Raw genomic sequence first — 57,061 nt, 5'->3', positions numbered from 1 at the left:
ATGCCCGCCATTATGCTCTGTCTGTCCACAAGGCTATACTCCCATCCAGACAACTCACCCCGTGAAGCAGACAGCATGTCCGCCAAATACCTCGACCATCCCAGTTTCCCCGAACTCCCGGCGCCGGTGTACTTTCGCTACGACGAGTTCGGTGCCGACACGGTCAGCGCCCCGCACTTTCATCCGTGGGGCCAGCTCAACTATGCCGCCCATGGCGTCATGCATCTGGATGTCGACGGCCAGCGTTTCATCTCGCCGCCAAACCACGCGGTCTGGGTTCCTCCTGATCATGAGCACGGTTGCTACAACCCGCAGGCCGTCGTCTTCCGCTCGGTCTACCTCGACCGCAGCCTATGCGTCGATCTGCCGGCCCAGCCTTGCAGCCTGGCGATAAGCGACATCCTCAAGGCGATCCTCGGCGACTTTGCCCGTCGCGACCTCAAGATCGCCCAGGACGAACGGGACCAGCGCCTGGTCCAGGTGCTGCTCGACCAACTGCGGCTGGCACCCACGCAAACCTGCTACCTGCCTTTCGCCCGCAGCGACGGCCTGCGTCAGGTGCTCGAGGCCCTGCACGCCGAGCCCGGCGATAACCGACCGCTCGGTGACTGGGCCGCGCAGGTGCATGTCAGCGAGCGTACCCTGGCCCGCCAGTTCATCCGCGAGCTGGGCATGAGCTTTGGCGAGTGGCGCTTGCGCCTGCGCTTTCTGCGCGCCATCGAAGCGCTGGAAAGCGGCACGCCGATCCAGAGCATCGCCTTCGACCTGGGCTACAGCAGCGCCTCCGCGTTCATCGCCATGTTCCAGCGCCAGGCTCGGTGCACGCCTGAGCAATACCGGCGCCGCGTGCGATCAGGGATGTAGGAATTGTTGTCTACACTCAGCTCGACGACCGTGCATCCTGCGCGGGACAAGGAGACCACTCCATGAAGATGCTGCATGTGTCATTGCTGGTACTGGGGATGTCGATCGCCGGGCAAGGATTCGCCGCTACGCCGCAACAGGAAAAGATGAAGACCTGTAACGCCGACGCTACCACTCAGGCCCTCAAGGGCGACGAGCGCAAGGCGTTCATGAGCAACTGCCTCAAAAAAGCCGAGCCTGCCAAGCCGACCACGCCGCAGGAGCGCATGAAGGCCTGTAACGCCGACCCGAAGGCCACGGCGCTCAAGGGCGACGAGCGCAAGGCCTTCATGAGCGAATGCCTGAAGAAGAAGTGACCTGCGCCTATGCCTTGCGCCTGAAGGCTGGCAGACTGCGGGTCTTTCCGCTGTCTGCCGCCGAGGCTGTATGACTTTCACTCCCCGCCAGATCACCCTGGCCAGCTGCATCATCGTCGTTGCCGGCCTGCTCCTTGCGTTGCCCCTCAAGCTGCTGCCGAGCCTGCTCGCGGGCCTGCTGGTGTTCGAGCTGGTGAACATGCTCACCCCACGCTTGCAGCCACTGATCGCCGGACAACGGGCGCGATGGCTTGCGGTGGCGCTGCTCGGCACCCTGGTGGTGAGCACGCTGACGCTGTTGATCGCCGGCGCTTTCAGCTTCCTGCTGCACGAAGCCGAAAACCCCGGCGCTTCGCTGGACAAGTTCATGGGCCTGGTGGAGCGCGCCCGGGGGCAGCTGCCGCCGTTCATCGAGGGTTACCTGCCGGCCAGCGCGGCAGAGTTCAAGGTGGCCATCGGCGACTGGATCCGCAGCCACCTGAGCGACCTGCAACTGGTGGGCAAGGGCATGGCACACATGTTCGTGACCCTGCTGATCGGCATGATCCTCGGCGCCATCATCGCCTTGCAACGGCTGCCCGACCTGTCCCGACGCAAGCCGCTGGCCGCCGCGCTGTTCGAGCGTCTGAGCCTGCTGGTGCAGGCGTTTCGCAATATCGTCTTTGCGCAGATCAAGATCTCGCTGCTCAACACCGCGTTCACCGGCATCTTCCTCGCCGTGGTGCTGCCGCTGTTCGACGTGCACCTGCCGCTGACCAAGACCCTGATCGTACTGACCTTCCTGCTCGGGCTGCTGCCAGTGATCGGCAACCTGATGTCCAACACCCTGATCACCATCGTCGGACTGTCGTTGTCGATCTGGGTTGCGGCGGCGGCGCTGGGCTACCTGATCGTCATCCACAAGGTCGAGTATTTCCTCAACGCGCGGATCGTCGGTGGGCAGATCCGTGCCAAGTCGTGGGAGCTGTTGCTGGCGATGCTGGTGTTCGAAGCGGCGTTCGGCTTGCCGGGGGTGGTGGCGGGGCCGATCTACTATGCCTACCTGAAGAGTGAGCTCAGGCGGATGGAGCTGGTCTGAGGGGTTGCTTGAACGTGTACCGGCCTCTTCGCGGGTAAACCCGCTCCCACAGGTCCACCGCTGCCTTCAAGGCATAGGTAATCCTGTGGGAGCGGGTTTACCCGCGAAGAGGCCAGTACAGGCAAAGGATCAGATTGTCCCGTACCGCTTGCGCGCCTCAATGGCCAGACCGCTGCCAATGCTGCCAAAGATATTGCCTTCCACATGCCGCGCATTGGGCAGCATCGCCGCAACGCTGTTGCGCAGCGCCGGAATGCCGCTCGAGCCCCCGGTGAAGAACACCGTATCCACCTGCGCTTCACTGACCCCGGCCTTGGCCAGCAGCTCGCTGACACTGCCACGGACCCGCTGCAACAGGCCGTCGATGGCGTCCTCGAACAGGCCGCGGGTCAGGTCCGCCGCCAGGCCCGGCTCCACCCGGCCCAGGTCGATGCGCCGGCTGACCTGGTCGGTCAGCTCGATCTTGCTGGCCTCCACTTCCATCGCCAGCCAGTGTCCGGCGCGCTGTTCGATCAGGTTGAACAGGCGGTCGATGCCCAGCGCATCCTCGATGTCGTAGCGCATGCTGCCCAGGGCCAGTTGCGACTTCTGCGAGTACAGGGCGTTGATGGTGTGCCAGGTCGCCAGGTTCAGGTGGTAGCTGGTCGGCATCAGCGCGCCGCTCTTCATGCGGCTGCCATAGCCGAACAGCGGCATCACGCCTTGCAGGCTCAGTTGCTTGTCGAAGTCGGTACCGCCGATGTGCACGCCGCCGGTGGCGAGGATGTCATCCTGGCGCTCATCGACCAGGTGCCGTTCGGGCGACAGGCGGATCAGGGTAAAGTCCGAAGTACCACCGCCGATATCGACGATGAGCACCAGCTCTTCGCGGCTGATGCCCGACTCGTAGTCGAAGGCTGCGGCGATCGGTTCGTACTGGAACGACACGTCCTTGAAGCCGATCTTGCGTGCCACCTCGGCGAGGGTATCCTCGGCCTCCTGGTCGGCCGCCGGGTCCTCGTCGACGAAGAACACCGGGCGGCCCAGCACGACCTGGTCGAAGCTGCGCCCGGCATTGGCCTCGGCGCGCTTCTTCAGTTCGCCGATGAACATGCCCAGCAGGTCCTTGAAAGGCAGCGCGCTGCCGAGCACGCTGGTGTCATGCTTGATCAGCTTGGAGCCCAGCAGGCTCTTGAGCGAGCGCATCAGGCGGCCTTCGTAGCCTTCCAGGTACTCGTGCAGGGCCAGACGGCCATATACCGGGCGCCGCTCCTCGATGTTGAAGAACACCACCGACGGCAGGGTGATCTTGCCCTCTTCCAGGGCGATCAGCGATTCGACGCCAGGGCGGTGCCAACCCACCGTGGAGTTGGAGGTGCCGAAGTCGATGCCAAGGGCGCGAGCCGGGGATAGGTCAGACATGGGGAGGGGCTTCCGGAGGCCAAACGGCCGCGCAGTTTATGCCAGTGGCCGACAGAATCAAGACCGATCGTCTGCCATATGACAAACCCAAGCGAACCTTGAAAGGCTATGCTTGACCCCAATCTTCAGATGCAACACGAAAATTCCTACTGGTGATCCTTAGATGGACTTCAAAGACTATTACAAGATACTCGGCGTCGAGCCCAGCGCGGACGAGAAGGCGATCAAGGCCGCGTACCGCAAGCTGGCGCGCAAGTATCACCCCGACGTCAGCAAGGAGCGTGACGCCGAGGAGAAATTCAAAGAGGCCAACGAGGCCTACGAAGTGCTGGGCGATGCGCAGAAACGCGCTGAATTCGACGAGATCCGCAAGTACGGCGGCCAGCATGGTCGGCCGTTCCAGGCGCCGCCAGGCTGGGAAAGTCGCGGCGGTGGCGGCGGCTTCGAGAGCGGTGACTTCTCCGACTTCTTCAGCTCGATCTTCGGTGCCCGTGGCGGCAATCCCTTTGGCGGCGCACGCGGCCAGCAGCGCAGTGCCGGCAGGCGAGGGCAGGACGTGGAACTGGAACTGGCGGTGTTTCTCGAAGAGACCCTGAGCAAGGAGTCCAAACAGATCAGCTTCCAGGTGCCGCAGACCAACGCTGCCGGGCAGCGCACCGGTTTCACCACCAAGACGCTGAACGTGAAGATCCCGGCCGGAGTGACCGACGGCGAGCGTATTCGCCTCAAGGGCCAGGGCGCTCCGGGTGTCGGCGGTGGTGCCAACGGCGACCTGTTCCTGACCATCCGCATGGCGCCGCACCCGCTGTTCGATGTCGAAGGCCACGACCTGATCATCACCGTGCCGCTGGCTCCCTGGGAGGCAGCGCTGGGCACCAAGGTGGCGGTACCGACCCTGACCGGCAAGATCAACCTGACCATCCGCCCCGACAGCCAGAGCGGCCAGCGCCTGCGGGTCAAGGGCATGGGCCTTGCGAACAAGCAGGGCGAGCGTGGCGATCTCTACGCCCAGCTCAAGGTGGTCATGCCGAGCACCTCCGATGCGACCACTCGCGAACTCTGGACCAAACTCTCCGAGAAGGCCGCGTTCAACCCGAGGACACAATGGAGTAAGTGACCATGAGCAGCACCCTGATCGTTCAACTGGACATGCGAACCTTGTGTCAGGAGGCCGATGTCACGGCCGACTGCGTGATCGAAATCGTCGAGCACGGCATTGTCGAACCCACCGGGCGCACCCCGGAGGACTGGTTATTCGACGATCAGGCGCCGCTGCTGGCCAAGCGTGCGGCAAAGCTGCACCAGGAGTTGGAACTGGAGTGGGAAGGGGTGGCGCTGGCGCTGGAGTTGCTGCAGGAAGTGCAGCAGTTGCGCAGTGAGAACAGCATGTTGAGGCAGCGTTTGGGGCGATTCACCCAGATGTAGAACTGCGGTGTTCTCAAGCGCCAGCCAGCACCTTGTAGTACAGCGCGGTCGCCCGATACACACCATCCGGGCCGCAGGCATAGTCCGGGATCTCACCGGCCTTGTCATACCCCAGTGCCTGGTAGAATCCCTCGGCACCCGACCCTGCCTCGGTGTCCAGGTACAGCATCCCGCGTTTCAGACGTCGGGCATCGGCCTCCAGCGCCGCTATCAACTGTTGCCCCAGCCCACGCCGCCGGGCACGGCTGTGCACCAGCAGCTTTTGCACCTCGGCGCGGTTCAGGCCGTTGGGTTTCAGGCACAGCCCCAACTGCACGCTGGCCAGCACCTCCTGCCCCTGGGCGATCACCCAGAGCAACTGCTCACCGCTGACAAGCCGGCTGCGAACTTCAGCGAAATACGCAAGCGCCTGGGCCTCGTCGATGTCCGCCAGAAACCCCACCGAAGCCCCATTGCGTACCGCATCGAGCAACAGCGCCACGAGGCTGTCGCGGTAGTAGGTCAGGCTCTCGTGGGTGACGCGCTGTAGCTGTGCGGCGTTCATGAATCAGTCCTTTCGAGGTGGTTCGCGGTTGTCGTCCAACGCCAGTTGCATGAACGTCAGGTCGAGCCAGCGACCGAACTTCACCCCGACCTGGGCCATTTGCCCGGTCGTAATGAAACCCAGTCGCTCGTGCAGACGGATCGAGGCCGCGTTGCCGCTCTCGATGGCCGCGACCATCATGTGCTTGCCGCACTGTCGGGCGCGTTCGACCAGCGCCTGCATCAGCAGCGGACCCAGGCCCTTGCCGCGCTGGTCGCTGCGGATGTACACCGAGTGTTCGACCGTGAGGCGAAAACCCTCGAACGACCGCCAGTCGCCGAACGAGGCGTAGCCCAGTACGCCGGTTGCGTCGGCCGCGACCAGGATCGGGTAACCCTGCTCGGCGCGGGCGGCGAACCAGGCCTGGCGGTTGGCCAGGTCGACCGGGGTTTCGTTCCAGATCGCCGTGGTGTTGCGCACGGCGTCGTTGTAGATGTCGAGGATGCCCGCCACGTCGTCGGGTAGGGCATCACGGATCAGGTAGCTCATGGCAGTGTCTTCGCGAAGTCGATGCTGCAGATTAAATGGTTACCAGCCCACGTACACCTTCTGCCTGCATGTTTTCGCCGCGGCCGCGCTGGACGATTTCACCGCGGGCCATGACCAGGTACTGGTCGGCCAGCTCTTCGGCAAAATCGTAGAACTGCTCGACCAGCAGGATGGCCATGTCGCCGCGCTGGGCCAGGCTGCGGATGACTGCGCCGATTTCCTTGATCACCGACGGCTGGATGCCTTCGGTGGGTTCGTCGAGGATCAGCAGGCGCGGGCGGCTGGCCAGGGCGCGACCGATCGCCAGCTGTTGCTGCTGGCCGCCGGAGAGGTCGCCGCCACGGCGTTGCTTCATCTGTTCGAGCACCGGGAACAGCTCGTAGATGAATGCCGGCACCTCCCGCGCCTCGCGGGCGCTGAAGCGCGACAGGCCCATCAGCAGGTTTTCCTCCACGGTCAGGCGCGGGAATATCTCGCGGCCCTGGGGCACGTAGGCGATGCCGGCATGCACCCGCTGCTGGGGCTTGAGCGCAGTGATCGGCTTGCCCTCCCACTCGATGCTGCCTTCGCGGGCTGGCACCAGGCCCATCAGGCAGCGCAGCAGGGTGGTCTTGCCCACGCCGTTGCGGCCCAGCAGGCAGGTGACTTCGCCGATCCTGGCTTCGAACGACAGGCCTCGGAGGATGTGGCTGCCGCCATAGTACTGGTGCAGGGTGTCGATCTTGAGCATGTTGGGTTCCTAGTAAAACTGTTTTGTCTGTGCCGGCCTTTTCGCGGGCAAGCCCGCTCCTACGGGTTCACGCTGTCTTGTGGGAGCAGGGTGGTCTTGCCCACGCCGTTGCGGCCCAGCAGGCAGGTGACTTCGCCGATCCTGGCTTCGAACGACAGGCCTCGGAGGATGTGGCTGCCGCCATAGTACTGGTGCAGGGTGTCGATCTTGAGCATGTTGGGTTCCTAGTAAAACTGTTTTGTCTGTGCCGGCCTTTTCGCGGGCAAGCCCGCTCCTACGGGTTCACGCTGTCTTGTGGGAGCGGTGGTTCGGCGCTCCGACTTGCCCGCGAAAAGGCCGACACAATTCCCACTGTTCAACGACCGAGATAAACCTCGACCACCCGCTCGTCCGCCTGCACCTGTGCCAGCGACCCCTCGGCCAGCACCGAGCCCTGGTGCAGCACCGTCACATGGTCGGCAATGCTGCCCACGAAGCCCATGTCGTGCTCCACCACCATCAGCGAATGCGTGCCCGCCAGGCCCTTGAACAGCTCGGCGGTGAACTCGGTCTCGGCGTCGGTCATGCCCGCCACCGGCTCGTCGAGCAGCAGCAACTGCGGCTCCTGCACCAGCAGCATGGCGATCTCCAGGAACTGCTTCTGGCCGTGTGACAACAGCCCGGCCTGGCGCGAGGCCAGGCTGTTCAGGCGCACGGTCGTCAGTACGTGCTCTATTCGTTCACGCTGCTCGCCGCTCAAGCGCGCCGCCAGGCTGGCCCAGACCGACTTGTCGGTCTTGAGCGCCAACTCGAGGTTTTCATGCACGCTCAGCGCCTCGAACACCGTGGGCTTCTGGAATTTGCGGCCGATGCCCGCCTGGGCGATCTGGTACTCGCTCATGCGGGTCAGGTCCAGGGTATCGCCAAAGAACGCACTGCCGGTGTCGGGGCGGGTCTTGCCGGTGATCACGTCCATCATCGTGGTCTTGCCGGCGCCGTTGGGGCCGATGATGCAGCGCAGCTCGCCGACGCCGATGTACAGGTTGAGCGCGTTGAGCGCCTTGAACCCGTCGAAGCTGACGCTGATGTCTTCAAGGCTCAGTACCGTGCCGTGGCGGGTGTCGAGCCCAGCCTTGCGCGGTTGACCCAGGCCGATGGCGTCGCGGCCGGTGCCCACCTGATCGAAGACCGGCTCCAGCATGAATTCCGGATGAACCGCAGGGATGCCTCTCATGGCTGGCTCCTTTTCTTCAGCAGCCCGACCACGCCCTTGGGCAGGTACAGGGTGACCAGGATGAACAGTGCGCCGAGGAAGAACAGCCAGAACTCCGGGAAGGCCACGGTGAACCAGCTCTTCATGCCATTGACCAGGCCTGCGCCAAGCAGCGGGCCGATCAGCGTGCCGCGTCCGCCCAGGGCAACCCAGACAGCGGCTTCGATGGAATTGGTCGGCGACATTTCGCTGGGGTTGATGATGCCCACCTGCGGCACGTAAAGCGCCCCGGCCAGGCCGCACAGCACGGCGCTGAGCACCCACACCAGCAGCTTGAAGCCGCGTGGATCGTATCCGCAGAACATCAGGCGGTTCTCGGCGTCGCGCAGCGCGGTGAGCAAGCGCCCGAACTTGCTGCGCGTCAGCCACCAGCACAGGTACAGGCTGCCCAGCAGCAGTGCGACAGTGAGCAGGAACAGCACCGCGCGGGTGCCCGGTGCGGTGATCTCGAAGCCCAGGATGGTGCGGAAGCTGGTGAAGCCGTTGTTGCCGCCGAACCCGGTTTCGTTGCGAAAGAACAGCAGCATCCCGGCAAAGGTCAGGGCCTGGGTCATGATCGAGAAGTACACGCCCTTGATCCGCGAACGGAAGGCGAACCAGCCGAACACCAGTGCCAGCATCCCCGGCGCCAGTACCGCCAGGCACAGCGCCCAGGCGAAGTGCTGGGTGCCGGCCCAGTACCAGGGCAGCTCGCTCCACGACAGGAAGGTCATGAAGCCTGGCAGGCCGTCGCCGGCCGCCTGGCGCATCAGGTACATGCCCATGGCATAGCCGCCGAGGGCGAAGAACAGGCCGTGGCCCAGCGACAGCAGCCCGGCGTAGCCCCAGACCAGGTCCAGGGCCAGGGCGACGATGGCGTAGCAAAGGATCTTGCCGACCAGGGTCAGGGTGTAGGCCGAGACCTGCAGCGCATGGCCGTCAGGTAGCAGCGACAGCAGCGGCAGGGCCAGCAGCACCAGGATGACAATGGCGCCGATGGCCAGTGACAGGCGTGGCCCGACCTTTTGCGTGGCAGTGACAAGCAGTGGCTGGTTCATCAGTCGATTACCCGTCCCTTGAGGGCGAACAGGCCTTGCGGGCGTTTCTGGATGAACAGAATGATCAGCGCAAGGATGAGGATCTTGCCGAGTACCGCACCGATCTGCGGTTCCAGCAGCTTGTTGGCGATGCCCAGCCCGAAGGCCGCCCAGAGGCTGCCGGCCAGTTGCCCGACGCCGCCGAGCACCACCACCAGGAAGGAGTCGATGATGTAGCTCTGGCCCAGGTCAGGGCCGACGTTGCCGACCTGGCTCAGGGCGACCCCGCCCAGCCCGGCGATACCCGAGCCCAGGCCGAAGGCGAGCATGTCGACGCGCCCGGTGGACACGCCGCAGCAGGCCGCCATGCTGCGGTTCTGCGTGACCGCGCGCACGTTCAGCCCCAACCGTGTGCGGTTGAGCAGCAGCCAGGTGAGCAGCACCACTGCCAGGGCGAAGCCGATGATCACCAGGCGGTTGTAAGGCAGCACCAGGTTGGGCAGCACCTGGATGCCGCCAGACAACCACGCCGGGTTGCTCACCTCGACGTTCTGCGCGCCGAACAGCAGGCGCACCGCCTGGATCAGGATCAGGCTGATGCCCCAGGTCGCCAGCAGGGTTTCCAGCGGGCGGCCGTAGAGATGGCGGATGACGGTGCGTTCCAGCGCCATGCCGACTCCGGCACTGACGGCGAAGGCCACCGGCAGGGCGATCAGTGGGTAGAACTCAATGGCGCCGGGGGCGTAGCGCTGCAGCAGCACCTGCACCAGGTAGGTGCTGTAGGCACCGAGCATCAGCATTTCGCCGTGGGCCATGTTGATCACCCCGAGCAGGCCGAAGGTGATCGCCAGGCCCAAGGCCGCCAGCAGCAGGATCGAACCCAGGGACAGGCCGCTGAACGCCTGGCCGAGGATCTCACCGAACAGCAGCTTGCGTTGGACCTGGGCCAGGCTGGTCTCGGCGGCGGTGCGCACCCCGGCGTCGGGTTCTGCGCCAGGCTGCAACAGAGCTTCCAGACGGGTACGCGCCAGCGGGTCGCCGGTTTCCCCGAGCAGGCGCACTGCGGCCAGGCGTACCCGAGGTTCGCTGGCGCCCAGCTGCAGGTTGGCCAGGGCGAGGCCCAGGGCGGCGTGCACGGCGGCGTCCGGTTCGCTGGCGAAGGCACGGTCGAGCAGCGCCATCTGCGCCGGTTGCGCGCTTTTTTGCAGTTGCCGTGCTGCGGCCAGACGCAGGTTGCTGTCGGCGCTGAGCAGTTGATGGCTGGCCAGGGCGTTGTCGATCAGGCCGCGCAGGCGATTGTTCAGGCGCACCTTGCGCGTGTCGTCTTCGGCTATGCGCCCTTCGCGCAGGTTTTCCAGCAGCGCCAGGCGGGCCGGTTCGGGTTGTGCGGCCCAGCCTTCGAGCAGGCTGGCCTGTTCGGCGGGCTTGGCGCCGAGGAAGAATTCGCCCTCGCTGGCCTGAGTGGCTAGGGGTAGCAGGAGGAGGAGGGTGAGCAGGAGTCTGAGCATGCGAGCAATCCTGGAAATCGGAGGTGGATTCTTCGCGGGCAAGCCCGCTCCCACAGGTTCAGCGGTGTTCCCGGGATCTGTGGGAGCGGCGGTTCGGCGCCCCGACTTGCCCGCGAATGGGCCGCAAAGCGGCCCCATGCACTCAGTTACCTTTCACTGCATAGTCAGGCCGCTTGTCATTGCCTGGTATGAACGGGCTCCACGGCTGCGCACGCAGCGGCTGCTCGGTCTGCCAGACCACACTGAACTGCCCGTCTTCCTGGATCTCGCCGATCATCACCGGCTTGTGCAGGTGGTGGTTGGTCTTGTCCATGGTCAGGGTGAAGCCGGACGGCGCCTGGAAGCTCTGCCCGGCCAAGGCCTCACGCACTTTGTCGACATCGGTGGACTTGGCTTTCTCGGCCGCCTGCGCCCACATGTGGATGCCCACGTAGGTGGCCTCCATCGGGTCGTTGGTCACCGCCTTGTCGGCACCCGGCAGGCCCTTGGCCTTGGCGTAGGCTTTCCAGTCGGCGACGAACTTCTGGTTGACCGGGTTTTCCACCGACTCGAAGTAGTTCCACGCCGCCAAGTGGCCGACCAGCGGCTTGGTGTCGATGCCACGCAGTTCCTCTTCTCCCACCGAGAAGGCCACCACCGGCACGTCGGTGGCTTTCAGGCCCTGGTTGGCCAGCTCTTTGTAGAAGGGCACATTGGAGTCGCCATTGACGGTGGAGATCACCGCCGTCTTGCCGCCTGCGGAGAACTTCTTGATGTTGGCGACGATGGTCTGGTAGTCGCTGTGGCCGAACGGCGTGTAGACCTCTTCGATGTCCTTGTCGGCCACGCCCTTGCTGTGCAGGAAAGCGCGCAGGATCTTGTTGGTGGTGCGCGGGTAGACGTAGTCGGTGCCCAGCAGGAAGAAGCGCTTGGCACCACCGCCGTCTTCGCTCATCAGGTATTCCACCGCCGGGATCGCCTGCTGGTTGGGCGCAGCGCCGGTGTAGAACACGTTCGGCGACATCTCCTCGCCTTCATATTGCACCGGGTAGAACAACAGCCCGTTGAGCTCCTCGAACACCGGCAGCACCGACTTGCGCGACACCGAGGTCCAGCAACCGAACACCACCGCGACCTTGTCCTGAGTCAGCAGTTGGCGGCTCTTCTCGGCGAACAGCGGCCAGTTCGAGGCCGGGTCGACCACCACCGGTTCGAGCAGCTTGCCATTGACCCCGCCCTTGGCGTTGATCTCGTCGATGGTCATCAGCGCCATGTCCTTGAGTGACGTTTCGGAAATGGCCATGGTCCCGGACAGCGAATGCAGGATGCCGACCTTGATGGTCTCGGCCGCCTGGATGCTCCAGCTCAGGCCCATCGCCGCGATCGATGCGCTGAGGGTGAAGGCCTTGATCAGACTGCGTCGCTTCATGTGCTCTCTCCGCTGAGTTGTTGTGGTGTTGGCAGAGGGGAGATTGCAAAGGCTGTGCCGTGGTGCGCGAGGCTGCAGATTAGAAGGGTTGTGCTTCGATGCGGGGCCTTGAGGAGGGCCAGGTTGGTGCTTGCTCGGCGAGCCTGCACAGGATTGGGGCCAGAGGGTGAGCAGTTTCTGCGCAGCGCGCTGGGGGCGACGTGAAACTACACACCATGATTGCGAGAGCGGGGTTTGCCCGCGAAAGGGCTGCAGAGCAGCCCTGTGCAGATCAGTTGTCGCGCACCACCGCCCGTGGCTGGCGCTTGCTGCGTACGAACTGGTAGGTAACGGCCAGCAGCAGGAACCAGATTGGCGTGACCACCAGCGCCGAACGGGTGTCGGCTTCCAGGCTCAACAGCACCAGAATGCCGGCGAAGAACACCAGGCACACGTAGCACATGAAACGCCCGCCAGGCATCTTGTAGATCGACTTCTCGTGCAGCGCCGCGCGCTGCTTGCTGTAGCTCAGGTACGACAGCAGGATCAGCGTCCAGACGAACATGAACAGCACCGCCGACACCGTGGTCACCAGGGTGAAGGCTTCGATCACGTTCGGCACCAGGTAGATCAGCACCGCGCCGAGCAGCAGGCACAGGCAGGAGAAGTACAGGCCGTTGGCCGGTACGGCGCGCCGCGAGAGCTTTTCGAAGGCCTTCGGTGCATCGCCTTCCTGGGCCAGGCCGTAGAGCATGCGGCTGGTGGAGAACACGCCGCTGTTGGCCGACGAAGCGGCCGAGGTCAGCACCACGAAGTTGATGATGCTTGCCGCTGCCGGCAGGCCAGCCAGCACGAACAGTTCGACGAACGGGCTCTTGCCCGGGACCACGTCGCGCCATGGTGTAACCGCCATGATCGCGATCAACGCCAGCACATAGAACACGATGATGCGGATCGGGATCGAGTTGATCGCCCGTGGCAGGGTGCGCTCGGGGTTCTTCGCTTCGGCGGCGGTGGTGCCTACCAGCTCGATGCCGACGAAGGCGAATACCGCGATCTGGAAACCGGCGAAGAAGCCGAACAGGCCATTGGGGAACATGCCGCCGTCATTCCACAGGTTGGCCAGGCTGGCCGTGTGGCCGCTCGGCGACTGGAAGCCGGTGATGACCATGTACAGGCCGGTGGCGACCAGGCCGAGGATGGCGACGATCTTGATCAGGGCGAACCAGAATTCCATCTCGCCGAACAGTTTCACCGTGACCAGGTTCAGCGACAGCAGGACCGCCACGCAGGTCAGCGCCGGTATCCACTGCGGCAGGTCGGGGAACCAGAACTGTGTATAGGCGGCGATCGCCACCACGTCGGCGATGCCGGTGACGACCCAGCAGAACCAGTAGGTCCAGCCAGTGAAGTAGCCGGCCCAGGGGCCGAGCAGGTCGGCGGAGAAATCGATGAACGACTTGTAGTTGAGGTTCGACAGCAACAGCTCGCCCATGGCACGCATGACGAAGAACAGCATGAAGCCGATGATCATGTAGACGAAGATGATCGACGGGCCCGCGAGGCTGATGGTCTTGCCCGAGCCCATGAACAGGCCGGTGCCGATGGCGCCACCGATGGCGATGAGCTGGATGTGGCGGTTGGTCAGGTTGCGCTGCAGATGCTGGTCATCTGCCTGGGGGGATGAGGTCCGGGTCATAGGCTGCATTCCATTGAGGGTCAGTCTTCTTGTGAGCGAAAGCCGGTTAGGCTAACACGCACTGCAAAGGTGCGGGCGTGACAGATCGCCACGATCTTGGCGGTGCAGTGGGGATTTTTGACTGACCGCAGTCAAGGGTTGGCCTTTTCGCGGGCAAGCCGGCTCCCACGGTACAGCGCTGAACCCGAGTCTGCGCCGTACCGTGGGAGCGGGCTTGCCCGCGAAAAGGCCGACGCGATTCAAGCCTGAACCGCGACCCGCCCGCGCCGCACCACCAGGCTGTCGACCACCCACATCACTACCATCGACACCCCCACCAGCGGGAACACGACACCCAGCACCAGCATCACCGTCACCGCTGTCTTCCAGCGCGGCAGGTCATGCCGCAGCGGCGGTACGCCAAGCCCACCGGACGGGCGGCGCTTCCACCACATCACCAACCCGCTCACCGAGCCCAGCAGGATCATCAGGCACACCAGCAGGATGACGATCTGGTTGAGCGGCCCGAACATCTTGCCCTCGTGCAGCATCACCCCAAGCTCGGTGGCGCGGGCTACCGGGCTGTAGTCGTGCCAGCGCACGTCGGCCAGGACCTTGCCGGTGTACTGGTCGACATGCAGGGTGGCGTCGTTGCGTGGATCGTCGGCGAACACCGCGATGGTGAACACGCCTTCAGCGGTGCTCGGCGAGGTGATGCTGTAGCCCGGCGCCACGCCGCGGGCGTTGGCCAGATCCTCGACCTGCTGCAGGGTAATCTGCGGCGCGGCCGGGGCGCTGTGCATGTCGTGATGGCCCATGTGCTCGGCATGCGCGCCGGACACTGGCATCGGCGTGTTCTCCAGGGCCCAGGGCACGGTCTGGCGATGAGCGCTGTTCAGCGCGCCGGCCTGCTGGTCGGATTTCGGTACGTCGTTCCACATCGCCGCCGGGAAACGGTTCCACAGGTCGGCGTACTGCTTGCCCCACAGCCCGGTCCAGGTCATGCCGCTGAGCAGCATCAGCAACAGCAGTGCCGAACCCCAGAAGCCGCTGACCGCATGCAGGTCGCGCCAGAGCACGCGCCCGCGTGCCGACAGGCGTGGCCACAGTACGCCACGGCGGTTGCGGCCACGTGGCCACCACAGATAAAGCCCGGACACCACCAGCACGACGCCCCAGCCTGCGGCGAGCTCCACCAGCCGATCTCCGGCAGTGCCGACCATCAGCTCGCCATGCAGGGCGCGGGCGATTGCCTGCAGGTTCTGCTTGCCGTCCTGCGCGCCCAGCACCTTGGCGTTGTACGGGTCGACGAACACGTTCAGTTCGCGGCCGCCGTCATGCACCACGAACTGCGCGCTGCGCTCGGCGTCCAGCGGTGGCAGGTACTGGCCGACATGGCCCTGTGGATAAGCCTGGCGCACCTGGGCCAGCAGCGTGTCGGCGCTCTGGCGCTGCGGGCCGGCCTCGACCACCATCAGCTCGCGGTACATCCACGGGTCGAGCTGGGGCTTGAACAGGTAGATGATCCCGGTGATCGCCAGCAGGATCATGAAGGGCGCGACGAACAGCCCGGCATAGAAATGCCAGCGCCAGGCCAGGTTGTAGAAGGATTGCTTTGGTTTGCTCATGGAGCCTCCCGTTCGACCAGGTGGAGCGCGGTCAGGCCCGCGCCCCGGTTGTTATTGTCAGAAGCTGAAATCGACCTTGGTCCAGAAGGTCCTGCCCGGCTCGTTGACCGGCTGCGGGTCTGCCGCCGGGTAGCCGAACCCGGCGTTCCCGGCCAGGTTCAAGTGCTCGGCGTAGGCCTTGTCGAACAGGTTGTCGACGCCCGCGCTGAGCTTGAGGTTGTTGTTGACCTTGTAGGCACCGTTGAGCGAGAACACGCCGAAACCGCCGCTCTTCTCGTAATCCTTGCCCACCACGTTGCCCTGGTTCTGGGCGATGCGGTTCTGCGCCGCGACCAGGCGCCACAGCGCACCGACGCTCCAGGCATCGCGGCTGTAGGTCAGGCCCAGGCGACTTTCCAGCGGAGGCATCTGCGGCAGGGCTTTGCCGTCGCTGCTGTTCTTGCCCCAGGCGTAGGCCAGCGTCGCGTCGGCTTTCCAGTTTTCGTCGAGCTTGTACGCCGCGCCCAGCTCGCCGCCCATGATGCGGGCGTCGATGTTCTGCGCCTGGGTGCTGCTCATGCCCATCATGCTGCGGTAGTCGAACAGGATGTAGTCGCGGATCTGTCCGACGTAGCCGGAGGCCCAGGCTTGCAGGCGTTCGTCCTGGTACTGGATGCCGAAGTCGAGCTGGGTGGTCTTCTCCGGCTTGATGCTGTCGAAGGCGTTGACCGAGCCCCGCGGGCCGTTGGTTGGCGAGAACAGCTCCCAGTAGTCGGGGAAGCGCTGGGCGTGGCCCAAGCCGATATAGGTGGTAGCGGAAATCGCCGCCAAGTCATGCTCGTAGCGGATGAAGCCGCTGGGCAGGGTATCCGCGCGGGTATCGCCATGGGTGGCACTGGCCTGGCGGAAGTCGCGGGCCGAGGCGCGGTCCAGGCGCGCGCCGCTGATCAGGCGATCTTCGCCGGTGGCGTACCAGGTCAGCTCGCTGAACACGCCGTAGTTATGGAAGTCGGCGTCCTTGGTCCAGGGCTTGCCCTTGTGCGCATCGACGCCCATGCCGCCGCGTTTGCGGTGTTCGTTGGTCTGCGCGTCGATGCCGCTGATCAACTGTACGTCGGCCCAGCGCCAGGTCGCCTTGATGCGTGCGCCGAGGGTGCGCCGATCGACGTTGCTGACCATGGGCATGCCCATCATGCCGCTGCCCGAGGGTGTGCGCAGGCTGTAGTTGTCCATCACGTGGTCGGCATAGTTGTAGTAGACCTGCGCCTCGACCTTGTCGAGCACCTCGCCGAGGTTGGACTTTTCAAAGCGCAGGCCCAGGCTTTCGCGCTTGAACTGCGAGCCGTCCATGCCGCGTCCGGCGTAGCGCGCTTCGCCATCGCCCTTGCCGGCGGTGAGTTCGAGCAGGGTGTCGGTGTCCGGGGTCCAGCCGAGGGTCACGTCGCCGTTCCATTTGTCCCAGCGCGAAGGCACGGTATCGCCATTGCCGTCCTTGTAGTCGTCCGAGCGCGACTGATTGCCGACGAAGCGCGCATAGGCCTGGCTGTTGCCGGCGGCGGCGTCGAGCACCTTGTCGAAGCGGCCGTTGGAGCCCGCGAGCAGGCTGGCGTTGACCCGGCTGCCGAGGGTGCCGAATTTCTCCGGCTCGCGCTCGAAGAGGATGGTGCCAGCCGAGCCGCCGGGGCCCCAGATCACGCTTTGCGGGCCTTTGATCACGGTCAGGCGGTCGTAGGTTTCCGGCGAGATGTACGAGGTCGGGGCGTCCATGCGGTTGGGGCAGGCGCCGAGCATCACACCGCCGTTGGTGAGGATGTTCAGGCGCGAGCCGAACATGCCGCGCAGCACGGGGTCGCCGTTGGTGCCGCCGGAGCGGATGGCGGAAAAGCCGGGGATGGTCTTGAGGTAGTCGGCGCCGTCACTGGCTGGCACCGGCTGACGTGGATCCTTGGGGTTGGTGACCACGGTCAGCGGCGAGCTGGGCGCGATGGCGGTGATTACCGTCGGGCTCAGCTCCGGGGCGTCATGGCCTTCGTGGCCAGGCTCGACGGCGAGCGCCAGCGGGCTCAGCAGCGAGCCGCAGAGCATGGCGAGGGTCCCATGGCGGGACAGGGCAGAAACAGGGGTGCAGCCGGACATAATGATTCCAGTCGATCAGTCATGAGTAAGCGCGAAGCCTCCTGGCTTCGGGCGTGAAACGGGGTGGTCAGACGTTGATCGATGGAGGTGGGGCGCGGCTGCGGGCACCGGGAAACACCGCTTGCAGGGCATGGCCCTGGCGGGTCGGGTAGGTGGCGAGGGTGCTCGGGATGGTGCTGGCGAGGCTGAGTGGGCTGAGGGTCTGGGGCAGGGCGGGGCAGTTGAACAGCAAACTGCAGTAGCCGCATTTCTCCCAATCGGTGTGTAGCTGGCCGTCGTTGCCGTGACCGTGGTGGTCTTGCCCGGCATGCGGGTGCCCCGCGGCCATGGGCATGTCCATGGCCATGCTCATGTTCATGCCGGCGTGGTGATCCATCGGCATCGACTGGGAAATCAGCGGGCCGATGAAAATCATCCACATGGCGAACAGGCTCAGCCAGCCGCCACCGACGCGCCTGCGATCAGGGCGGGTGCTGCGGGCTGTGCTGTTGCGCGGCAAGCTCATGACGAGCGCCTGTCAGCGGTCAGTGCGCGTGTTCGTGTCCTGCCTGGTCGGCGGGCGGCTGCTTCTGCACGGCGACGTCGACGGTGATGTCGCCGGCTTTCTCGAAGTGCAGGGTGAGCGGGAAGCGCTTGCCGTCAGTGAGCAGGCTGCGGTCCTTGGGCTGCATCAGCATCACGTGATAGGCGCTGGGGGCGAAGGTCAGGTCCTTGCCTGCAGGTACGACCACACTCTGTACCTGCTGCATCTTCATGGCGCCGGCAGCGGTCTTGGCGTGTTCGTGCAACTGGGCGTCATCGCTGACGGGGCTTTCGACACTCAACAGGCGGTCATCGACCTTGCCGTTGTTGTGAACGATGAAATACGCCGCGACATTGGGCGCGTTCGGTGGCAGCTCCAGCGACCAGGGGTGGGCGATATGCAGGTCGCCGACACTGTATTCGTGGGCGTTGGCGAAGGCGCTGGGCAGCAGCAGGGTGGCCAGGATGAGGGCTTGCTTGAGCATGGTGAGTCTCCGGTCTGTACAGGTTCAGGAACAGCGTCTTGAACTCAGGCCAACGGAGAGGCTCGCGGATTGAGTGCCGGCCAGAGCTGGCGCGGCGTGGGCTGGTGCGTGGCGAGTGGTGGTGCCTGGCCGAAGCGCAGTTGCAGCGGGCTGTGCAGTTGCGGTGCGTGGCTGGCCAGGGCGAGCACAGGCGAGGCACCCGAGCAGCACCAGCAGTGCTGCATGTTGGAGTGGTCGTCCTGTTGGCCCAGGTCGATCTTGGCCAGGGCCTGGACATCGAGCTTGGCCTTGCCCGCGCCAGTCGAGCAGAAGGCACCCCACAGCAGCTGTTCGGCCGGGCCCTTGGGCGCGGCAGAAGACAGCGGCATGGCCAGCAGGTTGAACAGCACTGCAAGGCAGGCTATCCAGGCGATGTGCCGACGTGGGGGCATGGAGAGATCCGGTCAGGAATCAGGTGGCTATTGTACGGCGGAGTATAGGTAAAAATGCGGGGGTGCGGTGAAGTGCCGCAGTTGTCGGTGCGCAGCGCTTGAAATCGGTGTTGTGTTCTTCGCGGGCTTGTGGGAACGGCGGTTCGGCGCCCCGGCTTGCCCGCGAAGCAGTCACCGCCGGTATCAGGCCTTGCCGCGCCCCAGCAACCCGCGCACGGTCTCCTGCAGGTCCGCTGGCAACACCACCACCTTGGAGTTGTCGCTGCCGGCCAGGTTCTCCATCGCGCCGATGTAGCGCTCACCCAGCAGGTACATGGCCGGGGTGGTCTCGTTGCCCACCGCTTCACGCACCAGGGTGATCGCCCGGGCCGAGGCTTCGGCGAGGCTGATCTGCGCCTCGGCGTCCAGCCTGGCGGCCTGCAGGCGAGCTTCGGCTTCGAGAATGGCGGCCTGCTTGGCGCCCTCGGCGCGGGTCACGTCGGCCTTTCGTTCACGTTCGGCTGCGGCCTGGCGCTCCATGGCCTTCTGCATGTTTTCCGAAGGCTTGATGTCCTGGATCTCCACCGAGCGTACGGTCACGCCCCAGTCTTCGGTCTGTTCGGACATCGCCTCGCGCAGGCGCGCCTTGATCTGCTCGCGGCTCGACAACGCCTCGTCGAGGTCCATGGCGCCGACGATGGCACGCAGCGAGGTCATGGTCAGGCTGGTGACGGCGAAGGAGAAGTTCTGCACGCCGTAGGAGGCCTTCTGCGGGTCGACTACCTTGGCGAAGCACAGGGCGTTGGCGACGATCACCGCGTTGTCGCGGGTGATGATTTCCTGTTGCTGCACGTCGAGGATGATGTCCTTGGTCGGCAGGCGGTAGGCGACCACGTCCATGTACGGCACCAGGATGTTCAGGCCGGGCTTGAGGGTGCTGTGGTAGCGGCCCAGACGCTCGACGATCCATTCCTCGCCCTGGGGCACGATGCGCACCCCCTTGAACAGGGTGATCAGAACGAACAGGGCGATGGCGCCGACGACGATGAGGCTGGTCATTGCAAGCTTCCTTTCAGTACGGATTCAGGGGCGGGTAACCCGCGCGGTGTTGCCTTCGATGGCGGCCAGGCGAACGCGCTCGCCAGCAGGGATGTCGCTGTCGGCGACGCAGGTCCATTCCTCGTTGCCGAGGATGGGCTTCTGGAAGCGCACCCGGCCTTTCTGGAACTGCGACACGCTCGCGGTCAGCAGGCCGACTTCACCGATCACGCTGTCGGCGGTCCAGCGCACGTCCGGCTTCTTGCGCCGGAACAGCTTGAACCACAGCAGGGTGGTGAGGGAGGAGAATGCCACCCACAGCAGCACCTGCATGTCCAGTTGCAGGGCCGGGGCGGCCAGGGCGATCAGCGACACCAGGATGGCGCCGATGCCGAACCAGAGAATGAAGAACGTAGGCAGGACCAGTTCGAGCAGGACCAGGGCGATGCCGAAGACGAGCCAGATCCACCATTGCATTTCCATATGGGCAGGGCCTTGCGGTGAGGGGGCTTGAAGTTTACGGCAGGGGACGCGGGAAGACTATTGGCAGTGGAGGATGGCGGCGCCGGAAACGGCCGGGGCTGCTGCGCAGCCCATCGCGGGACGAGTCGCAGCGGCGAACCGCACCGGCAGAGTGGACTGCCCTGCTCATATCGACAAGGCTTCGCGCAACTGCGCCACCGATCCGAACAGCCGATCCACCTCCGGCAGTTCCGGTCGCTTCAACACCAGCACCGGCACGCCACGCTCGCGCGCCACTTCAAGCTTTGGCTCGGTCGCGGCGCTGCCACTGTTCTTGCTGACCAGTACATCGATCTGGCGCCGCTCGAATAGTGCTCGTTCATCCTCGAGGTGGAACGGCCCCCGTGCGCCGATCACCTCGCAACGTTCATTGCCCGCGCAGGTTTCCAGGGCACGCAAGGTCCAGAACTGGTGGGCCGGAATGTCTTCGAGATGTTGCAGCGGCTCGCGCCCCAGGGTGAATAACGGGCGCTTGAAAGGCGCCAATGCGTCGATCAACGCATCCCAGCCCTCGACTTCGCGCCAGTCGTCGCCCGGCTGTGGCTGCCAGGCGGGGCGGCGCAAGGCCCAGCAGGGAATGCCCGCCGCCTTCGCTGCCTGTGCGGCATTGGCGCTGATCTGTGCGGCATAGGGGTGGGTGGCGTCGATCAGCAGGTCGATCCGTTCGCGCCGGAGGTAGTCGGCCAGGCCGTCGGCCCCGCCGTAACCGCCCACCCGCACCTGGCAGGCCAGGTCCTGTGGGATACGGCCGATACCGGCGAGGCTGTAGACATGCTCCGGCCCCAGCAACCGGGCGATGGCCAGCGCCTCGGTGACGCCGCCCAGCAACAAGATACGGCCGCTCATTGCACACCCGCCTTGCCGACGACACCGCCCTGGCGGTCGATGGCGAAAACCTCGACCTGCACCTGTGCAGGCACCACGCTGCGGGCGAATGCCAGGGCATGGGCGCAGACGGCATCGCCCAGGGCGATACCGGCGGCATGGGCGAGAGCCAGCGCCTGCTGGCTGGTGTTGGCGCCGATGATCGCCGCCTGCAGGACGGCGTCTGCGCCGATATCGGCTGCCCAACCTGCGAGTTGCGGCAGGTCGATGCTCGAATGACGGCTGTGCAGGTCCATGTGGCCCGCGGCAAGCTTGCTGATCTTGCCGAAACCGCCGCACAGCGTCAGGCGTGGCACCGGTACCTTGCGCAGGTGCTTGAGCACCGCGCCGACGAAGTCGCCCATTTCGATCAGGGCGATTTCCGGCAGCCCATAGACCCGGCGCATGGTGTCTTCGCTGGCATTGCCGGTGCAGGCGGCGATGTGGGTGTAGCCGTTGGTGTGGGCAACGTCGATGCCCTGGTGGATCGAGGCGATGTAGGCAGAGCAGGAAAACGGCCGGACGATGCCGCTGGTGCCGAGGATCGACAGCCCGCCGAGAATGCCCAGCCGCGGGTTCATGGTCTTGAGCGCAAGCTCCGCGCCGCCCTGCACGTTCACCGTCACCTCGAATCCGCCCGCGTAGGCGCACTCGCCTGCCAGTCGCTGCAGGTGCTCGCTGATCATCCGCCGCGGCACCGGGTTGATGGCAGGCTCCCCGACCGCCAGGACCAGGCCGGGACGTGTCACCGTGCCCACGCCTTGGCCGGCGACGAAGCGCACGCCCGGCTCGTCGATCAGGCGCACCTGGCTGTAGAGCAGGGCACCGTGGGTCACGTCGGGATCGTCGCCTGCGTCTTTCACGGTGCCGGCCTCGGCGCGCTCGCCGTCTCGGCGGCAGAATTCCAGGCGCATCTGCACCTGCTTGCCCTTGGGCAGGGTGATCTGCACGGCGTCGGTGGACTGGCCGGTGAGCAGCAACTGTGCTGCCGCCAGGCTGGTGGCGGTGGCACAGCTGCCGGTGGTCAGGCCGCTGCGAAGTGGCGCGGGCTGTTCGCGGGTTTCTTCACGCATCGAGGGGTTTCACCACCTCGAGCAGCGTGATAGGCAAGGCCTGGCGCCAGGTATCGAAACTGCCCAGGGCCTGGGCCTGGGCCACGTGGATGCGGGTCAGTTCGCCGCCATGCTGCTCACGAAAATGCGCCAGGGCCAGTTCGCTTTGCAGGGTCACGGCATTGGCTACCAACCGCCCTCCAGGGCGCAGACGCTCCCAGCACAAGGGCAGTACGCCATCGCCGGTGACGCCGCCGCCGATGAAAATGGCATCGGGGCGTTCGAGATCGGCCAGGGCTTGTGGCGCCTTGCCGCGAATCAACTGCAGGCCAGGAACGCCGAGCTGGTCGCGGTTGAATTCGATGAACGCCTGGCGACCTTCGTCGGCCTCGATGGCCAGTGCGCGGCAGCTGGGGTGGGCGCGCATCCATTCGATACCGATTGAGCCGCAGCCGGCGCCGACATCCCACAGCAGTTCGCCTGGCTGTGGTGCCAGGCGTGCCAGGGTGATGGCGCGCACGTCGCGTTTGGTCAACTGGCCGTCGTGGCGAAAGGCGCTGTCGGGCAGGCCGCTGATGGGCGACAGGCGCGGGCTGTCCGGCGCGGCCTGGCATTCGATGGCGACCAGGTTCAGTGCTGCGGCCTGGGCGTGTGGCCAGTCCTCTGCACTGCCGCTCAGGCGCTTTTCATCGGGGCCGCCCAAGTGTTCGAACACCTGCATCCGGCTCGGCCCGAAGCCGCGTTCACGCAACAACTGCGCAATGGCCGCAGGGCTGTCGCCGTCATTGCTCAGCACCAGCAGGCGCACACCGCTGTAGAGTTGGGCATTGAGCGCCGCCAGCGGCCGCGCGACCACCGACACGACCTGCACCTCCTGCAACGGCCAGCCCAGACGGGCGGCGGCCAGGGCGCAGGAGGAGGGCATCGACAGCACCTGCATCTGTTCGGCCGGGACCTGGCGCGCGAGGCTTGCGCCAACGCCGTAGAACATCGGGTCGCCGCTGGCCAGCACGCACACGGGCTCGCCGTGCAGGGCCAGCACAGGGCCGAGGGAGAACGGGCTGGGCCAAGCCAGGCGCTCACCGACCACGCAGCGCGGCAACAGGGCCAATTGGCGCGGGCTGCCGAAGATACGAGCAGCAGACAGCAGCGCGCGCCGGGCCTGCTTGCCCAGGCCGCTGAAGCCGTCTTCGCCGATGCCTACTACTGTCAGCCAGGGGGTCATCTGATCATTTCCGTCGTGTTGGGAGTCGTGTCGCCCTTTTCGCAGGCAAGCCGCAGCGGCGAACCGCCGTTCCCATAGCTATCCGGACCTGCAGGATACCTGTGGGAGCGGGCTTGCCCGCGAAAAGGACGACACGGTCCTGATGCATTGCTCGACCATCGGCTTTTCATGCCGCCGGACAAAGCAGGCATAATACCGCGCCTTCTACACTGAAGCGCGTCTTCACGATTGCCGGAATCCCCCTTGAAGCCACCCCACACACCCGCCGTTTCGCCCCGCCCCTCGGCTTGCCCGGGGTTGTGGCGCATCGTCGCGGCGCGTGATGGCGGCATTTGCCGGATCAAACTCCCCGGCGGCCTGCTGCTGGCCGAGCAGGCAGAGGCGGTGGCCGAGGCTGCCGAGCGCTTCGCCGGCGGGGTGATCGAGGCAACCAACCGCGCCAACTTGCAGATACGCGGTATCGGCGACCACCACCTGGCGCTGGTCGGGCACCTGCTCGATGCCGGCCTCGGCCCGCGCGAGGCGGCCGGTGACGATGTCCGCAACCTGATGCTCAGCCCGTTGGCCGGTGTCGATCCGGCGATGCTGATCGACATTCGGCCCCTGGCCGGGCAGATCCTGCACCTGCTGGAAACCACCCCGCGGCTGCATGAACTGTCGGCCAAGTTCGCCGTGCAGCTCGACGCGGGGGAGTCCCTGGCGATGCTCGCGCACCCCCATGACCTGTGGCTGTCGGCGCTGTTGCTTGACCGGCAGGTGTGGCTGGCCTTTGGGCTGGCGGGCTGCCCGGGGGATGGCGCAACCGTTGGCGCCGTCCCGCTGGAGCAGGGGGTGGCATTGGTGCAGGCGGTGCTGGAGCGCTTCCTCGACCTGGCCACGCCCGAGCAGACACGGATGCGCCAGTTGCTGCAGACCTGCCCCGTGCAGGATTTCGTCGAAGGGCTGGGCCTGCCGATTCGTCGCGACAGCGCTGTGCGTCAATGGCGGCGTGTGCCTGCCACACCGCGCTGGCTCGGTGTGTTGGCCCAGCGTGAGGGCAGTGCATTCGGCGTGGCGCCGCCGCTGGGGCGCTTGACGCCCGCCATGCTTCGCGGCCTGGCCAGGCTTGCGCGCGAGGCCGGTGATGGCAGCCTGCGGCTCACACCCTGGCAGAGCCTGGTGCTGCCGAACTTCGATCCATCGCTGCTCGGGCAGGCCCAAGCCGAGACAAAGGCGCTGGGCATGATCAACGACGTCTTGCAGCCACTTGCACGCATCAGCGCTTGCACCGGCTCCAGTGGTTGCGCCAAGGGCCAGTCCGACACCAAGGCCGATGCGCAGGTGATCGCCGGCCTGCTGCACCATGGCGCCCCGGCCAGTTTGCACCTGTCGGGCTGCCCGCGTTCCTGTGCCGTGGCCCATGTCGCCCCGGCCACCCTGCTGGCCCGCGCCCCGGGCCGTTATGACCTTTATTTTCGCGATGCACGCCTGCCGGGTTTCGGCCGACTGCGCGCATCCGACCTTACCCCAGAAGAAGCAGGCGCCATGCTCGACCTGCCGACGGAGCACCTAGATGATTGACTACATCCGCGATGGTCAGGAGATCTATCGCAATTCCTTCCGCATCATTCGCGAGGAGGCCCGCCTGGAGCGGATTCCGGCCGATCTGGAAAAGCTCGCGGTGCGGGTGATCCACGCCTGCGGCATGGTCGAGGCCATCGACGGCCTGCAGTTTTCCGAAGGTGCCGGAACGGCGGGGCGCCAGGCCCTGGCCAAGGGCGCACCGATTCTCTGCGACGCGCACATGGTTGCCGAAGGTATCACCCGCGCGCGTCTGCCGGCCGACAACCCGGTCATCTGCACCCTGCGTGATCCCAGCGTGCCGGGCCTGGCCAAGGACGCCGGCAACACCCGCTCGGCGGTGGCCCTCGAGCTGTGGCGCCCGCATCTGGAGGGCAGCGTGGTGGTGATCGGCAATGCCCCGACCGCGCTGTTCTACTTGCTGGAAATGCTTGACGCCGGTGCACCCAAGCCTGCGTTGATCCTGGGCTTTCCGGTAGGCTTCGTCGGCGCTGCCGAGTCCAAGGCGATGCTGGCCGCCGACAGCCGTGGTGTGCCGTTCGTCATCATGCAGGGGCGCCTGGGTGGTAGCGCCATGGCCGCCGCTGCTGTCAATGCGCTCGCCACGGAGGTGGAATGATGCAGCCCCGTGGACGTCTGCTCGGCCTGGGGGTTGGCCCTGGCGACCCGGAACTGATCACGGTCAAGGCCCTGCGCCTGCTGCGCGAGGCGCCGGTGGTGGCGTATTTCGTGGCCAAGGGCAAGCGCGGCAATGCCTTCGGTATCATCGAGGCGCACCTGCAGGCGCAGCAGACCCTGCTGCCGCTGGTGTATCCGGTCACCACCGAGGTACTGCCGGCACCGCTGTCGTACGAGCAGGTGATCAGCGACTTCTACGACGAAGCCAGCGTGCAGGTGGCCGAACACCTGGACGCCGGTCGTGATGTGGCGGTGATCTGCGAAGGCGATCCGTTCTTCTACGGCTCCTACATGTACCTGCACGATCGCCTGGCCCAGCGCTACGAGGCCGAGGTGATCCCGGGCGTGTGCTCGATGCTCGGCGGGGCGTCCGTACTCGGTGCGCCGCTGGTCTACCGCAACCAGACCCTGACCGTGCTCTCCGGTGTATTGCCCCACGAAGAACTCAAGCGCCGTCTGGCCGATGCCGACGCCGCAGTGATCATGAAGCTTGGGCGCAACTTCCCCAAGGTGCGCGAGGTGCTTGCCGAGCTGGGCCTGGACGGTCGCGCGTTGTACGTGGAGCGCGCAACCATGGCCAACCAGAAGATCGTCGCGCTGGACGCGGTTGATCCGCAGTCTTCGCCGTATTTCTCGCTGATCGTGGTACCGGGTGAAAAATGGCAGGGATGAACAGCGACAAGGCACCGGCCATCGTCATTCTCGGCCCTGGCAGCCTGGCCACCGCCCAGCGGATCCAGCAGCGTTATCCACAGGCGCGGGTTTACGGCCTGAGCGGCCGGGTCGAAGGTGTCGAGCACTGCTACGAATCCTTCGGCGACACCCTGCGCGGCCTGTACCGCGAGGGTGCGCCGATCATCGCCCTGTGCGCGGCCGGGATCGTCATTCGCACCCTGGCGCCCCTGCTTGGCGAGAAGGGCGCCGAGCCGCCGGTGCTGGCGGTGGCGGAGGACGGCAGCGCCGTGGTACCGCTGCTGGGCGGCCTGAGCGGCGTCAATGTCATGGCGCGGGAGATCGGCGAGGTGCTGGGGGTGGCGGCGGCCATCACCACCAGCGGTGAGCTGCGTTTCGGCACCTGCCTGCTCAATCCGCCGACAGGCTACGCCCTGGCGGACCTGGAGCAGGGCAAGCGCTTCGTCTCTGACCTGCTGGCCGGCGAGAGCGTGCGCATCGAAGGCGCGGCGCCCTGGCTGGCCCAGGCGCAACTGCCCGAAGACGCAGCAGCCCGACGCAGTATTCATGTCGGCTGGCAGGCACGCCCGGCTAGCCGCGACGAACTGCTGATCCATGTGCGTTCGGTGTTGGTGGCGGTGGATGTCGCCCAGCCAGACCTCCCCGCCCGTGTGCGTGCTGCCCTGGCTGCGGCGAATATCGCTGAAGCCTCGCTAGCGTGTTTGCTGGCGGGTGAGGATGACATGGCCGAGCCAGCCTTGCATGAGGCGGCGCGAGACCTTGGTGTGCCGCTGCGGTTTGCGTCGTCACGTTCAAGCCTGACCGAGATGGCCACGCAGGCGCTGGATGGAGCACAGGTCATCGAACAGTGCGGACTGGCCATCGCCGTGACGCCGTCGCCGATCGTTCCACAACAGGTCGGCCGTCTACGCGGCCGCCTGGCAGTGATCGGACTGGGCCCTGGCGCCGCCGACCTCATGGTGCCGGCGGTCAAGGCCGAACTGGCTCGCGCCGAGGATGTGCTGGGTTACGAAACCTACGTGCGCATGGCCGGCCCTTTCCGTGCCGACCAGGTGCTGCACTGCACCGATAATCGCGAAGAGATGCAGCGCGCGCGCCATGCCTTCGAACTTGCCGCACAAGGGCGTTCGGTGGTGGTGGTGTCGTCGGGCGATCCGGGGGTGTTCGCCATGGCAGCCGCCGTGTTAGAGGCGCTGCACGAGTCCAGCGATCCGGCCTGGCACCGGGTCGATCTGCAGATCCTGCCGGGCGTCTCCGCATCCCTGGCCACCGCTGCCCAGGCCGGAGCTCCGCTGGGGCATGACTTCTGCGTCATGTCACTGTCGGACAATCTCAAACCTTGGTCGATCATCGAGAAGCGCCTGGACCTCGCGGCGCAAGCCGACCTGGTACTGGCCTTCTACAACCCGATTTCAAAGTCCAGACCGCACCAGCTCGGTGTGGCGCTGGAGGTGGTACGCCGGCATCGACAGGGCAACACGCCCGTAGTCCTTGGTCGCGATATCGGTAGGCCGGGGCAGACGCTGAAGGTCGTCACGCTGGCAGAGCTGCTGCCGGAGATGGTCGATATGCGCACGATGGTGCTGGTTGGATCCTCGACCACTTGCTGTATCGACAAGGTCGGAGGGGGGCGCTGGGTCTACACCCCTCGCTGGTACGGCCGCGACTCCTGAGGGAGCGCTTGCCCGCCGGGGAAGGGTTACGCAGCGCCCGCATCCTGTTCTTCTCATTAGGTTGGTAGCCGAGGCCAGAAGGCCTCGGACATCAATTGAACCAAGAGAGGAACAACGGTCATGACTGCTGAAAACCACGATATAGAGATCTTGCCCAAACGTAACGTATTCGTGTTCTCCGATACCATGGACATGCGCAACCGGGATGCTGCCAAGGAGTGTCACGTATTCGCCATGAGCGCGGCGTCGGCAGAGTTCAATCCGGTCACTCAGGCGGCAGAATGGTTCCAGAACTATACGTCGGTCATGCAGCAGGCCGGCTGGCTGCCGGTCAACTACAAGACCGAAACCGTCACTGATGGCGGCAAGTCGATGTCCGCCAGCAACCTTGTAGGCAAGGGTTTGAAGCTGGCTGCCAGTTATCTCTCTGGCGGTGTGAAAGATACCGTGCAGAAAGTCGGTACAGCTGCGATGGATGCGATTGCCAATTCGCCGGATGCCGTCACGGTCTTCGATATCGAGGCCAAGGAGATCGATAACACTGCGCTGACGCTGGCCCAGTGTGAACAGTCGCCTGGCGGTGAGGTGGTGATGTTCATCGTGTCGATCCAGAGTGACGGCGACCCTGTGACCAACTACAAAGGCTTGCTGTTCAACTGGACGTCTCATACCAATCTCACCGTGACCAACAGTGCTGCGTTGGTCTTCCATCACGGTCTGTACGAGTCGGTGCGTGATGTGCTGACTTCTCGTGTCTCCTCGAACAGCCGCAAGTCGCTGTTGAGCATGAAACTCAAGGCCTGATCCCACCTGCTCGCGCCTGGCGCGGGTGTCACGCGACCGCACCAGGCGCAGCCTTGGCACAAAGGAGAGCACCATGAGTGTGGATAACGACAAAGCAGTTCGCGCCAGCGCGGCTCCGGGTAGTCTGGCCGTGTTCTTGCCGGGAGTGAGTCCTGACGAGCGCGAGGACATCTTGCTGGGTAACCTGTATGCCCAGCTCACCACCCGCGAGGAGTTTGGTGCAGGTCTGGTCACGGACTGGTTCGATTGCTACAGACGCAAGCTGAAATTCCTCGGATGGGATGCCACGCCTGCCCCAGGTGTGATCTTGCCTGGACCGGACAGGGACAGCCTCAAGAAGGATGCACAGGCCTTGATCAGCCAGTACGGCAGCGCAGCGATGGCAGATGCGACCCAGCAGGCGCTGGAGGGTCTGGCGCAGGATGCCGAGGCGCTGGAGATCTTTTCTTACTCGTTGCGCCAGACGGAAAAGATCCATTTCCAGTTGCTGCCCTGTGTAAGGCATTCGGGAGATTACTTCGACATGGTGATCTATCACATGGAGGGAGGAGTGACTGCCCGCTGGAACATCGGAACGCTGTTCATGAATCAGAATCCTGGGCTGGACTTCTCGAAGGTGCGGGTGGAGTTGGTGCGATTCAACCTGAGGCTGTTCCGTGACAAGTACAAAGCGCTCGTGCGTCAACGGGTGTATGGGAAGGGGGGGGACTTCCTGCGCAACGTTAAGCTCGCGAAAAGCTGAAACCTTTGTATCCGGCGGCCTTGCGGACCAGGGTCGCTGGATTTGTCAGGGGGCGTGCAGGTGATCTGTCACGGCCTCGCGCTGGTTCGCCCAGAACTGGATCAGTTCGCGCAGTTGCGACAGCTCTACAGGTTTGGCCATGTGCCCGTCCATGCCGGCCAGGCGCGCGCGTTCCTTGTGTTCGCTGAGAATATGCGCGGTCAGCGCCACCACTGGGGTGCGCTGGCGCTGGTTGGCCGCCTCCCAGTCACGCAGGCGTTGGGTGGCGGAGAAACCATCGAGTATCGGCATCTCGCAATCCATCAGGACCAGGTCGTAGCGCGTGGCCTGCATCGCCTCCAGCGCCTCTTCGCCGTTGCTGGCAGTGTCGGGCTCGAGGTTGAGCTTGCCGAGCATGCCGCGGATCACCTTGGTCGAGATGCTGTTGTCTTCGGCGACCAGGATACGGAAGTCGGCAGGCAGGTTCAGCGGCGTCGGCGTGCCACCGAGGGCGGCAATTATCGCCGGCTCGCGGCCGCGCTGGGCCAGCTCTTCGGCCAGGGTGGTCTTGAGCGTGTAGCCGGCTACCGGCTTGGCGAGGATGCGTTTGACCCCGGCATTGCGGGCGATGATCTTGCTGGGCGCGTTGCTGATGCCGGTCAGCATGATCACCAGGATGTCGTGGTTCAGGCTCGGATCTTCCTTGATCTTGGCTGCCAGTTGCATGCCTGTCATGCCGGGCATGTTCTGGTCCAGCAGCACGGCATCGAAGTAGTCGCGCAGGTGTGCCTTGGTGCGCAGCAGCGCCAGTGCCTCCTTGCCGGAAGGCACGGCGCTGACGTTCATGCCCCAGGCGCTGCACTGCTGCACCAGCACCTTGCGACAGGTGTCGTTATCGTCCACTACCAGCACCCGAGCATCGCGCAGCGGACCGTCAAGGTCGGCGGGCGGCTGTTCCAGGCGCAGTGGATCGAGCGGCAGTGTCAGCCATAGCGTATTGCCCAGGCTGGTGCTGGTCTTGATGCCGAATTCGCCGTGCATCAGTCCGATCAACTGCTTGGCGATCACCAGCCCCAAGTGTCCGCCAAGCTTGTTGCTGGAGAGGAAGTGGTGGCTGTGCAGCTCGGCCTGCAGCAAAGCCTCGCGCTCGGCGCTGGCCATCGGCTCGCCGCTGTCCTGCACGGCGATACGCAGGCGCGGAGCGTCACCGCGCTGGTCAAGGGCCACCACCAGCAGGATTTCGCCTTGGTCGGTGTTCTTCAGGGCATTGTCCAGCAGACTCGACAGCGCCTGACGCAACCGCGTCGGGTCGCCGCTGATCACGCGTGGCACCTGTGGCTGGGTGAAGCTGATCAGCTCGATGTTCTGCTGTTCGGCCTTGGCCCGGAAGATGTTCAGGCAGTCTTCGATCAGTGCGTTGAGATCGAACTGCACATCATCCAGCTCGATCTGTCGTGATTCGAGCTTGGAGATGTCGAGGATCTCGTTGATCAGCGTGAGCAACTCGTTGCCGGCGCTGTGGATGGTCTGCACATAGTCGCGCTGCTTGACCGACAGCGGTGTGCCCAGCAGCAGCTCGGTCATGCCCAGCACGCCGTTCATCGGCGTGCGGATCTCGTGGCTGATCTTGGCCAGGAATTCGGCCTTGGCGTTGATCTCGGCGTCGCTGGCGGCGAGGGCTCGGCTGGCGCGCACGCGCTCCTCGTTGATCTTGCGCAGGCGCTCGCTGACGGCAAGGTTCAGCAACAGGCCGCTGACCACGGTCAGCCCCATCAGGATGACCAGCAGCCAGGGGGTGGGGGTGCGGGTCAGGCCGAGCAGCGCCGGCAGCAGGACCAGGCCACCGAGGTTGAACACCAGCATGGCCAAGGTGAACAGGCGGGCGGGGTTGTAGCCCTTGTACCAGTAGTAGGCGCTGGCCAGGAGCATGCTCAGGCTGCCGAGGGCAAGCAGGGTGTAGGTGGTCAGGTTCAGCGGCAGGGTGTCGATGAACAGCAGGAGCAAGCCGCTGATCGCGGCGATCAGCATTTCTGCCTGCAGGATGCGGGTGAGCCGCGCGGAACCGCAGGGCGAGAAGAAGCGCTGGGTGAAGTACAACCCGCAAAGCCCTGCCAGGACCAGCGTGAGGTAGGCAGCAGGCGTTTGCGCGCTGTGCCACAGGTGCCACCACGGGCCGCTGAGGTTGAGCAGGATCAAGGCACTGAGCAGCATCAACGCGTGGTAGAGCGCCAGCACCAGGGTCGTGCTGGAACGGGTGTAGAAGAAGCGAATCAGGTTGTGCAGGATCAGCATCACCAGGCCGCCGAACAGCAGGCCGAACAGCAGCGGCTGGCGCTGGTCGATGGCCGCGCTGGCCGCCGATTCCAGAGAGATCGCCGGGCGCAACTGGTGCTCGGAGACCAGGCGCAGGTAGATGTCCAGCGGTTGTGTGGCGTTGGGCAGTGGCAGAACGTGGTCGCTGCCGCGCAGGGTGGGGCTGGCGTTGCCCAACTGTCGACCATGGTGCAACTGGCGCAGCAGCGTGCTGCCGTCGAGGGCGTAGAGGTCCAGGCGTGACAGGTCGGGGGCGAAGATGCGCAGCAGGCGCTCCTGGTCGGCGGGCTCCAGACGGTAGTGCAGCCACAGGGCCTGGTCGGGCAGGGCGGCATCCAGCTCATCCAGTTGCAGCGGGCTGAACTGGTTGCGATAGCGGTCGGAGCGTACGTCGGAGAGCTGCAGGCTTGCCTGTTCATCGAGCAGCACAGACCACCCGCCGCCTTGTTCGGCCGCAGCCGGAAGCAGGCAGAGCAGGGTCAGCATGCTGACGATCAGGGCAGTGGCAATCCGAAGCCGACGCACGACGAGATCCTTTCTTGGCTGATAAGCCGGATAACAACTATGCGCGGCGTGCCGCGCCGAAGGCAAGGCCCCGATGGGGCCCTGTCGACGAGCCGCAGGCCGTGCGCCAAGGCGCTACGACCTGCGGGCCGCAATTTACTGCTGGTGTTCACCGCGCTCGCGGGCGATGGCTCGGTAGCCGATGTCGGTACGGTAGAAACTACCGTTCCAGCTGACTTCCTTGGCCAGGCGGTAGGCCTGCTGCTGTGCATCGGCAACGGTGCTGCCCATGGCGGTGGCACACAGGACGCGTCCGCCGTTAGTGGTCACCTGGCCATCCTTGAGTGCAGTACCGGCGTGGAACACCTTGCCTTCGATCTTGGCAGCAGCGTCCAGGCCGTGGATCACGTCACCCTTGGCGTAGTCGCCCGGGTAACCGCCAGCGGCCAGCACTACGCCCAGGCTCGGGCGTGGGTCCCACTGTGCTTCGACCTTGTCCAGAGCCTTGGCGAATGCGGCCTCGACCAACAGCACCAGGCTCGACTCCAGGCGCAGCATGACCGGTTGTGTCTCGGGGTCGCCGAAGCGGCAGTTGAACTCGATGACCTTGGGGTTGCCTGCCTTGTCGATCATCAGGCCGGCATAGAGGAAACCGGTGTAGACGTTACCTTCCTCGGCCATGCCGCGCACGGTCGGCCAGATCACCTGGTCCATCACGCGCTGGTGCACGTCGGCCGTGACCACCGGGGCCGGCGAGTAGGCGCCCATGCCGCCGGTGTTGGGGCCGGTGTCTTTGTCGCCGACACGTTTGTGGTCCTGGCTGGTGGCCATTGGCAGCACGTTGTGGCCATCGACCATGACGATGAAGCTGGCTTCCTCGCCGTCGAGAAACTCCTCGATCACCACGCGCGAACCGGCTTCACCGAAAGCGTTGCCGGCGAGCATGTCGCGCACGGCGTCTTCGGCTTCCTGCAGGGTCATGGCGACGATCACGCCCTTGCCTGCGGCCAGGCCGTCGGCCTTGATCACGATCGGTGCGCCTTTCTCGCGCAGGTAGGCCAGCGCCGGCTCGATCTCGGTGAAGTTCTGGTAGTCGGCGGTCGGGATCTTGTGGCGAGCCAGGAAATCCTTGGTAAAGGCCTTGGAGCCTTCGAGCTGCGCTGCGCCCTTGGTCGGACCGAAGCAGTCCAGGCCGCGGCTGCGGAACAGGTCGACCACACCAATGACCAGTGGCGCTTCAGGACCGACAATCGTCAGGTCGACGTTCTTCTCGGCGAAATCGGCCAGTTGCTCCAGGGCGCAGACGTCGATGGCGACGTTCTCGCATTTGGCTTCGATGGCCGTGCCGGCGTTGCCCGGGGCCACGAAGACTTTCTCGACGCGTGGATCCTGGGCGACTTTCCAGGCCAGGGCGTGTTCACGGCCGCCGCTGCCGATGATCAAAACTTTCATGTCAAAACCTCGAAATCTGTCGAACGAGAGACAATGCTTCTCGCTGTACGAGGTCGCAATGAAGCAGGTAGATGCAAGGCGGGGACGGTTCCGATGAGCGGAGTTGCCTTCTGGCAATGAGCATCAGCGGAACCGGCCCCAACGCAGCAGATGCCTGCTTCAGTGCGGCCGATTGCCATAAATCAGTGGCGGAAGTGGCGCATACCGGTGAACACCATCGCGATACCGGCTTCGTCGGCGGCGGCGATGACTTCTGCATCACGCATCGAGCCACCCGGCTGGATCACAGCGCTGATACCCACCTTGGCGGCGTTGTCGATGCCGTCGCGGAACGGGAAGAACGCGTCCGAAGCCATGACCGCACCCTGTACCTGCAGACCAGCATGCTCGGCCTTGATTGCAGCGATGCGAGCGGAGTTAACGCGGCTCATCTGGCCGGCACCGACACCGATGGTCTGGCGGTTCTTGGCGTAGACGATAGCGTTGGACTTGACGAACTTGGCGACTTTCCAGGCGAACACCAGGTCGTGGATCTCTTGCTCGGTCGGCGCGCGTTTGGTGACGACCTTCAGGTCCTCGGCGCTGATCATGCCGATATCGCGGCTCTGCACCAGCAGGCCACCGTTGACGCGCTTGAAGTCCCAGCCAGCAGCGCGCTCGGCAGGCCATTCGCCACACTCGAGCAGGCGTACGTTCTGCTTGGCGGCGACCACGTCGCGGGCGGCCTGGGAGATTTTCGGTGCGATGATCACTTCGACGAACTGACGCTCGACGATGGCCTTGGCGGTTTCGCCGTCGAGTTCGCGGTTGAAGGCGATGATGCCGCCGAACGCCGACTCGGTGTCGGTGGCGTAGGCCAGGTCATAGGCCTTGCGAATGCCACCTTCGTTTTCCGGGACCACCGCCACGCCGCACGGGTTGGCGTGCTTGACGATGACGCAGGCCGGCTTGACGAAGCTCTTCACGCACTCCAGCGCGGCGTCGGTGTCGGCCACGTTGTTGAACGACAGTTCCTTGCCCTGCAACTGGACGGCGGTGGAAATGCTGGCCTCGCCTTTCTTTTCTTCGACATAGAACGCCGCGCTCTGGTGCGGGTTCTCGCCGTAGCGCATTTCCTGGGCCTTGACGAACTGGCTGTTGAAGGTGCGCGGGAACTCGCTGCGGCCTTCGGTCGACAGGGTGTCCTTGGACTGGTCGATGCTGCCCATGTAGTTGGCGATCATGCCGTCGTAGGCGGCGGTGTGCTCGAAGGCCTTGAGCATCAGGTCGAAGCGCTGGGCGTAGGTCAGGCCGCCGGCCTTGAGGCCTTCGACGATGCCGGCGTAGTCGCTGGCGTTGACCACGATGGCGACGTCCTTGTGGTTCTTCGCCGCGGAACGCACCATGGTCGGGCCGCCGATATCGATGTTCTCGATGGCGGTCGGCAGGTCGCAACCTGGCTTGCTGATGGTGGCTTCGAACGGATACAGGTTGACCGCGACCAGGTCGATCGGCTTGATGCCGTGCTCGTTCATGATGGCGTCGTCGGTGCCGCGACGGCCGAGGATGCCGCCGTGGATCTTCGGATGCAGGGTCTTGACCCGGCCGTCCATCATTTCGGCGAAGCCGGTGTAGTCGGCCACTTCCACCGCGTTCACGCCGTTATCCTTGAGCAGCTTGTAGGTGCCGCCGGTGGACAGGATCTCGACACCGAGCTGTTGCAGCTCACGGGCGAACTCGAGGATACCGGTCTTGTCGGAGACGCTGATCAGGGCGCGGCGGATCGGCAGGCGGGTAGTCTGGTCGGTCATTTCGGATTCCATAACGCGGTGGAGTCAGCAAAAAAGGCGCCTCTTTCAACGGAGCCGCCTTTTCTGATTGGGATTCTGGCTTACAACAGGTCGTACTGTTTGAGCTTCTTGCGCAGGGTGCCGCGGTTGAGCCCGAGCATCTCGCTGGCCTTGGTCTGGTTGCCCTTGACGTGGTTCATCACGCTCTCGAGCAGCGGTGCCTCGACTTCCGAGAGCACCAGGTTGTACACGTCCGTGACGGTGGCGCCTTCCAGGTGGGCGAAGTAGTTGTGCAGTGCCTTTTCGACGCTGTCGCGCAGGGTCTGGCCCTCTTCGCTCGGCGTGTTCAGGTGCTGCTTCAGGTTGGCGTTGTCGCTCACGGGCGTTGTTCCACTCACTAATGTCTCGGTCATCATCGTCATGCGGCCACCCCTTGTCCGTCCTCTGTCTCAAGGCTCTGTCGACGTTCGGCGAAAAACGCCCGAACGTTGGCGCACTGCGCTTGGGTATCTTCCAAGGCATTGAAGCGGGCGCGAAACTCCCTGCCGCCCGTGCGTGTTGCCAGGTACCAGCCCACGTGCTTGCGGGCGATACGTACGCCCATCACATCCCCATAGAAGGCATGCAGCGCGGCAAGGTGCTCCAGCAGAATGCGTTCCACTTCATCCAGCCCGGGAGCCGGAAGATGCTCGCCTGTCCGCAGGTAATGCTCGATCTCGCGGAAGATCCATGGCCGCCCTTGGGCGGCACGGCCGATCAGCAGGCCGTCGGCCCCTGTGGCATCCAGCACCGCCCGGGCCTTTTCTGGCGACGTGATGTCGCCGTTGGCGAAAACCGGGATCGACACCGCCTGCTTGATTGCGGCGATGGTGTCGTACTCGGCTTCACCGGTGTACAGGTCTGCGCGTGTGCGGCCATGCACCGCCAGCGCCTGGATTCCGGCCTGTTCAGCGATCTTCGCCACGTTCAGGCCGTTCTTGTTCGAGCGATCCCAGCCGGTGCGAATCTTCAGGGTGACCGGCACATCGACCGCACCGACCACCGCGTCGAGGATTTCAGCGACCAGCGCTTCATCTCTCAATAAAGCAGAGCCTGCCGCTTTGTTGCAGACTTTTTTTGCCGGACAGCCCATGTTGATATCGATGATCTGGGCACCGGACTCGACGTTGGCTCGCGCTGCCGCGGCCAGCATCTGTGCATCGCCACCGGCGATCTGTACCGAACGCGGTTCGGGATCGCCTTCGTGGATGCGGCGCAGGCGCGATTTGCGGCTGTTCCACAGGTTCATGTCGCTGGTGACCATCTCCGACACCACCATGCCCGCCCCCAGACGTTTGCAAAGCGTGCGGAAAGGCTGGTCCGTCACCCCGGCCATAGGCGCGAGGATCAGGTTGTTCTGCAGTGTATATGGGCCGATGCGTACCGCCGACATAGGTGTTCCCTGTTGTGGGGCCGGATCATTGGAGTTCGAAAAAGGGATGGCATGATACCCGCTCTCGGTGACCGGATAAAGATGGAACTGGATAAAATCTGAACAGTTGTGGGCTTATGACATTTAGGTTGGTGATGTCGCCCACCGCGCTCCCTCAGGTATGGCGTGCTACTCGGGGGAGCGGAAACTCAAGCTGTAGTTCACCGCCTTGGGGCCTGGATCGAGGATGTCCAGAGCGATGTGGATCGGTGTCTGGCTAGGCATCTCGCCCCGCCCGGCCAGCTCGCCCGAAAGGTACTCGCTGGGTTTGAACCGACGACTGGCGATCAACTGCCCGTTGAGGTCGGCGAAACGCAGCTCCAGCAAGGGGAAGGGTTGGCTGAAGGAGGCGCGGTTGTAGATGATCGCGTCGACGATCAGCGCGCCCTTGAAGTCCGGATGGCTGCGCACCACCAGGTTGCTGCTCTTGATACGAGCGATGTCGACTCGGGTGGGTACCTGGCAGCCGACGATCGGGCACAGTTGCTGGAACAGCGGCCGGTAACGATCGTGCCGGGCCATCTCATCGAAGTGGTAGTAGACGTACTGGAAGGCCAGCAGGCCAGCGGCGAGCAGCGCCAGGAAGCCCCAAAGCAGGCGCTTGCCCCAGTTCGGTGCGGGCTTTTGCCAGTCCAGTTGCAGCGGGTCGTCGACCACATCGACCAATGGTTCCTTGCGCGCGCGCGAGGGTTTGCTGGCCAGGACCGGCTCCAGCCGTTCGTCGTCTTCGGCGTCGTCGTGGTCGTCACGTGCCGACAGGCGCAGATTCGCGACATCGTCGTCCAGGGCCGAGAGGCCTTTTTCCGGACGAGGCTCGTCGGGGGACGAGAGCCGCTCGGTGGCTGGTTCGTCGCGTTCGGCGGGCAAGTGTGCGGGGGGGGCTTCGTCGTCGAGCTCAAGCGTCTGTCCGAGGGTTGGCTCGGTACGCTCCTGGGCTATCGGTTCCAGGTCGAGTGGCTCCTGCTCGACCAGAACTGGTGCAGGTGCCGGTGTGGGTTGCGAGTCGGGCTCGAGGCGGTCATCGGTTGCGGTGCCGAAGGGCTCGTCACCATGTTGCTCCGGGTGCTGATCGTCACGCCGCGCCTGCAAGGACTCGTCGCGCTCGGCGTTTTGGCGCTCGGGGCGAGGGCCTCGTCGCTCCAGGCGCGCAAGCTCCTGGTCCAGATCCATGGCATCCAGCGTGGCAGCCCAGTCGTCCTGGCTCGGCGCGGGTGGCTCGACCGCAGGCGTTGCTGGCACCGTTGGCGCTACCGGTGTCGTGGCAACCGGCGTTGGCGCAGCCCCCTGGCTCTGTTCGAGCAACTGCCGCGCGGCATTGAACACCTGCAGGCACTGGCCACAGCGCACCACCCCACGGGCCACGCTCAACTGGTGATACGTGACGCGAAAACGCGTCTGGCAATGCGGGCACTGGGTGACGAAACTGTCGGTCATGCGGCGATCCGGGGGTTGTGCAGGGTTGGAGTCTGGTTCTTTACGAACTGTAGCCTAGCGACGATGGCCGCTGATACGCACCCAGCCATCGCGCACGACGATCGGGTCGAGGTCGAAGTCGGCGGCGTAGGCAGCAGCCACTTCCTCGCCCTGCTCGGCGAGAATGCCCGACAGCGCCAGCAGGCCACCAGGGCGTACCAGGCCGGACAACTGCGGGGCCAGTGAGACCAGCGGGCCGGCCAGGATGTTGGCGACCAGCACGTCGGCCTGCATCGCCGGCATGTGTTCGGGCAGGTACAGCGCCAGCTTCTCGTCGGCGATGCCGTTGCGCTGGGCGTTGTCACGCGAGGCTTCGATGGCCTGCACGTCGATGTCGGTCCCCACCGCTTCGCGGGCGCCCAGCAGCAGGGCGGCAATGGCCAGGATGCCCGAGCCGCAGCCAAAGTCGAGCACCTGGGTGCCTGCGAGCGACTGGCCGTCGAGCCATTCCAGGCACAGAGCGGTGGTCGGATGGGTGCCGGTGCCGAAGGCCAGGCCCGGGTCGAGCAGCAGGTTGACGGCGTCTTTCTCCGGGGCCTCATGCCAGCTCGGCACGATCCACAGGCGTTGGCCGAAACGCATCGGTTGGAAACCGTCCATCCAGCTGCGTTCCCAGTCCTGGTCCTCGATGACCTCGGCCTGGTGCTCGGGGAGCGCTGCACCGGTCAGCAACTGCAGGTGGGCGAATACCGCTTCGGGCTCGGCATCGGCTTCGAACAAGGCCAGTAGATGCGTGTGCGACCACAGTGGGGTGGTGTTGAGGTCCGGTTCGAAGATCGGCTGGTCTTCGGCATCCATGAACGTGACCGAGACGGCGCCGACTTCGAGCAGGGCGTCTTCGTAGGTTTCGGCTTGTTCCGGGCTGATGGCCAGACGTACTTGCAGCCAGGGCATGGCGGGCACCTTAAATGTGATTCGGTGTGATCGAAGAGGCAGTCTGCGACTGCCAAATCGGGCATTTTACGCGAGCGCATCCCATACGGACAGGCCGCAGGATGATCCGTCGAACAAATAACTACCGCTGGTCGTGCCGCGGCGCTACCTAGAATTCGGGCCCCAAGCCTACGAGGTATAGCGTCATGAACGATCAGCCCGCTACCCATTCCCCCCATTGACGATTCGTCGGCCCACTCCATCATCGAGCGACTCGGGCGCTGGAGTGCGGCCTTCGAGCAACGACGCAACTCCCAGCTGAGCTTTATCGAGGCAATCGAAAGCGACGCGCTTGTGCAACTGCGCACCTACTACACCGAAGATATCGACCCGAATTTCATCCAGGACCTGCTTGATGCCGCTCTACAGCGCATGGTCACCCAGCAGCCGGTGCTCTATGACGAAGCAGAACATGCCATCTATCACATCAGCGACGGGGAGCCGCGTGAAGTGCCGCTGGAACGGCGCCAGCAGGTCGAGCAACTGGTGGAGGGCATCGGCGGGCGCATGGTTGAAACCTACCGGGATTACCTCACCCGCCACTGGGAGGCGAAGCCCCAGGGCTTGAGTGATGTGCTCGAGTACCAGAAGCGAATCAGCCAACGTTGCGAGCAGCACTGCATTGATCTTGAAGCCGCGCTGGGCGCGCCACAGGTTGCCGCGATGACCAGTGCCCAGGTGCGGGCGCTGATTCGGGAGCAGGAGCGGGACTGGCATGCGCAGCCTGCGCTGTTGTTTCTCGCCGATGACGATGAGAGGCAAGTGCTCGACAGGCTTGTCCGCAAGCACCTGCCGGAGTGGTATCGCAATTTGAATGCCGAGGACGTCGCGGCGCTGACTGCCGCTCAGGGCGTTTGCGAGGGAGCGCAGTCAACACTCGAAAGTTTGCTTGGTAGTGCGCGCTCGTTGCGTGAGCATGCGGGCAGCCTGGCGTCCGCCTATCTGCATGAGCATTTCGACCTGCCATTATCTGCCGACCTCATCACCGTCAAATGTGAACCGTCAGCTACGGAAAATGTGAGCGTCAGGACGCTGACCCTTACCGAGCTGGTGATGGAAGGCGCAATTGACGTGACACAGGTGTACAAGTCGCTGCAGGTGAGCATGCCGTTACTGCATTGCAAGTCACCTTCCGCTGAGCAACTACAGGGTCTGTTGAGCGAACTCGATGTCCCGCACAGCTTCATCGCGACCCTCAAGCAGCGCCATCAGGACGCTGAAGTCGAGTTGGCGCAGCTAGAGCTCTATGACTCGCAATTGCGCTATAGCCTGCTGATTGCCAGCAAGAAAGGGCACCTGTCGGATGCGCGTCATGATCAGGTCTTGGCATTGCTCGCCCAGGAGCCGCCAGGCGATGAGATCTGTCCTCTGCAATTGTGGGCGGGCGCAGATTGCAGTGACTTGTTGTTGTTCGCCGTAGCAGATGACGCCTTTGTGCTGTATGCCCCTGGTAAACCAGATGGCCAGGAGTGGATAGAGCTGGTATCACAGCGCGCGCTCAACAGTGAAATCGGTGGTTGGTTGGCGGAGGAAACGGGTCGTCATTATCTGTTGAGCCAGGTTCCCTTCGATCAACGAGCCACGGTCAGTGCATCCATCCTGAGCATCGTGGAAAAACCTTCCGAATGGTCTCTGAGTCTGGATCGTAGGAGAGCCCTGACGGGGTACGAGGCATGCTTGGCCGAGCGGGTGCGCTTGAGCAATAAAAAGGCCGAGGATGAGATCGAGGCCACTATTGCGCCGTATTACGCACTTAACCTGAACATTGGCCAAAAGCGCGTGATCAACCTGGAAAAGCAGGTGGCGTTGCAAGCTGAGCACGTGTTTACCGCGTCGATGCAGGATTATGAAGGTTTTCACGCGTTCGCCCGGCGTACCGTCGAGACTGCCATCAAGCCTTACCTGGACGACAAGGGCATCACCGAACAGGTCGACCCGGAGTCTATTCTGTTCGATCTGCCGTCCACAGACACGGATACGCCGCTGACGATGAACCTGGTCGATCTGGTCTGCTATGGATATGACGACAATTCCGGCCTGGACAACCCGAAAAAGGGCGTGCGCTCCCTGGTTGGCCAGGACCTGAGCGCTCTACGCAGCCACGATTTTACGCGCTATGCACGTCGCGCTTACGTTGGCGAGACGTACATCACACACATACGCGAACACTATCTGAACGAGTCCTCGGCGGATTATGAGGCTCGCCGGAAGATGTTCGGTCGTGCGCTGATCTCGGCGATGGACCGCGATTTGCGCCTGGCCAGTATCAAGGCTGAACTCGATCAAGCGACCTATACGAAACTGATTGCACTGGTGACGGCGCTGGGGCGGACGTTGAGCCAGCCCGACATCTTCAGTGAATCGGAAACGGTGGTCGAGAGTTCGGGGGTGTTTCGTTTGTCGATCGACGGCTGTTTCGTACTGGGCGCCTATGTCCTGCGCGATGTGGCAGACAAAGTGGCGACTGACTGGCTGTATACCCCGGATGCCCCGGATGGTGTTCTGCTGCGCCCCTATCAGTCCTTGAACGCCACAGGTACGGGCGTGCTTTACGATTATCTGCTCAACCGGGTTACGTTGGCCTCCAGATCCAAGGTCAGCACGCGCCTGAAGAGGTTGGCCAGTGGCGACAGTCATCGTGATTCCCTGCGTGGGCTCAACCAGGTGGTGACGGTGGTCGGGGAGTACAACGTGTTCATCGAGCATGCGCTCGCCGATGTCGAGGATGCGACCCTTGGCAAAGCCGAGGTCATTCGCGCCCAGGTGTTCAAAGGCGTTCTGTTCAGCGCACTGCCGTTGCTGGTGTATCCGCCGTTCGCCATAGCGTTTGGGGCCTTCATGACCGCCTCTGCTTTGAAAAAGGCCATTGTCGCCCATACTCGATGGGAAACCGCAGTGGCCCTGCAGAACTGGCTGGAAGCGTCGTGGGGTTTGTTGGGGGCGGTGTTGAGTCTGCCAGGAGTGAGCCTGGGAATGCTCAAGTCAGTGCTTGCGCCCTTGCGCCAGGCAGTTGTTCGCCGCCCTCAGGTGACGGGTGCGACACGAACCCCCTCCCTGCAGTTCGACAAGTCCTGGGCAGTCAAGAGCAAGCCTGGCGATCTGCACAAGGTGACGGAGGACGGTATCTGGAAAGGCACCTACCGTAGCGGCGCCAAGGACGCTACCAACGCAGAGCATTTCATCCGCTCGGGCGGTCGTTATTACAAGGTCGTACACGACGCTGAGCACGCTACGTTACGGGTGTTCAAGGCCAATCGCCCGCAGAGCTACCATCGCCCGGCAGTGCGATTGCATGAAGATGGCCGATGGATTGCCAACAGCACCGGCCTTCGCGGCGGCAATCATGTGCAGGATGCTGGAACCCTGACGCAGGCAAGGCAGATTACCAATGGCGAGGGAGCGCCATCGGAAATACGTGGCGCTCTGCAGGGAGAAGCCGTGGTGGCGCGATACGTGGGGGCGGCGGATGACTACCTGTATACCGTCAATGCGCAGTCCTGTGTGGCGGTATCCTTGTACAACCCAGCAACACGTGCAGGTGCGGTGCTGCATATCGATCACAATGTCCGTAGCCTGATCGAGCCTGCACTGCGGCAAGTGCTGACGCAAATCGGCGCTGCGCAGGATGGCGCGGGCGTCAGGGCAGTCATGGCCGGTGGCGACTGGCTGGGCGGTACGGATATCGGCGGCGTCGTGCGGGCGTTGCTCAGGCGCCAGGGAATCCAGGCAAGTTGGCAGCACTGGTCGTTCTCGTCGTGTTTTGGCGGTAGCTATGGCATGACGCTGAACCTGGGGAGCGGCGTTACGCGTGTTTACCGAACGCCTATGAGCGTGGTCGAGCAAGTGCTGACGCCGATCATGAAGCAGGCTAATTTCCGGTTGAAGGGGGTGCCCGCTCGCGCCCACAGATTCCAAAGCCGTTTCCGGGCCCGCCCGCTGTATGAGCGGCCAAGCGGAGTTGTGGAAGATGCTGCCGGATTGGCGCCGGCCCCGGACGAACTAGCCTTGCAGGCGATCTCAGTGGTGAGCCTCTGACAAGCGGATATCGCGCTCATGCGCGCCTAGGTGACCTGCTCTGTCCTGGGTAGATAGCAAAAAAAACCGATGCCAGATTCTGGCATCGGTTTTTTTTGTGGCATCCCCGGCTTTTCTGAAAGGCCAATGGCTGGCATCGCAGCGGTTGCCGGGCGTGCTACCTCAACAAGCGATCACTCCTGGTTGGCCAGTTTGTGCTCGAGGTAGTGGATGTTGACGCCGCCTTTGCAGAAACCTTCATCACGCACCAGGTCGCGGTGCAGCGGGATGTTGGTCTTGATACCGTCGACAACGATCTCGTCCAGGGCATTGCGCATGCGCGCCATGGCTTCGTCGCGGTCCTTGCCGTAGGTGATCAGCTTGCCGATCAGCGAGTCGTAGTTCGGCGGAACCGAATAGCCGCTGTACAGGTGCGAATCGACCCGCACGCCATTGCCACCCGGGGCATGGAAGTGCTTGACGGTGCCTGGGCTCGGAATGAACTTCTTCGGGTCTTCGGCGTTGATCCGGCACTCCAGCGAGTGACCGCGGATCACTACGTCTTCCTGGCGGAACGACAGCTTGTTGCCAGCGGCGATGCTGAGCATCTCCTTGACGATATCGATGCCGGTGACCATCTCCGAAACCGGGTGCTCGACCTGGACGCGGGTGTTCATCTCGATGAAGTAGAAGCGACCGTTCTCGTACAGGAACTCGAAAGTACCTGCACCGCGGTAGCCGATCTCGATGCACGCATCGACGCAACGCTTGAAGACTTCCTGGCGGGCCTTCTCGTCGATACCGGGGGCCGGGGCTTCTTCCAGTACCTTCTGGTGACGGCGCTGCAGCGAGCAGTCGCGGTCGCCCAGGTGCACGGCGTTGCCCTGGCCATCGGACAGTACCTGAACTTCCACGTGACGTGGGTTGGTCAGGAACTTTTCCAGGTAGACCATCGGGTTGCCGAACGCCGCACCGGCTTCGGTACGGGTCAGCTTGGCCGAGGCGATCAGGTCTTCTTCCTTGTGCACCACGCGCATGCCGCGACCACCACCGCCACCGGCGGCCTTGATGATCACCGGATAGCCGACTTCACGGGCGATGGCCAGTGCAGTTTCTTCGTCTTCCGGCAGTGGGCCGTCAGAGCCCGGCACGGTTGGGACGCCCGACTTGATCATCGCATCCTTGGCCGAAACCTTGTCGCCCATCAGGCGGATGGTGTCGGCTTTGGGGCCGATGAAGGCGAAACCGGATTTCTCCACCTGCTCGGCGAAGTCGGCGTTCTCGGCGAGGAAGCCGTAGCCCGGGTGGATGGCGGTGGCGCCAGTCACTTCGGCGGCAGCGATGATCGCCGGGATGTGCAGGTAGGATTCTTTCGACGATGCAGGGCCGATGCAGACCGATTCGTCTGCCAGGCCCAGGTGCATCAGTTCGCGGTCAGCGGTGGAGTGGACCGCGACGGTCTTGATGCCCAGCTCTTTGCAGGCACGCAGGATCCGCAGGGCAATTTCCCCGCGGTTGGCGATCAGGACTTTTTCGAGCTTCCCAGACATCGTTGGCTCTCCGCGATTCAAACGATGGTGAACAGCGGCTGGTCGAACTCAACCGGCTGACCGTCTTCTACCAGGATGGCGTCGATGACACCGCCGATATCGGCTTCGATGTGGTTCATCATCTTCATGGCTTCGACGATGCACAGGGTGTCGCCTTTCTTCACCGACTGACCGACTTCAGCGAAGTTCGGCGAGGTTGGCGAAGGCTTGCGGTAGAAGGTACCGACCATCGGCGAGCGGATCACGGTGCCTTTGAGGGCCGGTGCTGCAGCAGCTTCGGCAGCCGGGGCGGCGGCCACGGGGGCTGCGGCGGCAGGGGCTGGAGCGGCAAATTGCGCTGGGGGGGCGAAGTACTGGGCGCCGGCAGGTTGTTTGCTGTTACGGCTGATGCGAACGGACTCTTCGCCTTCCTTGATCTCCAGTTCGTCGATGCCGGACTCTTCCAGCAGTTCGATCAGCTTTTTGACTTTACGGATATCCATTAATCAGCAACTCCCAAGGTTCGGTCGGGGACTTAATTATCAAAACGTGTCGAAAACGTTTCTTCGTAGTGTTTCGAAGCCCAGGCATGTAGGCCTGGGCTTTGCGTCATCAGGGCTGTGCGTTGGCAGCCAGGTGTTCCAGAGCAGACTCCAGGGCTAGCCGGTAACCGCTGGCGCCCAGGCCGCAGATCACGCCCACTGCCACATCGGAGAAGTAGGAGTGATGACGGAACGGTTCACGCTTGTGCACGTTGGAGAGGTGCACTTCGATGAATGGGATGCTCACAGCGAGCAATGCGTCACGTAATGCGACGCTGGTGTGGGTGAAAGCGGCCGGGTTGATCAGGATGAAGTCCACGCCTTCGTTGCGCGCGGCATGGATACGGTCGATCAGTTCGTACTCGGCATTGCTCTGCAGGTACTGCAGGTGGTGGCCGGCGGCGCGTGCGCGCTGCTCGAGGTCCTGGTTGATCTGGGCGAGGGTGACGGCGCCGTAGACTCCCGGCTCGCGGGTACCGAGCAGGTTGAGGTTGGGGCCGTGCAGCACCAGTAGGGTGGCCATCTGCGGTTTCCTTGGTTTTGTAGGGCAATTCGACATAGCGCGGCGACTATGCCGCAAGAGACTAGCGAGTGTCCAGTTCCCTGCAATAGCCAGCACGATGACCGAGATTCGCGCAAAGTATGTGACCAGATGATCAGCTCTGGTCACTTCGTTGGAGAAAGTCACCGGTGCGCGGGAAGTTATAGACCGAGTTTGCTGCGCATGCCGGTGAGAATTTTCGCAAATTCGTCGGCGTTCACCTCGCCTACCACCCGATCAGTGGTCATTTCGCTGCCGTTTGCGGCAAAAAACAACAAGGCGGGTGGGCCGAACAGCGTGTAGCGGTCGAGCAGGGCGCGTTGTTCGGCGTTGCTCTCGGTCAGGTCGAACCGCAGCAGCTTGAAGCCGTTCAGCTGGGCCTGCACCTGTGGCGCGTTGAGTACTTCATGTTCGATCACCTTGCAACTGATGCACCAGTCGGCGTACCAGTCCAGCAGCACCGGCTGGCCTGCGGCCTTGGCCTGGGCCAAGGCGGCGTCCAGGGCGGCAGGGGTGGTGAGGGTTTGCCACGCATCTGCCTGGGGGGTGGCGGGGGTCGAGGTGCTGACGCCGGGGCCGGGCAATGGACGCAAAGGATCGCCCTGACCCGCGAGTGCGCCGTACCAGCACGCCAGTGCATAGACCAGGCAGAGCAGCCCCAGCAGCTGGGCCAGGCGTTGACGTGGAGTCTTGACCACGAACTCCAGCGCGCCGAGGAACAGCGCCACGCCTGCCGACAACAGGCCGATCAGCAGCAAGGTCACCGGCCCCGGCAACACGCGGCTGAGCAGGCCAAGCGCCACGCCCAGCAGCAGGACCCCGATCACGTTCTTCACCGTGTTCATCCACGCCCCGCTCTTGGGCAGCCAGGCGGCACCGCCGGTCGCCACCAGCAGCAGTGGCGCGCCCATGCCCAATCCGAGCGCGAACAGCTTCAGTGCCCCGCCCAGGGCATCGCCGCTGGCGCTGATATAGAGCAGGGCACCGGCCAGTGGTGCCGACACGCAGGGCGAGACCAGCAGGCTGGAAAGCACGCCCAGCACCGCAGCACCCAGTAGCGAACCGCCGCGGGTATTGCTCGCGACACGGTCCAGGCGTTGGCTCAGGGCGTGCGGCAACTTGAGTTCGAACAGGCCGAACATCGCCAGGGCGAACACCACGAAGAACAAGGCGAAGGGCACCAGTACCCAGGCCGACTGCAGACGTGCCTGCAGGTTGAGGCTGGCACCGAACAGGCCCATCAGCGCACCGAGCGCGGCAAAGCTGGCAGCCATTGGCAGCACGTAGGCCAGCGACAGGCTAAAGCCGCGCCAGCCACCCACCTGGCCGCGCAGCACCACACCCGAGAGAATCGGCAGCATCGGCAGCACGCAGGGGGTGAAGGTCAGGCCCAGACCGGCGAGGAAGAACAGCAGCAAGGTCTGCCAGCTCCAGCCCTCGGCCGTGGTGGTGGACAAGGTGCTGCCTTCGCCGGGAATCGACAGTCGTGCGGTTTCCGGCGGATAGCATAATCCCTTGTCGGCGCAGCCCTGGTAGCCGACCAGCAAGGTGAAGGTGCGCGAGTCGGTGCGCGGTACCTCTATGTCGACGATGCCATGGTAGACCTCGACATCGCCGAAGAACTCGTCGTGCTTGGCTTTGCCTTGGGGAATCCGTGCGTTGCCGAGGGCGATGTCGGCCGGCTCGCTGCGAAACTGGAAGCGATGGCGATAGAGGTAATAGCCCTCGGTGGCGACGAAGCGCAGCTTGATCGACTGGGCATCGGCGCTGATCAGGTCGAGCTTGAAGGCTTCGTGGACCGGCAGGAAGTCGGCGCTGTTGGACAGCGAGGCGGCGCCGAGGGTGGCGCTGGGGCGGTTGTCGAGCAGGCCCGAGGCGAAGGTGGGGCTGGCCAGCAGCAGGAACAGCAGGAGGAACAGGCGGCGCATGGCGGACTCGCGAGGCGGAACGTGCCCGGCATGATAACGGAGTTGGCTGGAGGCGGGGATGACAGGTGGTCGCAGGTTCGGCTGCTTGCAGGCCTGGCCCCTTCGCGGGCAAGTCGCAGCGGCGAACCGCCGCTCCCACAGGAACCGCGCCAGCAGGAGGTTTCCTCGCCGCTACCCAGTGGGAGCGGGCTTGCCCGCGAAGGGGCCAGGCCTGCCGATCACACCCTGAAGGCCCCCACCGCGGTATTCAGCTCACCCCCCAGTTGCAGCAACTGCTCACCCTGCTCGCGCCCTTCGCCGATGCGTTGCAGGTTGTCTTCACCGAGCGCATGAATCCGCTCGCTGTGGTCGCGGATCTCGCTCACTGCACCGCTCTGCTGTGCGGTGACGTCGGCAATCCTCACCGCTGTATCGGAGATGGTGCGAATCGCGCTGACGATCTCATCCAGCGCCCCATCCGCCGCCTGGGCCTGGCTGGCGGTCGCTTCGGCGTGTTCGAGCTGGGTGCGCATGCCATTCACCGATTCGCGCGCTGCCTGCTGCAGGCGGTCTATCAGCGTCTGGATCTCGCCGGTGGCGCCGGTGGTGCGCTGGGCCAGCGAACGTACTTCGTCGGCCACCACGGCAAAGCCGCGGCCCATTTCCCCGGCACGGGCCGCTTCGATCGCTGCGTTGAGGGCCAGCAGATTGGTCTGCTCGGCGATCGAGCGGATCACCGTCAGCACGCCACCGATGGTTGCCGACTCCTCGGCCAGTTGTTCGATCAACTGCGCATTGCCCTGCACCTCATCGACCAACGCTCGCAGGCCGGAGAGGCTGTGGCCGATCACCGCCTGGCCGTGCTCCACGGCGCGCCCGGCGTCGCGGCTGGCATCGGCGGCCGAACTGGCATCGCCGGCCACCTGCTGGATGGTCGCTTCGAGCTCGCCCAGGGCATCGCGGATCTGTGCGGTATCGCCTGCCTGGCGTTCGGCACCGTCATGCAGCGCGCTGCTCATGCCGGCCAGGGCATGGCTGCTGCCCGCGACCTGCTCGGCGTTGTGGCGGATGGTGCCGACCAGCGTCACCAGGTACTGGCGCAAGCGATTGAGCGACTCCTGGATGTCGAGCAGTTCGAGGTTGGTCTTGCCAAGGGCGACCGGCTGGGCAAAATCGCCCTCGGCCCAGCGCGACAGGGCCGGCGCGAGGCTGGTGAGGGTGCGTGTCAGGCGGCGCTGCAAGGTGTCGATGAGCAGGGCGATCAGCAGGATCAGGCCGATCATCAGGCCCTGGATGACCCGGACCTCGCCAGCGATCTTCGCGTGCTGACCACGCACCTCTGGTTCCAGTCCGGCGATGGCCTTTCGCACAGCTTCGAGGCGCTCGCTGGTGCTGGCGGCCAGTGCGGCACGACGCTCGATCTGTTCACGGGTGCGCTGCAGTTCGGCCGGATAGCGACCGAGCAAGCTCTGCAATTCACGCTTGAGGCTCACGGCAACGTCCTCCTTCTGCTCGCTGCCCTGGCTTTGCAGGCCCATCATCGCGGCGAAGTCGTCGGCGTTGGATTCGGCCGCGCGGGTCACCCCCAGTAACGGCAGGCTGTCGATGATTTGCGCCTGGGCGCGGATCTGTTGCAGTTCACGCTCCACTTCGTCGGCCAGTTCCGCGCGACCGCTGCTGACCAGCTTGTCGCGGGCCAGTGCCAGGCGGCCCAGGTGCAGCGAGGCGTCCATCAGCGGGGCCAGGTAGCGGCCAGCCTCGGCGCTGCCGCTGTCGCGGGCATAACCGGCCAGTTGCTCAAGGTTGGCGCCCAGCTCACGCTCGGCTTGCAGCAGCAGTGCCTGCGGATCTCCGGCCAGCTTGCCGGCGGCCAGCAATTCGTTGGCGGTGAAGCCCTGCAGGCTGTCCAGGCTCGGGCGCAGCTTGGCGGCCAGTGCGTCTGGCCATTCTCCAAGGGCGCTGTGCAGCTGCTTGTTGGCCTCCACGGCCGAGGCATGGCGCAGGGCGTCGCCGCTGGCCAGGTAGGCCTGGATATTGGCGGCGGCCTCGTTCTGGAACTGCTGGGACAGCCCCAAGTAGCGCTCCATCATCTGGTAGGGCCGCTCGAGTGCACGTTGCGACCACCACAGGGTTGCGCCCAGGGCGAAGCACACGGTCACCAGCAAGAGGGTGTTGAAATTGGTCAGCCACTTCAGGCGCATAGCCGCGAACTTCCTGCGGGAATGGAGAGGTAGGTGCCTGAAGTTATTGCGATTTTGTGACCGGGTGATGACGACGACGGGGTGGCGCCATAAAAAAGTGGCAGAGTGCCAGTCTAGGGCTCGACCCTCACCACGCAATTACGCCCCGCGTGCTTGGCCCGGTACAGCGCCTCATCCGCCGCGCTGGCCATGGTCAGCGCGTCCAGCGTGTCATCGAGTTGCACCACCCCGGCGCTGAAGGTGCACTGCAGGTCGTTCGGCTGGGCGGGATAGTGGATTTCGGCAAAGCGCTGGCGGATCTCGTCGAGCACCTTGTACGCAGCTTCCAGCCCGGTGTTGGGCATGACGATGGCGAATTCCTCACCGCCATAGCGGCCGATGAAATCGGTCTTGCGCAGGCGCTGCTTGAGGAACAGCGCCAGGCTCTTGATCACCCGGTCGCCCATCGGATGGCCATGGCGGTCGTTGATCTTCTTGAAATGGTCGATGTCGAGCATGGCGAAGCTCAGTGGGTGTTCCTCGCGGCGGGCGCGGAAACTGCAGTCTTCGAGCAGTTGCAGGATGTGGGTATGGTTGTACAGCCCCGTCAGGCTGTCGCGCACCATGCGTGCCTTGAGATGACGGGCGCGGGCGGCGCGGTTGCGCACGGTGGTCACCAGATGGCGGGCGCGGATCGGCTTGGTGAGGAAGTCGTCGCCACCTTCGCTCATGGCGTCGAGCTGCTTGTCCAGGTCGTCCTCGGCCGACAGGTAGATGATCGGTACGCTGACATAACGGTCGTTGTGGCGGATCACCTTGGCCAGTTCGGTGCCGGTGCAGTCGGGCATGTACATGTCGAGGATGATCAGGTCGGGCTGGAAGTCAGCGAGCTCGGCCATGGTGCGGATCGGCTCGGTGAGCGTGCGGGTGATGATGCCGGCGCCGTTGAGCAGGCGCTCGGTGTGCATGGCCTGGGCGCGCGAGTCATCGATGATCAGCACCCGGAACGGGTCGTATTGGGCGGCGCTGGTCAGCAGTTCGACCTTTTCCAGCAGGCTGGACGCTTCCAGGGTGCCGGTGAGGAACTCCTGGCCGCCGGCGCGCACGGCGGCCAGGCGGGTCGGGGTGTCGGTCTCGTGGAGGCTGAAGAACAGCAGCGGAATGTGCAGCTCCAGCCTTTGCTGGGCTTCGGCGGCCAGTTTGAGGCCCTGGCCGGGGCCACTGAAATCGACATCCATGACGATGGCCGAAGGCAGGCGTTCGCTCATCGAGGCACGAAAGGCATCGGCGTTGCCCAATGCCTGCACGCCCAATCCGAAGAACTCCAGCTGTTGCGCCAGGCGTTCGGCGCGGTCATGGTCCTGCAGCAGGATGTACACCGGCTTGCGCAAGGGCGGCAGGGGCACATGATCGAGCTGGTCGCCCTTGCGCAGGCCGGTGCGCGACAAGCGTTGCATCAGGCGATTGAGCTCGCCGATCAGTTCTGAATTGAGCCGCGTGCTGTTCGCTTCGATGGCCCTCAGCGTCTGCTCGATGGCAGTCGACAGGCTGCCGTGTTCGGGCTGTTCGAAACGATCGGCGTAGCGTTGCAGGCGCAGATTGGCGTCGCTCAGCTCGCCCAGCCCTGCGCTCGACCACTCGCCACGCTGCAGGCGCTGCCAGATCTCGAGGATCTGTCGGGCCTGATGGATGACCCGCTGGGCGAAATGCTGCTTCAAGCGCTCGTGGCTGGGCTCGGCTGGCTGGGTCATGTCCTGACTGCTTGTTGGAGGTTAGGGTGCAGGTTCAATGATGGCTCTATGCTAGCAGGTCTTTTCCGGCTCGCGAGTGCTGTGAATCAACAAAGCGTTCAGGCCCGATTATTCAGTTTCCGACCCATTGGTCGCTTATGCGTATGGCGGCGTCTGCTTTATAGTGCTGGGACGCGGGCTTGCCGTGGCACCCTGGCCGAGGCCTGTGGTCCAAGCCCCTGAACCGTCATGATTGATTAAGGACAACGCCATGCTGGACTGGAAAAACCGTGAGGCCAAGGCCGAGCGCCCTGAGCGCGCCGATGGCCGTGGCGCCGCCACCCGTAGCTACCTCGGCGGCCTCTGGAGCCGCGCCCTGGGCACTCTGATCGGCCTGTACCTGCTGGTGTGCATCGGCCTTGGCTGGTACTGGAGCGAAGAGCCCGACCTGTTCCCGGTGCAACAGAACGCCCAGGCTGCGGCCGAGCGTAACGGCCAGCAGATGGTGGTGGGCTATACCACCATCGAAACCCTCAAGAACGTTGCCGGCACCCTGCTCGACAAGCCGGGCGGTTACATCTCCAACGACCGCTTCCCGCCGGGTTTGTGGATGGACAACATGCCGAGCTGGGAATATGGCGTGTTGGTCCAGGTGCGCGACCTGTCGCGTGCGCTGCGCAAGGACTTCGCTCGCTCACAGTCGCAATCGACCGAAGACGCCGACCTGGCCAAGGCCGAGCCGCGCTTCAACTTCGACAACAAGAGCTGGATCCTGCCCTCCAGCGAGTCGGAGTTCGAGGAAGGTATCAAGTCGCTCAACCGCTACCAGGTGCGCCTGGCCGCTGGCGACCAGGGCGCGATCTTCTACACCCGCGCCGACAATCTGAACAACTGGCTGGGCGACGTTGCCACGCGTCTGGGCTCGTTGTCCCAGCGTCTGTCGGCGAGCGTGGGACGGGTCAAGCTCAACAGCAACCTCAAGACCGAAACCGTCCAGGCCGGCCAGGCACCGCAGGTCGACGAGGAAATCGTCGAGACGCCATGGCTGCAGATCGACAACGTCTTCTACGAAGCCCGCGGCCAGGCCTGGGCGCTGTCGCATCTGCTGCGCGCCATCGAGGTCGACTTCGCCGACGTACTGGCCAAGAAGAACGCCACCGTCAGCGTGCGTCAGATCATTCGTGAGCTGGAAGCTTCGCAGGAGCCGCTGTGGAGCCCGATGGTACTCAACGGCAGTGGCTTCGGCATGTGGGCCAACCACTCGCTGGTAATGGCCAACTACATCTCCCGGGCCAACGCCGCAGTCATCGACCTGCGTCAGTTGCTCTCGCAAGGATGACCATCAATCCCGCCGAGGTCGCGCACCGCGCGGCCTCCGATGCCGAGCTGGTGGCCTGGGTGGACGAGCACGACCAGTACCTGGGCGCACTGGCGCGGGCCGAGTTGCGCGAGCGTGGGCTGATCGGGCGCTGCACTTTCATTCTGCTGTTCAACAGCCAGGGCGAGCTGTGCGTGCACCGGCGCACCTTGAGCAAGGCGTTGTATCCCGGGTACTGGGATGTGGCGGCCGGTGGCATGGTCGGGGCGCACGAGGAGTACGCCGAGTCAGCGGCCCGCGAGCTGGAGGAGGAACTGGGCATCGCCGGCGTGACGTTGCGCTTTCACGAGAAGTTCTACTTCGACCAGCCGGGCAACCGGCTATGGTGCGCGGTGTTCTCGGCTGTGTCCGATGCGCCGCTGCGGTTGCAGCCTGAAGAGGTCATAGAGGCGCGCTTCGTCACTGTGGAGCAGGCAGAGGCCGAGAGCCGGGAGAAAGACTTCTGTCCGGACTCGCTGGCGGCGTTGCAGCGCTACAAGGCGAGCCTTTAGCAGCCAGCGCTCCACCACGTCGCAAAACATTCGCAAAATGCCGCAATCCAGTACTTAGCAAGCCAAGGATTTATCGTTACACTGCGCGCCCTTTTCGGGCTGTCGCAACACCTGCGACAGTAGCGCCGCCCCTGCCAGAGTGGGGCTTCGCGGTCGGTCCAGTCCCCCTGTGGTCCGACCAGTTTTTGTCCTCAGCAAGAGGAACAAAAGTGGCCAAGAAAGCTTCTTCCTTCTCCGCCCTCGGCGGTCTCGTGTTTTCCACCGACGCTGGTCGGCACTGTCCCGACTGCAGCAAGCCGGTGGACGCGTGTGTCTGCAAGCAGCAACTCATCCCCGAAGGCGATGGCATCGCCCGGGTACGTCGTGAAAGCAAAGGGCGTGGCGGCAAGACCGTCACTACCATTACCGGCGTCCCGCTGCCGCTCGAGCAGCTCAAGGATCTCGCCAGCACGCTCAAGCGTCGATGCGGTACCGGTGGCGCCCTCAAAGACGGCGTCATCGAGATCCAGGGTGATCACGTCGAGCTGTTGCTCGCCGAACTGATCAAGCAGGGCTTCAAGGCGAAGAAGTCCGGCGGCTGAGCCAGCCCGCAGGATTTTTTGCCCAGTGCTTTCTAAACTCGTTTCCGTTGCCGGGGTCTACCCCCGAAGACGGACGAATCGTCATTTTCAGCTTCTACACTGCGCCCGCACCCATCGCGGGGCAGTGTCTTGACTTATCTATAGGGGACTTGAATGTCCGTACGACGCACACGCAAGGACGATGGCAGCCAATGGACCGTGGCCGACAGCCGCAGTGTTTATGGTATCCGCCATTGGGGCGCTGGTTATTTCGCCATCAATGAAGCCGGGCGTGTCGAAGTACGCCCCAACGGCCCCGACAGCGCGCCGATCGATCTCTTCGAGCAGGTCGACGAGCTGCGCCAGAGTGGCCTGTCGCTGCCACTGCTGGTCCGCTTCCCGGACATCCTGCAGGACCGCGTACGCCAACTGACCGGTGCCTTCGACGCCAACATTGCGCGCCTGGAGTACCAGAGCCAGTACACGGCCCTTTATCCGATCAAGGTCAACCAGCAGGAAGCGGTGGTCGAGAACATCATCGCCACGCAAAACGTCTCGATCGGCCTCGAAGCCGGCTCCAAGCCCGAGCTGCTGGCCGTGCTGGCGCTGGCGCCCAAGGGCGGCACCATCGTTTGCAACGGTTACAAGGACCGCGAGTTCATCCGCCTGGCGCTGATGGGTCAGAAGCTCGGCCACAACGTGTTCATCGTCATCGAGAAGGAATCCGAGGTCGCTTTGGTGATCGAGGAGGCCGCCGAGCTCAAGGTCAAGCCACAGGTCGGCCTGCGCGTGCGCCTGTCGTCGCTGGCGTCGAGCAAGTGGGCCGACACCGGGGGCGAGAAATCCAAGTTCGGCCTGTCGGCTGCGCAATTGCTGTCGGTGGTCAGCCGCTTCCGTGATGCCGGGCTCGACCAGGGTATTCGCCTGCTGCACTTCCACATGGGCTCGCAGATCGCCAACCTCGCCGACTACCAGCACGGCTTCAAGGAAGCCATCCGCTATTACGGCGAGCTGCGCGGCCTGGGCCTGCCGGTCGATCACATCGACGTCGGTGGCGGGCTGGGCGTCGACTACGATGGCACCCACTCGCGCAACGCCAGCTCGATCAACTACGACATGGATGACTATGCCGGCGTGGTGGTGGGGATGCTCAAGGAGTTCTGCGACGCCCAAGGCTTGCCGCACCCGCACATCTTCTCGGAGAGCGGTCGCTCGCTGACTGCGCATCACGCCATGCTGGTGATCCAGGTCACCGACGTCGAAAGCCACAACGACGAAGTGCCGACCATCGAGAACAAGGAGGCGCTGCCCGAGACCGTGCAGTGGCTGGCCGACTTGCTCGGCCCGACCGACATCGAGATGGTCACCGAGACCTACTGGCGCGCCACCCACTACATGGGTGACGTGGCTGCGCAGTATGCCGACGGCAAGATCAGCCTCTCCGAAAAAGCCCTGGCCGAGCAATGCTACTTCGCTGTGTGCCGTCGCCTGCACAACTCGCTCAAGGCTCGCCAGCGTTCGCACCGCCAGGTGCTGGACGAGCTCAACGACAAGCTGGCCGACAAGTACATCTGCAACTTCTCGGTGTTCCAGAGCCTGCCGGACACCTGGGCCATCGGCCAGGTACTGCCGATCATCCCGCTGCACCGCCTGGACGAAGAGCCCATGCGCCGCGCGGTGCTGCAGGACCTGACCTGCGACTCCGATGGCAAGATCAACCAGTACGTCGACGAGCAGAGCATCGAAACCAGCATGCCGGTGCATGCGGTGCGCGAAGGGGAGGACTACCTGCTGGGTGTGTTCCTGGTCGGCGCCTACCAGGAGATTCTCGGCGACATGCACAACCTGTTCGGTGACACCGACTCGGTGAACATCTACCAGAACGCTGACGGTAGCGTGTACCACGCCGGCATCGAGACCCACGACACCATCGAGGACATGCTGCGCTACGTGCACCTGTCGCCGGAGGAGTTGATGACTCACTACCGCGACAAGGTCGCCAGCGCCAAGATTACCGCCCGTGAGCGGACTCAGTTCCTGGATGCGCTGCGTCTGGGCCTGACCCGTTCTTCGTACCTGTCGTCCTGATCGGCGGGCCGCTCCTGCAAGGTTTGCAGGAGCGGCCCTGCTTCAACCGATCCATGCCGCCCGCTGTTGCAACCGCCACCCCACCCACCCCAGCGTCACCGCGCGCAATCCCATGAATCCGAGAAACGCCAGCCACAGTCCATGGTTGCCGAATCCTCTGAGGGCGAATGCCAGCGGCAATGCGATCGCCACCGATACCAGCATCGCGTTGCGCATTTCGCGGGCACGCGTCGCTCCGATGAACAGGCCATCCAGCAGGTAGCTCCACACCGCTACCAATGGCAGCAGCGCCAGGTAAGGCAGGTAGGGGTAGGCCGCGTCACGCACGCTTTGGATATCGGTCTGCAAATCGATGAACAGGTGCCCACCCAGCAGAAACAGCCCGGCAAAGACCAGGCTGACGATCAGCGACCAGCCACAGGCGACCAC

General features: G+C 64.3%; 49 protein-coding genes and 1 pseudogene (1 of these 50 cut by a window edge). 16 read left to right on the top strand and 34 right to left on the bottom strand.

From position 1 onward, the window contains the following. The first annotated feature begins 75 nt into the window (after positions 1-75). The 3 genes from AB688_RS25055 (at position 76) to AB688_RS25045 (ending at position 2,298) form a co-directional block, all read left to right on the top strand. A complete protein-coding gene (locus AB688_RS25055) occupies positions 76-864 on the top strand; it encodes an AraC family transcriptional regulator (RefSeq protein ID WP_063546351.1) in 789 nt (262 codons plus the stop codon). A gap of 62 nt (positions 865-926) precedes the next feature. After that, positions 927-1,220, top strand: coding sequence for a PsiF family protein (locus AB688_RS25050; protein ID WP_054894563.1), 294 nt, complete (start codon positions 927-929; stop codon positions 1,218-1,220). 70 nt (positions 1,221-1,290) lie between these two features. Beyond that, entirely contained in the window at positions 1,291-2,298 is a 1,008-nt protein-coding gene (locus AB688_RS25045) for an AI-2E family transporter (RefSeq protein ID WP_054894564.1), read from the top strand. Between the two features lie 129 nt (positions 2,299-2,427). Here the strand turns inward: AB688_RS25045 and AB688_RS25040 are convergent, their stop codons facing one another. Continuing rightward, positions 2,428-3,699, bottom strand: a complete 1,272-nt coding sequence (locus tag AB688_RS25040; protein ID WP_063546350.1) for an Hsp70 family protein — start codon at positions 3,697-3,699, stop codon at positions 2,428-2,430. Between the two features lie 163 nt (positions 3,700-3,862). Here AB688_RS25040 and cbpA point away from each other — a divergent pair, with 163 nt between their 5' ends. Together cbpA and AB688_RS25030 are read left to right on the top strand one after the other, a co-directional pair. After that, a complete protein-coding gene (gene cbpA, locus AB688_RS25035; RefSeq protein ID WP_054894566.1) occupies positions 3,863-4,816 on the top strand; it encodes a curved DNA-binding protein in 954 nt (317 codons plus the stop codon). Positions 4,817-4,818: 2 nt separating this feature from the next. Then, positions 4,819-5,124, top strand: coding sequence for a chaperone modulator CbpM (locus AB688_RS25030; RefSeq protein ID WP_054894567.1), 306 nt, complete (start codon positions 4,819-4,821; stop codon positions 5,122-5,124). A 13-nt stretch (positions 5,125-5,137) separates the two neighbouring features. On the opposite strand, the gene AB688_RS25025 is transcribed toward AB688_RS25030, so the two are convergent. From AB688_RS25025 to AB688_RS24940, 19 genes and pseudogenes are all read right to left on the bottom strand, one after another. Continuing rightward, on the bottom strand, positions 5,138-5,668 hold the full coding sequence (locus AB688_RS25025; RefSeq protein ID WP_054894568.1) for a GNAT family N-acetyltransferase: 531 nt from the start codon (positions 5,666-5,668) through the stop codon (positions 5,138-5,140). Positions 5,669-5,671: 3 nt separating this feature from the next. After that, positions 5,672-6,196, bottom strand: a complete 525-nt coding sequence (locus AB688_RS25020) for a GNAT family N-acetyltransferase (RefSeq protein WP_063546348.1) — start codon at positions 6,194-6,196, stop codon at positions 5,672-5,674. 31 nt (positions 6,197-6,227) lie between these two features. Next, positions 6,228-6,926: an urea ABC transporter ATP-binding subunit UrtE gene (gene urtE, locus AB688_RS25015; protein ID WP_054894570.1), complete on the bottom strand. Its 699-nt coding sequence runs from the start codon at positions 6,924-6,926 to the stop codon at positions 6,228-6,230. A gap of 83 nt (positions 6,927-7,009) precedes the next feature. Continuing rightward, positions 7,010-7,141: pseudogene (locus tag AB688_RS26945) on the bottom strand (ATP-binding cassette domain-containing protein); the annotation flags it as partial. Positions 7,142-7,281: 140 nt separating this feature from the next. Beyond that, positions 7,282-8,139: an urea ABC transporter ATP-binding protein UrtD gene (gene urtD / locus AB688_RS25010; protein WP_063546347.1), complete on the bottom strand. Its 858-nt coding sequence runs from the start codon at positions 8,137-8,139 to the stop codon at positions 7,282-7,284. Next, complete coding sequence (urtC, locus tag AB688_RS25005; protein ID WP_054894572.1) at positions 8,136-9,215, bottom strand: urea ABC transporter permease subunit UrtC; 1,080 nt, start codon at positions 9,213-9,215, stop codon at positions 8,136-8,138. The genes urtD and urtC overlap by 4 nt, the downstream gene beginning before the upstream one ends. After that, positions 9,215-10,702: an urea ABC transporter permease subunit UrtB gene (gene urtB, locus AB688_RS25000; RefSeq protein ID WP_063546345.1), complete on the bottom strand. Its 1,488-nt coding sequence runs from the start codon at positions 10,700-10,702 to the stop codon at positions 9,215-9,217. The genes urtC and urtB overlap by 1 nt, the downstream gene beginning before the upstream one ends. Positions 10,703-10,844: 142 nt before the next feature. Beyond that, the gene (gene urtA, locus AB688_RS24995; protein ID WP_063546343.1) at positions 10,845-12,110 is read right to left on the bottom strand and encodes an urea ABC transporter substrate-binding protein; all 1,266 of its coding nucleotides are present in this window, start codon (positions 12,108-12,110) and stop codon (positions 10,845-10,847) included. A gap of 271 nt (positions 12,111-12,381) precedes the next feature. Further along, a complete protein-coding gene (gene cycA / locus AB688_RS24990) occupies positions 12,382-13,788 on the bottom strand; it encodes a D-serine/D-alanine/glycine transporter (protein WP_063546341.1) in 1,407 nt (468 codons plus the stop codon). Between the two features lie 239 nt (positions 13,789-14,027). Beyond that, complete coding sequence (locus AB688_RS24985) at positions 14,028-15,395, bottom strand: PepSY-associated TM helix domain-containing protein (RefSeq protein WP_063546339.1); 1,368 nt, start codon at positions 15,393-15,395, stop codon at positions 14,028-14,030. A gap of 57 nt (positions 15,396-15,452) precedes the next feature. Continuing rightward, a complete protein-coding gene (locus tag AB688_RS24980; RefSeq protein WP_063546337.1) occupies positions 15,453-17,510 on the bottom strand; it encodes a TonB-dependent copper receptor in 2,058 nt (685 codons plus the stop codon). A gap of 67 nt (positions 17,511-17,577) precedes the next feature. Continuing rightward, complete coding sequence (locus AB688_RS24975) at positions 17,578-18,015, bottom strand: DUF2946 domain-containing protein (protein ID WP_063546335.1); 438 nt, start codon at positions 18,013-18,015, stop codon at positions 17,578-17,580. 19 nt (positions 18,016-18,034) lie between these two features. Continuing rightward, the gene (locus AB688_RS24970; protein ID WP_063546333.1) at positions 18,035-18,517 is read right to left on the bottom strand and encodes a copper chaperone PCu(A)C; all 483 of its coding nucleotides are present in this window, start codon (positions 18,515-18,517) and stop codon (positions 18,035-18,037) included. 44 nt (positions 18,518-18,561) lie between these two features. Continuing rightward, entirely contained in the window at positions 18,562-18,948 is a 387-nt protein-coding gene (locus AB688_RS24965; protein ID WP_054894579.1) for a DUF2946 domain-containing protein, read from the bottom strand. A gap of 183 nt (positions 18,949-19,131) precedes the next feature. Beyond that, entirely contained in the window at positions 19,132-19,986 is an 855-nt protein-coding gene (locus tag AB688_RS24960; protein WP_054894580.1) for an SPFH domain-containing protein, read from the bottom strand. Positions 19,987-20,010: 24 nt separating this feature from the next. Beyond that, the gene (locus tag AB688_RS24955) at positions 20,011-20,448 is read right to left on the bottom strand and encodes an NfeD family protein (RefSeq protein ID WP_054894581.1); all 438 of its coding nucleotides are present in this window, start codon (positions 20,446-20,448) and stop codon (positions 20,011-20,013) included. Positions 20,449-20,613: 165 nt separating this feature from the next. Continuing rightward, entirely contained in the window at positions 20,614-21,333 is a 720-nt protein-coding gene (locus AB688_RS24950) for a cobalt-precorrin-6A reductase (protein ID WP_063546331.1), read from the bottom strand. After that, a complete protein-coding gene (locus AB688_RS24945; RefSeq protein WP_063546328.1) occupies positions 21,330-22,424 on the bottom strand; it encodes a cobalt-precorrin-5B (C(1))-methyltransferase in 1,095 nt (364 codons plus the stop codon). Before AB688_RS24945 ends, AB688_RS24950 begins: the two co-directional genes overlap by 4 nt. Next, positions 22,417-23,628: a bifunctional cobalt-precorrin-7 (C(5))-methyltransferase/cobalt-precorrin-6B (C(15))-methyltransferase gene (locus AB688_RS24940; RefSeq protein WP_063546326.1), complete on the bottom strand. Its 1,212-nt coding sequence runs from the start codon at positions 23,626-23,628 to the stop codon at positions 22,417-22,419. The genes AB688_RS24945 and AB688_RS24940 overlap by 8 nt, the downstream gene beginning before the upstream one ends. 228 nt (positions 23,629-23,856) lie before the next feature. Between AB688_RS24940 and cobG the strand changes: the two genes are divergently transcribed. The 6 genes from cobG to AB688_RS24910 all read left to right on the top strand — a co-directional run bounded on the left by cobG (position 23,857) and on the right by AB688_RS24910 (position 29,778). After that, positions 23,857-25,188, top strand: coding sequence for a precorrin-3B synthase (gene cobG, locus AB688_RS24935; protein ID WP_063546324.1), 1,332 nt, complete (start codon positions 23,857-23,859; stop codon positions 25,186-25,188). Further along, the gene (locus AB688_RS24930) at positions 25,181-25,807 is read left to right on the top strand and encodes a precorrin-8X methylmutase (RefSeq protein WP_054894218.1); all 627 of its coding nucleotides are present in this window, start codon (positions 25,181-25,183) and stop codon (positions 25,805-25,807) included. Before cobG ends, AB688_RS24930 begins: the two co-directional genes overlap by 8 nt. Then, on the top strand, positions 25,804-26,538 hold the full coding sequence (locus AB688_RS24925) for a precorrin-2 C(20)-methyltransferase (RefSeq protein ID WP_172964810.1): 735 nt from the start codon (positions 25,804-25,806) through the stop codon (positions 26,536-26,538). The genes AB688_RS24930 and AB688_RS24925 overlap by 4 nt, the downstream gene beginning before the upstream one ends. Then, the gene (gene cobJ / locus AB688_RS24920; protein WP_063546322.1) at positions 26,526-28,232 is read left to right on the top strand and encodes a precorrin-3B C(17)-methyltransferase; all 1,707 of its coding nucleotides are present in this window, start codon (positions 26,526-26,528) and stop codon (positions 28,230-28,232) included. The genes AB688_RS24925 and cobJ overlap by 13 nt, the downstream gene beginning before the upstream one ends. Positions 28,233-28,352: 120 nt before the next feature. Continuing rightward, positions 28,353-29,036 carry a hypothetical protein gene (locus AB688_RS24915; protein ID WP_063546320.1) on the top strand — a complete coding sequence of 228 codons (684 nt, stop codon included), beginning with the start codon at positions 28,353-28,355 and terminating at the stop codon, positions 29,034-29,036. A 73-nt stretch (positions 29,037-29,109) separates the two neighbouring features. Next, the gene (locus tag AB688_RS24910) at positions 29,110-29,778 is read left to right on the top strand and encodes a hypothetical protein (RefSeq protein WP_063546318.1); all 669 of its coding nucleotides are present in this window, start codon (positions 29,110-29,112) and stop codon (positions 29,776-29,778) included. Between the two features lie 45 nt (positions 29,779-29,823). Here the strand turns inward: AB688_RS24910 and AB688_RS24905 are convergent, their stop codons facing one another. From AB688_RS24905 to prmA, 7 genes are all read right to left on the bottom strand, one after another. Further along, a complete protein-coding gene (locus AB688_RS24905) occupies positions 29,824-32,595 on the bottom strand; it encodes a hybrid sensor histidine kinase/response regulator (RefSeq protein WP_063546316.1) in 2,772 nt (923 codons plus the stop codon). Positions 32,596-32,730: 135 nt separating this feature from the next. Beyond that, positions 32,731-34,026, bottom strand: coding sequence for a phosphoribosylamine--glycine ligase (gene purD, locus AB688_RS24900; protein WP_063546314.1), 1,296 nt, complete (start codon positions 34,024-34,026; stop codon positions 32,731-32,733). Between the two features lie 182 nt (positions 34,027-34,208). Further along, positions 34,209-35,816, bottom strand: coding sequence for a bifunctional phosphoribosylaminoimidazolecarboxamide formyltransferase/IMP cyclohydrolase (gene purH, locus AB688_RS24895; RefSeq protein WP_063546312.1), 1,608 nt, complete (start codon positions 35,814-35,816; stop codon positions 34,209-34,211). Positions 35,817-35,896: 80 nt separating this feature from the next. Beyond that, the gene (fis, locus tag AB688_RS24890; RefSeq protein WP_029614158.1) at positions 35,897-36,217 is read right to left on the bottom strand and encodes a DNA-binding transcriptional regulator Fis; all 321 of its coding nucleotides are present in this window, start codon (positions 36,215-36,217) and stop codon (positions 35,897-35,899) included. Next, on the bottom strand, positions 36,214-37,227 hold the full coding sequence (gene dusB, locus AB688_RS24885; protein WP_054894209.1) for a tRNA dihydrouridine synthase DusB: 1,014 nt from the start codon (positions 37,225-37,227) through the stop codon (positions 36,214-36,216). Before dusB ends, fis begins: the two co-directional genes overlap by 4 nt. A gap of 168 nt (positions 37,228-37,395) precedes the next feature. After that, positions 37,396-38,700 (bottom strand): DUF3426 domain-containing protein, encoded by a 1,305-nt coding sequence (locus AB688_RS24880; protein ID WP_063546310.1) that lies wholly within the window; start codon positions 38,698-38,700, stop codon positions 37,396-37,398. 54 nt (positions 38,701-38,754) lie between these two features. Further along, complete coding sequence (gene prmA, locus AB688_RS24875) at positions 38,755-39,633, bottom strand: 50S ribosomal protein L11 methyltransferase (protein ID WP_063546308.1); 879 nt, start codon at positions 39,631-39,633, stop codon at positions 38,755-38,757. A gap of 333 nt (positions 39,634-39,966) precedes the next feature. Here prmA and AB688_RS24870 point away from each other — a divergent pair, with 333 nt between their 5' ends. Next, a complete protein-coding gene (locus AB688_RS24870; RefSeq protein ID WP_063546306.1) occupies positions 39,967-43,707 on the top strand; it encodes a dermonecrotic toxin domain-containing protein in 3,741 nt (1,246 codons plus the stop codon). A 173-nt stretch (positions 43,708-43,880) separates the two neighbouring features. On the opposite strand, the gene accC is transcribed toward AB688_RS24870, so the two are convergent. The 6 genes from accC to AB688_RS24840 form a co-directional block, all read right to left on the bottom strand. Continuing rightward, positions 43,881-45,236, bottom strand: coding sequence for an acetyl-CoA carboxylase biotin carboxylase subunit (gene accC, locus AB688_RS24865; protein WP_054894205.1), 1,356 nt, complete (start codon positions 45,234-45,236; stop codon positions 43,881-43,883). Between the two features lie 17 nt (positions 45,237-45,253). Then, positions 45,254-45,718: an acetyl-CoA carboxylase biotin carboxyl carrier protein gene (gene accB, locus AB688_RS24860; RefSeq protein ID WP_054894204.1), complete on the bottom strand. Its 465-nt coding sequence runs from the start codon at positions 45,716-45,718 to the stop codon at positions 45,254-45,256. Positions 45,719-45,827: 109 nt separating this feature from the next. Next, positions 45,828-46,280 (bottom strand): type II 3-dehydroquinate dehydratase, encoded by a 453-nt coding sequence (gene aroQ, locus AB688_RS24855; protein ID WP_054894203.1) that lies wholly within the window; start codon positions 46,278-46,280, stop codon positions 45,828-45,830. A gap of 179 nt (positions 46,281-46,459) precedes the next feature. Further along, complete coding sequence (locus tag AB688_RS24850; protein ID WP_063546304.1) at positions 46,460-48,226, bottom strand: protein-disulfide reductase DsbD; 1,767 nt, start codon at positions 48,224-48,226, stop codon at positions 46,460-46,462. Between the two features lie 218 nt (positions 48,227-48,444). After that, on the bottom strand, positions 48,445-49,224 hold the full coding sequence (locus tag AB688_RS27635) for a methyl-accepting chemotaxis protein (protein ID WP_371105617.1): 780 nt from the start codon (positions 49,222-49,224) through the stop codon (positions 48,445-48,447). Positions 49,225-50,519: 1,295 nt separating this feature from the next. Beyond that, positions 50,520-52,136: a response regulator gene (locus tag AB688_RS24840; protein ID WP_063546300.1), complete on the bottom strand. Its 1,617-nt coding sequence runs from the start codon at positions 52,134-52,136 to the stop codon at positions 50,520-50,522. Between the two features lie 250 nt (positions 52,137-52,386). Between AB688_RS24840 and AB688_RS24835 the strand changes: the two genes are divergently transcribed. The 4 genes from AB688_RS24835 (at position 52,387) to speA (ending at position 56,632) form a co-directional block, all read left to right on the top strand. Further along, on the top strand, positions 52,387-53,454 hold the full coding sequence (locus tag AB688_RS24835) for a DUF2333 family protein (RefSeq protein WP_054894199.1): 1,068 nt from the start codon (positions 52,387-52,389) through the stop codon (positions 53,452-53,454). Continuing rightward, positions 53,451-53,984, top strand: coding sequence for an NUDIX hydrolase (locus tag AB688_RS24830; protein WP_054894198.1), 534 nt, complete (start codon positions 53,451-53,453; stop codon positions 53,982-53,984). Before AB688_RS24835 ends, AB688_RS24830 begins: the two co-directional genes overlap by 4 nt. 209 nt (positions 53,985-54,193) lie before the next feature. Continuing rightward, positions 54,194-54,565 (top strand): translation initiation factor Sui1, encoded by a 372-nt coding sequence (locus AB688_RS24825; RefSeq protein WP_054894197.1) that lies wholly within the window; start codon positions 54,194-54,196, stop codon positions 54,563-54,565. 153 nt (positions 54,566-54,718) lie between these two features. Continuing rightward, positions 54,719-56,632: an arginine decarboxylase gene (gene speA / locus AB688_RS24820; RefSeq protein WP_054894196.1), complete on the top strand. Its 1,914-nt coding sequence runs from the start codon at positions 54,719-54,721 to the stop codon at positions 56,630-56,632. Positions 56,633-56,674: 42 nt separating this feature from the next. On the opposite strand, the gene AB688_RS24815 is transcribed toward speA, so the two are convergent. Then, positions 56,675-57,061, bottom strand: the end of a protein-coding gene (locus AB688_RS24815) for an MATE family efflux transporter (RefSeq protein ID WP_063546298.1). 951 nt of this gene lie beyond the right edge of the window; 387 of the gene's 1,338 nt are visible here — the last part of the coding sequence; the start codon falls outside the window, past its right edge; it ends in the stop codon at positions 56,675-56,677.

Source organism: Pseudomonas putida, from assembly GCF_001636055.1.
In the GTDB taxonomy this organism is placed as follows: Bacteria; Pseudomonadota; Gammaproteobacteria; order Pseudomonadales; family Pseudomonadaceae; genus Aquipseudomonas; species Aquipseudomonas machongensis.
The sequence above is the reverse complement of the archived record's forward strand: the minus strand, read 5'-3'. Positions and strand labels throughout refer to the sequence as shown.

Excerpts from the sequence above, each read along its gene's own strand:
- AB688_RS24880 (WP_063546310.1), bottom strand. The coding sequence starts at position 38,700 with ATGACCGACAGTTTCGTCACCCAGTGCCCGCATTGCCAGACGCGTTTT.
- AB688_RS24945 (WP_063546328.1), bottom strand. The coding sequence starts at position 22,424 with ATGCGTGAAGAAACCCGCGAACAGCCCGCGCCACTTCGCAGCGGCCTG.
- AB688_RS25020 (WP_063546348.1), bottom strand. The coding sequence starts at position 6,196 with ATGAGCTACCTGATCCGTGATGCCCTACCCGACGACGTGGCGGGCATC.
- AB688_RS24910 (WP_063546318.1), top strand. The coding sequence starts at position 29,110 with ATGAGTGTGGATAACGACAAAGCAGTTCGCGCCAGCGCGGCTCCGGGT.
- AB688_RS24850 (WP_063546304.1), bottom strand. The coding sequence starts at position 48,226 with ATGCGCCGCCTGTTCCTCCTGCTGTTCCTGCTGCTGGCCAGCCCCACC.
- AB688_RS24830 (WP_054894198.1), top strand. The coding sequence starts at position 53,451 with ATGACCATCAATCCCGCCGAGGTCGCGCACCGCGCGGCCTCCGATGCC.
- AB688_RS25045 (WP_054894564.1), top strand. The coding sequence starts at position 1,291 with ATGACTTTCACTCCCCGCCAGATCACCCTGGCCAGCTGCATCATCGTC.
- AB688_RS24970 (WP_063546333.1), bottom strand. The coding sequence starts at position 18,517 with ATGCTCAAGCAAGCCCTCATCCTGGCCACCCTGCTGCTGCCCAGCGCC.
- AB688_RS24835 (WP_054894199.1), top strand. The coding sequence starts at position 52,387 with ATGCTGGACTGGAAAAACCGTGAGGCCAAGGCCGAGCGCCCTGAGCGC.
- AB688_RS24955 (WP_054894581.1), bottom strand. The coding sequence starts at position 20,448 with ATGGAAATGCAATGGTGGATCTGGCTCGTCTTCGGCATCGCCCTGGTC.
- AB688_RS27635 (WP_371105617.1), bottom strand. The coding sequence starts at position 49,224 with ATGAGCAGCGCGCTGCATGACGGTGCCGAACGCCAGGCAGGCGATACC.
- urtC (WP_054894572.1), bottom strand. The coding sequence starts at position 9,215 with ATGAACCAGCCACTGCTTGTCACTGCCACGCAAAAGGTCGGGCCACGC.
- purD (WP_063546314.1), bottom strand. The coding sequence starts at position 34,026 with ATGAAAGTTTTGATCATCGGCAGCGGCGGCCGTGAACACGCCCTGGCC.
- dusB (WP_054894209.1), bottom strand. The coding sequence starts at position 37,227 with ATGTCGGCGGTACGCATCGGCCCATATACACTGCAGAACAACCTGATC.
- AB688_RS24940 (WP_063546326.1), bottom strand. The coding sequence starts at position 23,628 with ATGACCCCCTGGCTGACAGTAGTAGGCATCGGCGAAGACGGCTTCAGC.
- aroQ (WP_054894203.1), bottom strand. The coding sequence starts at position 46,280 with ATGGCCACCCTACTGGTGCTGCACGGCCCCAACCTCAACCTGCTCGGT.
- AB688_RS24985 (WP_063546339.1), bottom strand. The coding sequence starts at position 15,395 with ATGAGCAAACCAAAGCAATCCTTCTACAACCTGGCCTGGCGCTGGCAT.
- speA (WP_054894196.1), top strand. The coding sequence starts at position 54,719 with ATGTCCGTACGACGCACACGCAAGGACGATGGCAGCCAATGGACCGTG.
- AB688_RS25055 (WP_063546351.1), top strand. The coding sequence starts at position 76 with ATGTCCGCCAAATACCTCGACCATCCCAGTTTCCCCGAACTCCCGGCG.
- purH (WP_063546312.1), bottom strand. The coding sequence starts at position 35,816 with ATGACCGACCAGACTACCCGCCTGCCGATCCGCCGCGCCCTGATCAGC.
- accB (WP_054894204.1), bottom strand. The coding sequence starts at position 45,718 with ATGGATATCCGTAAAGTCAAAAAGCTGATCGAACTGCTGGAAGAGTCC.
- cbpA (WP_054894566.1), top strand. The coding sequence starts at position 3,863 with ATGGACTTCAAAGACTATTACAAGATACTCGGCGTCGAGCCCAGCGCG.
- AB688_RS25050 (WP_054894563.1), top strand. The coding sequence starts at position 927 with ATGAAGATGCTGCATGTGTCATTGCTGGTACTGGGGATGTCGATCGCC.
- cycA (WP_063546341.1), bottom strand. The coding sequence starts at position 13,788 with ATGACCCGGACCTCATCCCCCCAGGCAGATGACCAGCATCTGCAGCGC.
- AB688_RS24980 (WP_063546337.1), bottom strand. The coding sequence starts at position 17,510 with ATGTCCGGCTGCACCCCTGTTTCTGCCCTGTCCCGCCATGGGACCCTC.
- AB688_RS24840 (WP_063546300.1), bottom strand. The coding sequence starts at position 52,136 with ATGACCCAGCCAGCCGAGCCCAGCCACGAGCGCTTGAAGCAGCATTTC.
- AB688_RS24965 (WP_054894579.1), bottom strand. The coding sequence starts at position 18,948 with ATGCCCCCACGTCGGCACATCGCCTGGATAGCCTGCCTTGCAGTGCTG.
- urtB (WP_063546345.1), bottom strand. The coding sequence starts at position 10,702 with ATGCTCAGACTCCTGCTCACCCTCCTCCTCCTGCTACCCCTAGCCACT.
- AB688_RS25030 (WP_054894567.1), top strand. The coding sequence starts at position 4,819 with ATGAGCAGCACCCTGATCGTTCAACTGGACATGCGAACCTTGTGTCAG.
- prmA (WP_063546308.1), bottom strand. The coding sequence starts at position 39,633 with ATGCCCTGGCTGCAAGTACGTCTGGCCATCAGCCCGGAACAAGCCGAA.
- AB688_RS25025 (WP_054894568.1), bottom strand. The coding sequence starts at position 5,668 with ATGAACGCCGCACAGCTACAGCGCGTCACCCACGAGAGCCTGACCTAC.
- urtD (WP_063546347.1), bottom strand. The coding sequence starts at position 8,139 with ATGAGAGGCATCCCTGCGGTTCATCCGGAATTCATGCTGGAGCCGGTC.
- AB688_RS24960 (WP_054894580.1), bottom strand. The coding sequence starts at position 19,986 with ATGACCAGCCTCATCGTCGTCGGCGCCATCGCCCTGTTCGTTCTGATC.
- AB688_RS25040 (WP_063546350.1), bottom strand. The coding sequence starts at position 3,699 with ATGTCTGACCTATCCCCGGCTCGCGCCCTTGGCATCGACTTCGGCACC.
- AB688_RS24930 (WP_054894218.1), top strand. The coding sequence starts at position 25,181 with ATGATTGACTACATCCGCGATGGTCAGGAGATCTATCGCAATTCCTTC.
- accC (WP_054894205.1), bottom strand. The coding sequence starts at position 45,236 with ATGTCTGGGAAGCTCGAAAAAGTCCTGATCGCCAACCGCGGGGAAATT.
- AB688_RS24950 (WP_063546331.1), bottom strand. The coding sequence starts at position 21,333 with ATGAGCGGCCGTATCTTGTTGCTGGGCGGCGTCACCGAGGCGCTGGCC.
- cobJ (WP_063546322.1), top strand. The coding sequence starts at position 26,526 with ATGGCAGGGATGAACAGCGACAAGGCACCGGCCATCGTCATTCTCGGC.
- AB688_RS24915 (WP_063546320.1), top strand. The coding sequence starts at position 28,353 with ATGACTGCTGAAAACCACGATATAGAGATCTTGCCCAAACGTAACGTA.
- AB688_RS24975 (WP_063546335.1), bottom strand. The coding sequence starts at position 18,015 with ATGAGCTTGCCGCGCAACAGCACAGCCCGCAGCACCCGCCCTGATCGC.
- AB688_RS24925 (WP_172964810.1), top strand. The coding sequence starts at position 25,804 with ATGATGCAGCCCCGTGGACGTCTGCTCGGCCTGGGGGTTGGCCCTGGC.
- urtE (WP_054894570.1), bottom strand. The coding sequence starts at position 6,926 with ATGCTCAAGATCGACACCCTGCACCAGTACTATGGCGGCAGCCACATC.
- urtA (WP_063546343.1), bottom strand. The coding sequence starts at position 12,110 with ATGAAGCGACGCAGTCTGATCAAGGCCTTCACCCTCAGCGCATCGATC.
- fis (WP_029614158.1), bottom strand. The coding sequence starts at position 36,217 with ATGACGATGATGACCGAGACATTAGTGAGTGGAACAACGCCCGTGAGC.